The sequence below is a fragment of the Acinetobacter sp. AB03 genome (assembly GCF_058107045.1).
The window spans coordinates 2,773,313-2,830,983 of the sequence record NZ_JBUEBA010000002.1; the positions used below are offsets into that span (position 1 = coordinate 2,773,313).

The 57,671-nt window shown below is 43.2% G+C and carries 54 protein-coding genes, 3 tRNA genes and 1 pseudogene (1 of these 58 cut by a window edge); 29 read left to right on the forward strand and 29 right to left on the reverse strand.

Annotation, left to right across the window (positions count from 1 at the left end):
- Positions 1–99: 99 nt before the first annotated feature.
- From ACY3FQ_RS13985 to truA, 4 genes and pseudogenes are all read left to right on the forward strand, one after another.
- Positions 100–1,383: pseudogene (locus tag ACY3FQ_RS13985) on the forward strand (FimV/HubP-related protein); the annotation flags it as partial.
- A 65-nt stretch (positions 1,384–1,448) separates the two neighbouring features.
- A complete protein-coding gene (locus ACY3FQ_RS13990) occupies positions 1,449–2,744 on the forward strand; it encodes a hypothetical protein (protein ID WP_201953517.1) in 1,296 nt (431 codons plus the stop codon).
- A gap of 49 nt (positions 2,745–2,793) precedes the next feature.
- Positions 2,794–3,762: an asparaginase gene (locus ACY3FQ_RS13995; RefSeq protein ID WP_279045464.1), complete on the forward strand. Its 969-nt coding sequence runs from the start codon at positions 2,794–2,796 to the stop codon at positions 3,760–3,762.
- 12 nt (positions 3,763–3,774) lie between these two features.
- Entirely contained in the window at positions 3,775–4,572 is a 798-nt protein-coding gene (truA, locus tag ACY3FQ_RS14000; RefSeq protein ID WP_201953514.1) for a tRNA pseudouridine(38-40) synthase TruA, read from the forward strand.
- 55 nt (positions 4,573–4,627) lie between these two features.
- Here the strand turns inward: truA and ACY3FQ_RS14005 are convergent, their stop codons facing one another.
- Complete coding sequence (locus ACY3FQ_RS14005; protein ID WP_005400861.1) at positions 4,628–5,635, reverse strand: AraC family transcriptional regulator; 1,008 nt, start codon at positions 5,633–5,635, stop codon at positions 4,628–4,630.
- Between the two features lie 230 nt (positions 5,636–5,865).
- Here ACY3FQ_RS14005 and infA point away from each other — a divergent pair, with 230 nt between their 5' ends.
- On the forward strand, positions 5,866–6,087 hold the full coding sequence (gene infA / locus ACY3FQ_RS14010) for a translation initiation factor IF-1 (protein WP_004692529.1): 222 nt from the start codon (positions 5,866–5,868) through the stop codon (positions 6,085–6,087).
- Positions 6,088–6,673: 586 nt separating this feature from the next.
- On the opposite strand, the gene leuB is transcribed toward infA, so the two are convergent.
- The 4 genes from leuB to leuC form a co-directional block, all read right to left on the reverse strand.
- The gene (gene leuB / locus ACY3FQ_RS14015; RefSeq protein WP_201953510.1) at positions 6,674–7,753 is read right to left on the reverse strand and encodes a 3-isopropylmalate dehydrogenase; all 1,080 of its coding nucleotides are present in this window, start codon (positions 7,751–7,753) and stop codon (positions 6,674–6,676) included.
- A gap of 37 nt (positions 7,754–7,790) precedes the next feature.
- Positions 7,791–8,351 carry a hypothetical protein gene (locus ACY3FQ_RS14020; RefSeq protein WP_279045157.1) on the reverse strand — a complete coding sequence of 187 codons (561 nt, stop codon included), beginning with the start codon at positions 8,349–8,351 and terminating at the stop codon, positions 7,791–7,793.
- 99 nt (positions 8,352–8,450) lie between these two features.
- Entirely contained in the window at positions 8,451–9,101 is a 651-nt protein-coding gene (leuD, locus tag ACY3FQ_RS14025) for a 3-isopropylmalate dehydratase small subunit (protein WP_004692538.1), read from the reverse strand.
- 21 nt (positions 9,102–9,122) lie between these two features.
- Positions 9,123–10,556, reverse strand: a complete 1,434-nt coding sequence (gene leuC / locus ACY3FQ_RS14030) for a 3-isopropylmalate dehydratase large subunit (protein ID WP_087011311.1) — start codon at positions 10,554–10,556, stop codon at positions 9,123–9,125.
- 499 nt (positions 10,557–11,055) lie between these two features.
- On the opposite strand from leuC, the gene ACY3FQ_RS14035 reads away from it, so the two are divergent.
- Entirely contained in the window at positions 11,056–11,292 is a 237-nt protein-coding gene (locus tag ACY3FQ_RS14035) for a DUF2061 domain-containing protein (protein WP_010325841.1), read from the forward strand.
- Between the two features lie 159 nt (positions 11,293–11,451).
- Positions 11,452–12,309 (forward strand): LysR family transcriptional regulator, encoded by an 858-nt coding sequence (locus tag ACY3FQ_RS14040; protein WP_010325840.1) that lies wholly within the window; start codon positions 11,452–11,454, stop codon positions 12,307–12,309.
- A 58-nt stretch (positions 12,310–12,367) separates the two neighbouring features.
- Here the strand turns inward: ACY3FQ_RS14040 and ACY3FQ_RS14045 are convergent, their stop codons facing one another.
- The 3 genes from ACY3FQ_RS14045 to ACY3FQ_RS14055 form a co-directional block, all read right to left on the reverse strand.
- Positions 12,368–12,874, reverse strand: a complete 507-nt coding sequence (locus ACY3FQ_RS14045) for a DUF2628 domain-containing protein (protein ID WP_010325839.1) — start codon at positions 12,872–12,874, stop codon at positions 12,368–12,370.
- Positions 12,875–12,944: 70 nt separating this feature from the next.
- A complete protein-coding gene (locus ACY3FQ_RS14050; protein ID WP_004978928.1) occupies positions 12,945–13,190 on the reverse strand; it encodes a DUF2789 family protein in 246 nt (81 codons plus the stop codon).
- Positions 13,191–13,407: 217 nt separating this feature from the next.
- The gene (locus ACY3FQ_RS14055) at positions 13,408–14,058 is read right to left on the reverse strand and encodes an HAD family hydrolase (protein ID WP_010325837.1); all 651 of its coding nucleotides are present in this window, start codon (positions 14,056–14,058) and stop codon (positions 13,408–13,410) included.
- 182 nt (positions 14,059–14,240) lie between these two features.
- On the opposite strand from ACY3FQ_RS14055, the gene ACY3FQ_RS14060 reads away from it, so the two are divergent.
- Together ACY3FQ_RS14060 and ptsP are read left to right on the forward strand one after the other, a co-directional pair.
- Complete coding sequence (locus ACY3FQ_RS14060) at positions 14,241–14,723, forward strand: RNA pyrophosphohydrolase (protein ID WP_004692547.1); 483 nt, start codon at positions 14,241–14,243, stop codon at positions 14,721–14,723.
- A gap of 81 nt (positions 14,724–14,804) precedes the next feature.
- A complete protein-coding gene (gene ptsP, locus ACY3FQ_RS14065) occupies positions 14,805–17,102 on the forward strand; it encodes a phosphoenolpyruvate--protein phosphotransferase (protein ID WP_010325836.1) in 2,298 nt (765 codons plus the stop codon).
- 6 nt (positions 17,103–17,108) lie between these two features.
- Here the strand turns inward: ptsP and ACY3FQ_RS14070 are convergent, their stop codons facing one another.
- Both ACY3FQ_RS14070 and ACY3FQ_RS14075 read right to left on the reverse strand, forming a co-directional pair.
- A complete protein-coding gene (locus tag ACY3FQ_RS14070; RefSeq protein ID WP_010325835.1) occupies positions 17,109–17,297 on the reverse strand; it encodes a DUF7230 family protein in 189 nt (62 codons plus the stop codon).
- Positions 17,298–17,486: 189 nt separating this feature from the next.
- On the reverse strand, positions 17,487–18,101 hold the full coding sequence (locus ACY3FQ_RS14075; protein WP_010325834.1) for a LysE family translocator: 615 nt from the start codon (positions 18,099–18,101) through the stop codon (positions 17,487–17,489).
- A gap of 150 nt (positions 18,102–18,251) precedes the next feature.
- Between ACY3FQ_RS14075 and ACY3FQ_RS14080 the strand changes: the two genes are divergently transcribed.
- Entirely contained in the window at positions 18,252–18,704 is a 453-nt protein-coding gene (locus tag ACY3FQ_RS14080; protein ID WP_489774215.1) for an Lrp/AsnC family transcriptional regulator, read from the forward strand.
- Positions 18,705–18,986: 282 nt separating this feature from the next.
- A complete protein-coding gene (locus tag ACY3FQ_RS14085; RefSeq protein ID WP_010325832.1) occupies positions 18,987–20,123 on the forward strand; it encodes a DUF389 domain-containing protein in 1,137 nt (378 codons plus the stop codon).
- Between the two features lie 6 nt (positions 20,124–20,129).
- On the opposite strand, the gene ACY3FQ_RS14090 is transcribed toward ACY3FQ_RS14085, so the two are convergent.
- Positions 20,130–21,782 (reverse strand): acyl-CoA dehydrogenase family protein, encoded by a 1,653-nt coding sequence (locus ACY3FQ_RS14090; protein WP_010325831.1) that lies wholly within the window; start codon positions 21,780–21,782, stop codon positions 20,130–20,132.
- A 78-nt stretch (positions 21,783–21,860) separates the two neighbouring features.
- On the opposite strand from ACY3FQ_RS14090, the gene ACY3FQ_RS14095 reads away from it, so the two are divergent.
- Positions 21,861–22,478 carry a TetR/AcrR family transcriptional regulator gene (locus ACY3FQ_RS14095; protein WP_029574933.1) on the forward strand — a complete coding sequence of 206 codons (618 nt, stop codon included), beginning with the start codon at positions 21,861–21,863 and terminating at the stop codon, positions 22,476–22,478.
- 120 nt (positions 22,479–22,598) lie between these two features.
- On the opposite strand, the gene ACY3FQ_RS14100 is transcribed toward ACY3FQ_RS14095, so the two are convergent.
- The 4 genes from ACY3FQ_RS14100 to ACY3FQ_RS14115 all read right to left on the reverse strand — a co-directional run bounded on the left by ACY3FQ_RS14100 (position 22,599) and on the right by ACY3FQ_RS14115 (position 27,937).
- Positions 22,599–23,108, reverse strand: a complete 510-nt coding sequence (locus ACY3FQ_RS14100; protein ID WP_010325829.1) for a hypothetical protein — start codon at positions 23,106–23,108, stop codon at positions 22,599–22,601.
- 138 nt (positions 23,109–23,246) lie between these two features.
- Complete coding sequence (gene katG / locus ACY3FQ_RS14105) at positions 23,247–25,439, reverse strand: catalase/peroxidase HPI (protein ID WP_010325828.1); 2,193 nt, start codon at positions 25,437–25,439, stop codon at positions 23,247–23,249.
- A 433-nt stretch (positions 25,440–25,872) separates the two neighbouring features.
- On the reverse strand, positions 25,873–26,928 hold the full coding sequence (locus ACY3FQ_RS14110; protein ID WP_010325827.1) for an MBL fold metallo-hydrolase: 1,056 nt from the start codon (positions 26,926–26,928) through the stop codon (positions 25,873–25,875).
- Between the two features lie 70 nt (positions 26,929–26,998).
- The gene (locus ACY3FQ_RS14115) at positions 26,999–27,937 is read right to left on the reverse strand and encodes a cation diffusion facilitator family transporter (protein WP_010325826.1); all 939 of its coding nucleotides are present in this window, start codon (positions 27,935–27,937) and stop codon (positions 26,999–27,001) included.
- A 318-nt stretch (positions 27,938–28,255) separates the two neighbouring features.
- Here ACY3FQ_RS14115 and hcaR point away from each other — a divergent pair, with 318 nt between their 5' ends.
- Both hcaR and ACY3FQ_RS14125 read left to right on the forward strand, forming a co-directional pair.
- Positions 28,256–29,155: a DNA-binding transcriptional regulator HcaR gene (gene hcaR, locus ACY3FQ_RS14120; protein WP_010325825.1), complete on the forward strand. Its 900-nt coding sequence runs from the start codon at positions 28,256–28,258 to the stop codon at positions 29,153–29,155.
- A 306-nt stretch (positions 29,156–29,461) separates the two neighbouring features.
- Entirely contained in the window at positions 29,462–30,139 is a 678-nt protein-coding gene (locus ACY3FQ_RS14125; RefSeq protein ID WP_010325824.1) for a DUF1345 domain-containing protein, read from the forward strand.
- A 259-nt stretch (positions 30,140–30,398) separates the two neighbouring features.
- On the opposite strand, the gene ACY3FQ_RS14130 is transcribed toward ACY3FQ_RS14125, so the two are convergent.
- On the reverse strand, positions 30,399–31,067 hold the full coding sequence (locus ACY3FQ_RS14130; protein WP_010325823.1) for an HAD-IA family hydrolase: 669 nt from the start codon (positions 31,065–31,067) through the stop codon (positions 30,399–30,401).
- A gap of 269 nt (positions 31,068–31,336) precedes the next feature.
- Positions 31,337–32,275, reverse strand: coding sequence for an RluA family pseudouridine synthase (locus ACY3FQ_RS14135; RefSeq protein WP_004692575.1), 939 nt, complete (start codon positions 32,273–32,275; stop codon positions 31,337–31,339).
- A gap of 757 nt (positions 32,276–33,032) precedes the next feature.
- Here ACY3FQ_RS14135 and ACY3FQ_RS14140 point away from each other — a divergent pair.
- The 5 genes from ACY3FQ_RS14140 (at position 33,033) to ACY3FQ_RS14160 (ending at position 39,006) form a co-directional block, all read left to right on the forward strand.
- Positions 33,033–36,515 carry an Rne/Rng family ribonuclease gene (locus ACY3FQ_RS14140; protein ID WP_010325822.1) on the forward strand — a complete coding sequence of 1,161 codons (3,483 nt, stop codon included), beginning with the start codon at positions 33,033–33,035 and terminating at the stop codon, positions 36,513–36,515.
- A gap of 170 nt (positions 36,516–36,685) precedes the next feature.
- Entirely contained in the window at positions 36,686–38,527 is a 1,842-nt protein-coding gene (locus ACY3FQ_RS14145) for a long-chain-acyl-CoA synthetase (protein ID WP_010325821.1), read from the forward strand.
- A 130-nt stretch (positions 38,528–38,657) separates the two neighbouring features.
- A tRNA-Lys gene (locus tag ACY3FQ_RS14150) sits at positions 38,658–38,733 on the forward strand.
- A 19-nt stretch (positions 38,734–38,752) separates the two neighbouring features.
- Positions 38,753–38,828 (forward strand) — tRNA-Lys (locus tag ACY3FQ_RS14155).
- 102 nt (positions 38,829–38,930) lie between these two features.
- Positions 38,931–39,006: transfer RNA gene (locus ACY3FQ_RS14160), tRNA-Lys, on the forward strand.
- A gap of 143 nt (positions 39,007–39,149) precedes the next feature.
- Here the strand turns inward: ACY3FQ_RS14160 and ACY3FQ_RS14165 are convergent.
- Entirely contained in the window at positions 39,150–39,794 is a 645-nt protein-coding gene (locus ACY3FQ_RS14165; RefSeq protein WP_010325820.1) for a hypothetical protein, read from the reverse strand.
- Between the two features lie 282 nt (positions 39,795–40,076).
- Between ACY3FQ_RS14165 and ACY3FQ_RS14170 the strand changes: the two genes are divergently transcribed.
- Positions 40,077–40,352 (forward strand): PspC domain-containing protein, encoded by a 276-nt coding sequence (locus tag ACY3FQ_RS14170; protein ID WP_005400889.1) that lies wholly within the window; start codon positions 40,077–40,079, stop codon positions 40,350–40,352.
- Positions 40,353–40,448: 96 nt separating this feature from the next.
- On the opposite strand, the gene ACY3FQ_RS14175 is transcribed toward ACY3FQ_RS14170, so the two are convergent.
- Together ACY3FQ_RS14175 and ACY3FQ_RS14180 are read right to left on the reverse strand one after the other, a co-directional pair.
- A complete protein-coding gene (locus ACY3FQ_RS14175; RefSeq protein WP_010325819.1) occupies positions 40,449–41,546 on the reverse strand; it encodes an HPP family protein in 1,098 nt (365 codons plus the stop codon).
- 110 nt (positions 41,547–41,656) lie between these two features.
- Positions 41,657–42,070: a lysozyme inhibitor LprI family protein gene (locus ACY3FQ_RS14180; protein WP_010325818.1), complete on the reverse strand. Its 414-nt coding sequence runs from the start codon at positions 42,068–42,070 to the stop codon at positions 41,657–41,659.
- A 260-nt stretch (positions 42,071–42,330) separates the two neighbouring features.
- Here ACY3FQ_RS14180 and glyQ point away from each other — a divergent pair, with 260 nt between their 5' ends.
- The 6 genes from glyQ to ACY3FQ_RS14210 all read left to right on the forward strand — a co-directional run bounded on the left by glyQ (position 42,331) and on the right by ACY3FQ_RS14210 (position 48,401).
- Positions 42,331–43,320 carry a glycine--tRNA ligase subunit alpha gene (gene glyQ / locus ACY3FQ_RS14185; RefSeq protein WP_010325817.1) on the forward strand — a complete coding sequence of 330 codons (990 nt, stop codon included), beginning with the start codon at positions 42,331–42,333 and terminating at the stop codon, positions 43,318–43,320.
- Positions 43,320–45,389, forward strand: a complete 2,070-nt coding sequence (gene glyS / locus ACY3FQ_RS14190) for a glycine--tRNA ligase subunit beta (RefSeq protein ID WP_489774219.1) — start codon at positions 43,320–43,322, stop codon at positions 45,387–45,389. The genes glyQ and glyS overlap by 1 nt, the downstream gene beginning before the upstream one ends.
- 69 nt (positions 45,390–45,458) lie before the next feature.
- Complete coding sequence (locus ACY3FQ_RS14195; protein WP_489774221.1) at positions 45,459–46,400, forward strand: COG2958 family protein; 942 nt, start codon at positions 45,459–45,461, stop codon at positions 46,398–46,400.
- Between the two features lie 72 nt (positions 46,401–46,472).
- Positions 46,473–46,862 carry a hypothetical protein gene (locus ACY3FQ_RS14200; protein ID WP_062035090.1) on the forward strand — a complete coding sequence of 130 codons (390 nt, stop codon included), beginning with the start codon at positions 46,473–46,475 and terminating at the stop codon, positions 46,860–46,862.
- Positions 46,863–47,161: 299 nt separating this feature from the next.
- On the forward strand, positions 47,162–47,671 hold the full coding sequence (locus tag ACY3FQ_RS14205; RefSeq protein WP_489774222.1) for a hypothetical protein: 510 nt from the start codon (positions 47,162–47,164) through the stop codon (positions 47,669–47,671).
- A 166-nt stretch (positions 47,672–47,837) separates the two neighbouring features.
- Complete coding sequence (locus ACY3FQ_RS14210; RefSeq protein WP_078388571.1) at positions 47,838–48,401, forward strand: hypothetical protein; 564 nt, start codon at positions 47,838–47,840, stop codon at positions 48,399–48,401.
- Positions 48,402–48,451: 50 nt separating this feature from the next.
- Here ACY3FQ_RS14210 and ACY3FQ_RS14215 read toward each other — a convergent pair whose 3' ends face one another.
- The 3 genes from ACY3FQ_RS14215 to ACY3FQ_RS14225 form a co-directional block, all read right to left on the reverse strand.
- Positions 48,452–49,408, reverse strand: coding sequence for a 2-hydroxyacid dehydrogenase (locus ACY3FQ_RS14215; protein ID WP_489774224.1), 957 nt, complete (start codon positions 49,406–49,408; stop codon positions 48,452–48,454).
- Positions 49,409–49,531: 123 nt separating this feature from the next.
- Complete coding sequence (locus ACY3FQ_RS14220) at positions 49,532–49,726, reverse strand: hypothetical protein (protein WP_279737232.1); 195 nt, start codon at positions 49,724–49,726, stop codon at positions 49,532–49,534.
- Between the two features lie 120 nt (positions 49,727–49,846).
- Positions 49,847–51,133 (reverse strand): hypothetical protein, encoded by a 1,287-nt coding sequence (locus ACY3FQ_RS14225; RefSeq protein WP_489774225.1) that lies wholly within the window; start codon positions 51,131–51,133, stop codon positions 49,847–49,849.
- 122 nt (positions 51,134–51,255) lie between these two features.
- Here ACY3FQ_RS14225 and ACY3FQ_RS14230 point away from each other — a divergent pair, with 122 nt between their 5' ends.
- Positions 51,256–52,035, forward strand: coding sequence for a class I SAM-dependent methyltransferase (locus ACY3FQ_RS14230; RefSeq protein ID WP_489774227.1), 780 nt, complete (start codon positions 51,256–51,258; stop codon positions 52,033–52,035).
- A gap of 12 nt (positions 52,036–52,047) precedes the next feature.
- Complete coding sequence (locus tag ACY3FQ_RS14235; protein WP_489774228.1) at positions 52,048–52,608, forward strand: hypothetical protein; 561 nt, start codon at positions 52,048–52,050, stop codon at positions 52,606–52,608.
- Between the two features lie 58 nt (positions 52,609–52,666).
- Here the strand turns inward: ACY3FQ_RS14235 and ACY3FQ_RS14240 are convergent, their stop codons facing one another.
- From ACY3FQ_RS14240 to ACY3FQ_RS14250, 3 genes are read right to left on the reverse strand one after another with little or no spacing between them, the layout of a single operon-like run.
- Positions 52,667–53,077: a GFA family protein gene (locus ACY3FQ_RS14240; protein ID WP_489774433.1), complete on the reverse strand. Its 411-nt coding sequence runs from the start codon at positions 53,075–53,077 to the stop codon at positions 52,667–52,669.
- Positions 53,078–53,135: 58 nt separating this feature from the next.
- The gene (locus ACY3FQ_RS14245) at positions 53,136–54,347 is read right to left on the reverse strand and encodes a TIGR03862 family flavoprotein (RefSeq protein WP_489774230.1); all 1,212 of its coding nucleotides are present in this window, start codon (positions 54,345–54,347) and stop codon (positions 53,136–53,138) included.
- Between the two features lie 3 nt (positions 54,348–54,350).
- Positions 54,351–55,010, reverse strand: a complete 660-nt coding sequence (locus tag ACY3FQ_RS14250; protein WP_489774434.1) for a class I SAM-dependent methyltransferase — start codon at positions 55,008–55,010, stop codon at positions 54,351–54,353.
- Between the two features lie 85 nt (positions 55,011–55,095).
- Here ACY3FQ_RS14250 and ACY3FQ_RS14255 point away from each other — a divergent pair, with 85 nt between their 5' ends.
- Positions 55,096–55,269: a DNA gyrase inhibitor YacG gene (locus ACY3FQ_RS14255; protein ID WP_004692619.1), complete on the forward strand. Its 174-nt coding sequence runs from the start codon at positions 55,096–55,098 to the stop codon at positions 55,267–55,269.
- Positions 55,270–55,665: 396 nt separating this feature from the next.
- Here the strand turns inward: ACY3FQ_RS14255 and ACY3FQ_RS14260 are convergent, their stop codons facing one another.
- The 3 genes from ACY3FQ_RS14260 to ACY3FQ_RS14270 form a co-directional block, all read right to left on the reverse strand.
- Entirely contained in the window at positions 55,666–56,310 is a 645-nt protein-coding gene (locus ACY3FQ_RS14260; protein ID WP_078388563.1) for an MBL fold metallo-hydrolase, read from the reverse strand.
- Between the two features lie 12 nt (positions 56,311–56,322).
- On the reverse strand, positions 56,323–57,345 hold the full coding sequence (gene hemH, locus ACY3FQ_RS14265) for a ferrochelatase (protein WP_489774231.1): 1,023 nt from the start codon (positions 57,343–57,345) through the stop codon (positions 56,323–56,325).
- Positions 57,346–57,414: 69 nt separating this feature from the next.
- Positions 57,415–57,671: the end of a DUF4062 domain-containing protein gene (locus tag ACY3FQ_RS14270; protein ID WP_489774232.1), read on the reverse strand. The gene runs 769 nt beyond the window's last position; the window shows 257 of its 1,026 coding nt (coding positions 770–1,026); the start codon falls outside the window, past its right edge — the gene reads right to left on this strand; it ends in the stop codon at positions 57,415–57,417.

The window sequence follows — 57,671 nt, forward strand, 5'->3', positions numbered from 1 at the left end:
AGAGGCAGGTTGGACATTTGATTTCTAGAGTTATTTGCATTTCTCTATTTTATCAAAATTCAACCTGCTTTTTTTTAGCATACTTTTTGATACACCACCCAAATTCAATCTGCACCTGGGGAACTGTTGTATGCAGAATTGAACTTTCACGATGCCGATCCGAATGCTCCGATTCAAGCCAGTCTAGCTAGCGCAGAAGATTTAATGTCTCTTGGTGTCATGCATCAGCCGCCCAGTAATCTGAACTTTTTTACCCGTCGTACCAGCGCCAGTACAGGTGTAATTACGATTACTTCTTCACGCCCTTTAACTGAAGCGGAACTGAACATTGTCGTCAAAATCAAAGAAGGCAATGCGGCACGACTACAACATATTAAAACAGCCAATAAACGCTCGGCAGCACTTCAAGCCCGTACGAATAATAATGAAAAAGCCTTAAAACCGGTGGTGATTGTCAATGAAAAAGATATTGCGCTGAACTTACCTGTCAGCACACAATTCAATAGCTTAAAAACAACAGCTGCGCCGACGACAAATACGACGCCTCTCAAACTCAATAACCATACCCCACCAAGCATAAGTGCGACCGCTATTACAGCGCCAACGCAAGTTATTTCAGTAGCCTCTACGCAAATTGCAGCAGCTGCTCAAACATCAGCTCCACGTGTTGAATCGATTACGCAAGCGAAAAAATCGGCAGATCCGTTAGTGCAAAAGTATGCCGATTCAGTTCAAAAATCAGATGCACCCATTTCAGCACAGGCTAACCCTCAAGCCACTCCATCGATAGCAAAAACAACACCTGCTGCCCCTGCAACTACTGCACGCCAAGCCCCACCTCAAAGTGCCCATGTTGTTCGGTCGAATGAATCTCTATGGGGCATTGCATCGCGTATTGCTGCAGAAGAAAACCGTCCTGTCGGTGAAGTCATGCAACAAATTAAAGCCAAGAACGAACATGCCTTTATTCAAGGCGACGTAAACCGCTTACGTCGTGGTGCCAACCTCAATTTAACAGGTCTACAAACGGCAAAATCAGAGCAAAAGGTCTCCGTTTCATCACTTCCAAAACAAAGCTCACAGCAATCTGGCAAGGCGAAATACCGCCTCAATCAAGCCGAGATGAGTTTGGTTGCAGAGAAAGAGCAAGATTCAAGCCACGGTTCTGCCAAGAAGTCGACAGAAAAGAATCAAACATCAAACGAGTTGTCATTAAAAGTTATGACATCCCGTGAAAAAACCGTTAAATTACAGAGAAACGTAACACAATTAGAAGTGGCACTTAATCAGAAAGATCAGAGAATTCAATTACTAAACGCTCGTCTTGCACAATTGCAACAACAATTGAAAGCACAACAAACTGAGAAAAAGCCAACACACTAAAGTGTTATTTTGATTATTTGATTTTGGATGAACTTGCACAAAGACAAGTTCAAAAGGGGTAAAACATGCTTATTTATGTGATTCCATTTATCTTACTATTGGTTGTTGCCATAGTCTTAAAAAAGCGTGAGGCGAGTAAAGAAGCAGAACCAAAAACTCAAAAAGCGGTTGCTGCAAAAAATAAAGCCAAAAAAACCAGTTCGTCTAAAAAATCCCCGCAACAAACTCAAGTCGTTGAAGATGTTGTTGCTAAAAAAGCCACGACACCACTCGCCACAGATCTACGTAATAAAATTGAAGGCCAAATTCGCGACCGCAATTTCTTCTCAGCTGAAGCACAAATCAACCAAGCCCTAAATAAAGACAATTCACAACACGAATTATATTTACTGCTGCTCGATATTCACTTGCTCCAAAAAGACGAGTTTGCCATCAGCCAATTGCTGAATCATTTACGTTCTTTAGAACTGGATGATATTTTGGCGCAAGCAGAAGCCAAAATATCGGATTACGATCAATTAAATCAAAACCCTAGCCATGACACACTTGAATCAAAGTCAATAGGAGTTGTTCCATCAACACCAAAACCTGTAGAAGCAACCAATACTGCTGACTTTGATGCCCTGATGTCATCAAATAATGCTGCGCCCGCTCCTGTGCAAGCTTCTGTTGTTGAACCAGTTCAAGACATTAAACCGCTTGATTTTGATACCTCAGCATTTACCACCACAACAACAGCTCAACCTGAACCGAGCATCGAAGTCCAAAGCTTAGAATTTGATATCTCAAGTTTAAATACACCAACAGCAGAACCCGCTAAACCTGCTGAAGAACGTAAACCACTCGATTTCGGTTCACTCTCTTTAGAAAGCACGCCGGCTCAACCAGCAGAAACTGCTGCAGCCGACATCCAACCTTTAGATTTTTCATTCAATCTCGACACAGCGCCAGAAGTAGAAACTTCACCGCTTGCTGCGGATGAGCGTCCTGAATTTACATTTGATTTTTCAAGCGAATCCACGGCTGAAGCGGCAAAAGACACCCCTGCTTTTTCTTTCGATACGGTTAGCTCAAGTGAAGCGATAGTAGAAGAAACTCCAGCAGTTGGTACGTCAAACCTCAGTTTTAGTCTAGAGTCTACTGCACCTGCCAATACGGTGGATCAAAGCGATCCTCTGGTACAGTCTTTCCCTCAACTGAGCGAAGTCAATGAAATACACTTAAACCTTGAATTGGCTGAGCAATACATTCAACTCGGTGCTTTCGAAGCTGCACGTGAAATTTTGGTTGAACAAGAACCAAACTACTCTATGGAACAACGTCAGCAAGTCGAACAGTTACTGAGTCGCATAGCATCCTAAGCCATTTCGTTTTAAACTAAAGCAGTCATCACCGACTGCTTTTTTTATAATGAAAAAAATTGCGCTTATCTATATGGGTGGAACCTTTGGCTGTATTGGCGAACCCTTACAACCAATGCCTGCCGAAGACTTTATTCCCAAGCTCACACATGTCTTGCCGATTCATCTCGACATTGAATGTTTTATTGCACCTGTCATTAAAGACAGTAGCGCCTGTACGGTTGCAGACTGGTTATTGCTGATTCAGCAGATTCAACAATTGCAACTGCAACAATTCCAGCATTTTGTCGTGATTCATGGCACAGATACCTTAAGCTATGCCAGTGCTGTCGCGGCACACTTTATTGCAGATTCCGCACGTGTGGTTTTCACAGGTAGCCAATATCCATTACTTAATGTACAAGGTACAGATACGCGTGAATTTAGCGATGCGATTAGTAATTTGAATTTTGCCTTAGATGCGGTGATGAAACATCCTGTCGGAGTGTATCTAGCTTTTCATCAACAGGTATTGCATGCGCAAACCGCGTTAAAACGACATACCACAGAACTGGATGCTTTTACAGGCGTCATGGCTGAACAGCCGATTCCACATAGCTTAAAAACACACATAGTACAAACAGGTGATGTAGAACAATCTCACCAATTCAATTGCCTCAATCTGATGATGCAACCTGTTGCCTTAGCTCAACAATTGCAGAATTTGAAAAACCTGCTTACAGCCCCACCACATTTCCTCATTTTGCAAGGTTTTGGAACGGGTAATTTAGCTGTGAATGCCGAGTTGATAGCACTTTTCGATGAATTTTACGCACAAGGCTGTGTTGCTATCTTAAGCACCCAAGTCCCTTTCGGCCGTACTGATCAGCGCTATGCAGTTGCCGCGTGGACAACTCAGGCCAAAATAATTGTCAGTGATTGCCTCGGGCATGCAGATCTGTATGCCAAAGCCCTTAAAATGTATTTACAATACCCCAGCGCTGAAGCACGCTTCAGCCATTGGCATGATTTGGGTTAATTTGAGGTACATATGCAACGTTTTGCGATCGGCATTGAGTTTTGTGGAACACACTATCGTGGTTGGCAAACCCAGCAAACAGGTGTGATCAGCGTACAAGAGACGATTGAAAAAGTACTCTCTAAAATTGCCAATGAACCGATTAGCTTACATGGTGCTGGTCGTACCGATGCTGGCGTCCATGCCACCAATATGGTGGCGCATTTTGATAGCTCGGCACTTCGTTCAGAGCGCGGTTGGTTAATGGGCAGCAACAGCCAACTGCCAAAAGATATCTCGATCCAGTGGATCAAAGCGATGGATCAAGACTTTCATGCACGCTTCAAAGCGCAGGCACGTCGTTATCGCTATGTGGTCTATAACCGCCCGCAACGCCCTGCTCTTATGTATAAACAAGTCACACATGCCTATTATGCATTAGATGTAGCGAAGATGATGCAAGCTGCTCAAAAGTTCGAAGGCACGCATAATTTTGAAAGCTTCCGTGCAGCCGCATGCCAATCCAATCAACCTGTGCGCCATGTCAGCCATTGTCGCTTAATTCAACATGGTCCATATTTGGTACTCGACATTCAGGCCGATGGCTTCTTACACCATATGGTCCGCAATATCATGGGCTGCTTACTGGAAATTGGTCAAGGTATGTATGAAGTCGAGCATATTGAGGCTATTTTCGCAGCAGAAGACCGCAAAGCCGCAGGCATTACAGCCCCTCCTGATGGGCTGTATTTCATTCATGCCGACTATCCAGCACAGTTTGAGCTACCTAAGCAACCGCTTGGGCCGCACTGGCTAAATATGCCTGAATAATTTATTTTTGAATCCTCCCCCGCCTGCTTTTTTAAAGGAGGTTAGGAGGGATTTCTTAACGCTGCTTACGCTTTCGATATTCCACTGGGGTTTCATTGGTCCAGCGTTTAAATGCACGATAGAAGGTACTTGGCTCAGAAAAGCCCGTCAAATACACGATACGCTCTACACTTTCAGCCGTATTGGCCAAAAGTTTTTTCGCCAAACGACAGCGATAATCAGACAAAATTTGCTGGAAGCTGGTATTCGCCTCACTAAGTTGTGTGCGTAACCGCCTTGGGGTAATACTGAGCTGTGAAGCCACTGTTTCAAGTGTGGTTTCACCACTTTCTAGGGTTGAACCTATCGCACGACGGACTTCACCCACCAAATCATAACGGGCTAATTCTTGAAGTTTTTCAATCGCTAACTGCTCATGCAGTTGCAATAATTCAGGTTCCGCTTGCCACAACGGATAAGCCAAAATACTTGGGTCAAAATATAAGCGGGTTTCTTTTTGCCCTAGACTAACCGGGCACTCATATACGCGGAAATACTCATCATCAAACGCGCCTTTACTGAAGTTAAAATCAATATAGATCGGTTCAAAGCGCCCTTCAGTAATAAATTTAAAGAACCGTAAAATACCTGACATCGCACATTCAGAAAAATGTCGATTGACCAAATTTTCAGCCCAAGGTTGTTCCCCATTGGTCAAATAACACCGGTCATCTTCAACCACCAACTTGGCATGAAAGGCATCACTGATCAATCGCTGATAAGCCAAAGCGCGCTTCAAGCCCTCACCAAAGTTTTCCGATGAAATAAACAAATGCTCAATTACTTGACCACGGTATAAAGGCAGATTTTCACCCAAATGTAGACCGATGTCTGGATCGCGACTCACCTCTTCTGCCGCCACCCAAAAAGCGTATTGTGCGCTCAAAGGCGTACGCTCATTGGTTTCCATCTGATTTAATGCAACACCCGCCTTTGTTAAAATCTCTTCTGTTGGCAACCCTGAACGACGAATCGCTTGGTAGCCTAATCGCAAGACAATCGATGCATCCGTTAGCTGACCCACGCTAGAACCTTCCTTGTATGTTCTTCATTTATACATAAAACATTAAAATTAGATTAACTGCGATTGACCGAACTGACAACAACTTATACAGTTTTTTTGTTGAAAATATTTATTCCTCTTGTTCGCTTATTTTACTGACAGATGATCAGGCAACCGCCCATTCCGCCTTGTTTTATGCAAAAAAATTGACTATAATTTGCGCCTTTCCAATTTATTCATTCAGGTAGGCTATGGCCAATAAAGAGGAACTCATCGAGTTCGAAGGCGTTGTCACCGAGACGCTTCCTAATACTATGTTTCGTGTACGTTTAGAAAACGGTCATGAAGTGATTGCTCACATCTCTGGTAAAATGCGTAAACACTATATTCGTATTTTGACTGGCGACAGTGTTAAAGTAGAAATGACACCTTATGATTTGTCTAAGGGTCGTATCACTTATCGTGCGCGCTAAGTTTTAGCGAAGCGAAAAAGCCACTTTTTAAGTGGCTTTTTTAATGTCTGCGCTCAGACTATACGTTATACATCGGCTATATTTAAACCAAAAATCAAACTATAATTAAATGAGTTATTGTCAGTTGTTTTAGTTCCATATGTTTCTTACTCCTTCAAGCTTGTAGCAGCTCTCCAGCACAACACCAGACCGTCGTTTCACCCGCTAAAATTGCGCTCCCCGACTATTTAGAACAATATATCGGCCAAGATGTATCGAGCATTCGGCGCGAACTCAACTTACGTCAGCTCGGTTATGAAACCTTAGGTGCGCCGATTCAAACACCAAACCAACTGAGTTATACCATTGTCAGACGGATTCAAATTCCAACTCCTATGCCCACTATGCGCAGTGACAGCAGTGTCGGTGCAATTCCTATTCCCACACATACACCATTTTATGATGTTCAGTTAGAGTGCCAAGTCCACTTTTTATTAAAAGATAATATTGCACAATCAATTCAATATCGAGGCAAAGCCTGCAAAGGTTATTAAATCTTGAGCATAAAAAAACGCAGCGGATGGCTGCGTTTTCAAATTGTTTTGGCTTACTTCAGTGCAGCCACAACCGCCTGCCCCATTTCCGCAGTACCCACTTTGCTCATGCCTTCAGACATGATATCAGCGGTACGCAAGCCTTGATCTAGGACACTGCCTACAGCATCTTCAATCGCTTGAGCAGCAGCTTCTTCACGGAAAGTATAACGCAACATCATAGCCACTGAAAGAATAGTGGCTAATGGATTGGCAATATTTTGTCCTGCGATATCGGGCGCCGAACCATGACATGGCTCATACATCCCTTTTGAATTTTCATCTAAGGATGCTGATGGCAACATCCCAATTGAACCTGTCAACATCGCGGCTTCATCAGACAAAATGTCACCAAATAAGTTACCTGTCACAATCACGTCAAACTGTTTAGGCGCGCGCACCAACTGCATTGCAGCATTATCAACATACATATGCGACAAGTTAATGTTTGGATAGTCAGCTTCTTTCATCGCCGTTACGGTTTGCTTCCAAAGCTCCGTCACTTCAAGTACGTTGGCTTTATCAACTGAACAGACTTTGCCGCCACGTAAACTGGCCATTTCAAAAGCCACTTTCGCAATACGCTTAATTTCAGACTCAGCATAAACGTCGGTGTTAAAACCTTGTTTTTCACCATTCTCAAGTTCACGAATCCCCCGTGGCTGACCGAAATAAATCCCGCCAGTTAATTCACGAACGATAAGAATATCAAGACCCGCTACAATTTCAGGCTTTAAGCTTGATGCATCTGCCAATTGCGGATACAAAATAGCTGGACGTAAGTTCGCGAATAAATTCAATTCACTACGAATTTTTAACAAACCACGCTCTGGACGGATCGAACGCTCAATGTTGTCCCACTTCGGACCACCTACCGCACCAAGTAAAATTGCATCTGCATTTTTAGCTTGTGCTGCGGTCACATCTGGATAAGGTGAACCGTGTGCATCTATGGCAGCCCCACCGAGTAGGCCCTGTTCCCACGTTAAACCTAAATTGAATTGATCATTGACTCGTGTAAGTACCTGTTCTGCGGCTTTTACAATTTCAGGACCAATGCCGTCACCAGCCAAAATCAAAATATGTTTAGACATGAAATATTCCATTGTTGGTGAGTTCTGACTCACACGATTAAAGTTTTTGTTCTACAAACTCGCCCAAGCCATTTAAGACATTGTAAGGTTTGCAAAAACGACGAATTGTTCTTTGGTTTTGTTTTAAATCGACACACAAAGGGTCAGGTGCAGACATATTCAATAAGCTTCCCTGATGTCGACTGCGTGCACGAAACATCCTAAAGGTGTAGCGTTCCGCAGGCTTAAAACGATGAATCACATGCAGCGTTTCAGCGCGATCGACCGAAACAGGATAGAAGCGAATCACCAGTTCATGTTGCCCCGCTGGCACTGACAGAAACAAGACATTCGCTTCATTCAAATCATCTCGTTTTAGACGCACGACCTTCTCTCGAATGGCCTCACGGCTGACGCGATGATTGTCTGCATTAACAATTTTGATCTGATTCCATCGTTCAAACTCGCAGTTCACTGTACCAGTACAATAAAGCTGCGCATTATTTTTACTCGCTGGGGTATCCTGAATCCGCTTAATGCTTGCCGTATTCATACTTTGGCAGGCAGTTAATGTTCCCACCAACGCCAGTAGAGCGATACGACTGTAACTCGTCACCATTGTTCAAGCCCAACCTTTACCAGTAGCAAAACGTTTAAAATTCTTTTGCTCGATATTAACAAGAGATGGACTCAAGCACTAGATGCATCGAATTTTCAATTAAGCATGAATTTCAGCAAACACCCACGGACGTGATGCTTTGGTCTTTTCTTCATAGGCTTTGATGTCATCTGCGACCTGTAAAGTTAAACCGATATCATCCAAACCATTTAACAAACAGTGCTTACGAAATGGATCCACTTCAAATGTGAAGGCTTCACCCGATGGTGTACGCACTTCTTGCGCGTCCAAATCAATCGTTAGCTGATAACCTTCTGTTGCTGCACATTCTTTGAAAAGTTGATCAACAATTTCTTCAGACAAAATCACAGGTAACATGCCATTTTTGAAACTATTATTGAAGAAAATGTCGGCATAGCTGGGCGCAATCACAGTACGGAAACCATATTCTTCCAATGCCCACGGCGCATGTTCGCGGCTTGAACCACAACCAAAGTTCGCACGAGAAATTAAGATGCTCGCACCTTGGTAACGTGGCTGATTCAATGCAAAATCAGGGTTTTTAGGACGTTTAGAATTGTCTTGCCCCAAAAAACCTTCATCTAAATAACGCAATTCATCAAATAAGTTTTCACCAAAACCCGTGCGCTTAATGGATTTCAAAAACTGTTTTGGAATGATCAAGTCTGTATCGACATTGGCACGGTCTAAAGGTGCAACGATACCTTGTTCAACGGTATATTTTTTCATGTCTATGCTCCCAAGCCCGAATTAAAATGAACGCACATCGACAAAGTGACCTGCAATCGCTGCTGCGGCTGCCATTGCTGGACTCACCAAATGCGTACGACCGCCATTGCCCTGACGACCTTCGAAGTTACGGTTAGAGGTCGATGCACAGTGCTCACCGGGTTGTAATTTGTCTGCATTCATGGCTAAACACATTGAACAACCTGGCTCACGCCATTCAAAGCCCGCTTCAATCAAAACTTTGTCTAAGCCTTCAGCTTCGGCTTGCGCTTTGACTAAACCAGACCCTGGAACCACCATGGCTTGTTTAATCGTACTTGCCACTTTTTTGCCTTTGGCAACTTCAGCCGCGGCACGAATATCTTCAATGCGAGAGTTGGTACATGAACCAATAAAAACACGGTCTAACTGAATATCTGCCAACGCCTGACCTGCGGTTAAACCCATGTAGTTATAAGCACGCGTCCAATCATTGCGTTGCACTTCATCTTTGGCTTGTTCTAAAGTTGGTACAGCTTGAGTCACTGGAATCACCATTTCAGGCGATGTACCCCAAGACACTTGTGGCTCAATCTCTTCACCTTGCAATACAACTACAGTGTCAAAATGCGCATCTGCATCCGAATGTAAGGTATTCCAATATGCAACAGCAGCATCCCACTGTGCGCCCTGTGGTGCATATGGACGGTCTTTGACATAAGCAATGGTTTTGTCATCGACAGCAACCATACCCACACGTGCGCCACCTTCAATCGCCATATTACATACCGTCATACGGCCTTCGATCGACATATCACGGAACACTTGACCACCAAACTCGATCGCGTGACCTGTACCACCCGCAGTACCAATTTTACCAATGATGGCTAAAACCACATCTTTCGGTGTTACGCCCTGACCCAATTGACCATCAACACGTACCAACATGTTTTTCATCTTCTTTTGAACCAAGCATTGGGTTGCCAATACATGCTCCACTTCAGATGTACCAATCCCGTGCGCCAAACAGCCAAATGCACCATGTGTTGCCGTATGTGAGTCTCCACAGACCACCGTCATACCTGGTAAAGTCAAACCTTGCTCAGGCCCGACTACATGTGCAATACCTTGACGGACATCATTAATGTCGAACTGCACCACATTAAAGGCTTTACAGTTGTCATCTAAAGTTTGAACTTGGATACGCGAAGTATCATCTTCAATACCTGCGATTCCCTCTGAGCGCTCTTTGGTCGATGTTGGAACGTTATGATCAGGGGTTGCCACATTCGCACTTAAACGCCATGGTTTACGGCCCGCCAGTTGTAGGCCTTCAAAGGCTTGCGGAGAAGTCACTTCATGTAATAAATGACGGTCGATATAGAGTAAAGCCGAGCCATCGTCGCGTTGTTTTACTAAGTGGTCATCCCACAATTTGTCATACAATGTTTTTGCTTGTTGGTTTTCGCCTGCCATGTCGATTGACTCCACTGGACTGGGTAATTCTTTCATTAAAATCGATTATAACGACGATTTCACATAAATCTAATTTATCATTTTTATTAATTTAAAAACTTTTTGGAATTATTTTAAATTCATACCTCTTTGTTTCAATCCCTTTGATTACAAGCCCTCACTGCTGGTTTTAATTCAAGCGCTATAGCCTATTTCTCAACCTGTTGTAGGCCTCGCAGTATATGTCTCTGCTCAGCCATGCAAGGTTTATCTCCCCTATTTAGACCAATACTTTTTAAGGCTCGCTTCGTTGATGTGAATAGTAAGACAGCGACCTATGCATAGACTAAAGAGTAAAATCTACAGAAGCTTGTTTTCTCACGTCAAATATTCCAAACAGTCGACTGCATCGCCTTGCATTCAAAAACCCAATCACGAGCAATCAAAATTTCATTTTGACTTTATTAATGATAATAATTACTATTTACAAATGAAAGGCATTATTGAGAGGGTATTTATCATGGCGAACATTCAGAAATTTGTAGCGAACAATCAGCGCATATTCAAAAAAACCCTAAGCTATTACATCATGCACATTACCGTGGCCATGATTGTGGCTTATTTTGTCACAGGTAACTTATGGATGGCGGTCACCCTCAGCTTATTAGAACCAACCGTGCAAGCCTTCGCATTCTTTTTCCATGAACGTATTTGGGAGAAAAAGAACTGTACTACCGAAGAAAATATTCCTGCTTAAGCCCTTATATCAAGCGCCCTCTCAACTCTCCAAAAGATCACATCAAGTGATCTTTTTTTATTTCAGTCCAGACCAAATAACCTATATTCATTTTAAAGATCGCAATTCATATAAAATTATTTTATAATTTAATTATACTTTCATAACTAGATTATCCTTATGAATCTTGCAGCCTTCGAAGCTTTTGTAAAAGTCATGGAAACCGGCTCTATTTCTTTAGCCGCAGATCAGCTCTTCATTACGCAACCTGCTGTAACCAAACGTATTCATAGTTTAGAAGAATATTTTGGTGTGAAACTGTTTGAGTCTGCGGGTCGTGGTGTACAAGCCACACATGCCGCGCATTCACTGCTGCCTAAAGTTAAAAACTGGCTCAATGAACTGGGTGACATTCATCACACCTTGAGTCATGAACAAGGCATGGTCCAAGGCAAACTCAAAATTGGCACCAGTCATCATATTGGTTTGCATCACTTACCGAGCCATTTACGTAGCTATGTGCAAAGCTTTCCAAATGTCACCTTAGATGTGCACTTTGTTGACTCCGAGCAAGCGCATGAAAAAGTACTGGCTGGCGACTTAGAATTGGCTTTTTTGACGCTTCCACCCAAACTCGATGAACGTTTGCAGTACATCACCATTTGGGAAGATCCTTTAGTTTTTGTAGCAGCACCGTTTCATCCGTTGGCACAAATGCAAAACCTACAACTCGAAGACCTGATTCAATACCCAAGTTTATTGCCTGCGTCACAAACCTATACCAGCCAAATCACACTAGCAGAGTTTGAAAAACAAGGGCTGAAACCTAAAATCACCATGAGCAATAATCCACTCGAGTCGATTCGTATGTTGGCATCGATTGGACTGGGTTGGTCAGTGCTTCCAAAAACGATGATTAACCAAGACCTACAGCAGTTGAATGTGAAGTTCGAAATGAACCGTCAACTCGGTATGGTTTGGCATCCAGGCAGAACCCAATCTCGTGCGGTGCAAGAGCTGATTGCAATGATGAACTAAGCTTTGCAAGCATTAAAAAACCATCCACAAGGATGGTTTTTTATTTTGCGCAAGCGAATTAAGAAACACTAATAGCCAGTGCAGCCAGCCCAAGCCAAATCACCAGCAAGATCGAACCTACTATAAGATTTGTACCCCCACGATTTTCTAATTCCGTATGGACGTTTCCACTTCCCAACTGGCGAATTTTGGCAATCTGCTGATCGACATGATGCTTGTATAAGGTATTCTCAAACATTCCAAATGCTACGGCCAAGCCAATATTTGCACCAGAACTTTCAATCCCCAAAAATATTTCAACCATCCCTATGACCACAATTAAACCAATGGCCATAAAGCCATAACGGTACATTTTTCGATAAAATAACCAGACCACACCTAAGAAAAAGGCGGCAATATTAAAGCCTGCATATTGTTTCTTTGGCGTGATTTTTTCAAATTGAGCTTGATAGTAAGACTCATATTTCGCACCGACAAACAGGGCACGATCTTGTTCTAGTTGATTAACTGAAGCGACATGTTCTAAAGACGTAGAGTCAGGAAAAGTTTGATGATCGAGAGACATAAATTTCTACTTTTATCTTATTTTTATCAAGAGAGGCAAAGCTTCGACGCTCAGCCTCTTTAAGCTCAGTTTATTTTTGAATCAGTGAATCTTCATGCAGGGATTCATTCAGCTGATCTACAATGATAGCCCACTCACCATCCGATTTAATTTTTTCTGCCAAAAACTGACGTTGCGCTTCAGTCCAATACTCTGCGTCAACAATCGTGGTTTGTGCATTGAGCTGATGCGTTACAATAAACAACGCGATGGCCTCTTCACTCGCATCTAAACCGAGTTGCTCAAACAGGTGGGTCATTCTTGGTCGTACACTCATATTTTTCTCCACGCTTATGTTCTAATTTTTCATAGTCAAAATAGTTTTAGCCAAGGTTCAACATAGCATATTTGGTTAATTTTCCAAGATCAGCCTACCTCTAGCCCGATATTTTATTATCGCTTTACTCACTTTTCATTTTTTACGTCGATGCCTTTTAAATAAAAAAGACTGCCCGAAAGGAAAGCAGCCTTTTTAAACAAAGAAAGACAGATACTTAAATCGACCAGTCTTGAATTTCCCATGCCTGCTCTTTAGCCAATGCTTCTAGGCGGTCATCTGGATTGACGGCAATGGCATGGTCAGCATATTCAAGTAAAAAGCGATCATTGATGGAATCTGAATACGCCCAAGACTCGCTAACATCACGCCCTGCAAGCCATTGATCTAAACGCGTCAATTTGCCTTTTTGATAGCACGGCGTGTTGATCACTTTGCCCGTGTATTTACCCTCAACCACTTCAGCATTGGTCGCAATAATTTCATTAATCCCAAACTCACGGAAAATCGGTGCGGTAATAAAATCAGAGGTTGCGGTAATGCCAACCAAAGCATGTCCAGCATCGCGGTGTTTTTCAATGGCTGTAAAACCTTCAGGACGCATTTGCGGGCGAATCACTTTGTGCATGAACAGCTCATGCAGTTCAGTAAGGTAGGTATTGTCATGTTGGGTTAGAAATTCAAACACAAATTCATTATAGGCAATCGGGTCGAGCTGTCCTGCTTTGTAGTCTTCATAAAATTTATCGTTCATGGCGCGATGGCGAACTGGATCGACCAAGCCTTCATTCACCAAAAACTCTCCCCAAGAATGATCTGAATCGGTGTTTAACAAGGTGTGATCGAGATCAAATAGCGCCAATTTCATGAAAATACTCGTAAAAACTGAAATTTAAGAAAAAATTTGTAAATCTATCTCCGCTAGTCGATAGAAATTCGTTAAGATCATAGCAATTTTAACATTTTTAAACTTTGCTTTTTTCGAGTTGGATACAGAAATAAAAATCCCCGATCGCAAAGTCATAAATTACACAATATTTAGGTAGCCAAATGATCGATTCGGAAGGTTTCCGACCCAATGTCGGGATCATTTTGGCAAACGAGTTTGGACAAGTTTTATGGGCAAAACGCATTGGACACAATGCTTGGCAATTTCCACAAGGAGGTATCCAATATGGAGAAACCCCTGAACAGGCACTTTATCGTGAGCTGAGAGAAGAAGTTGGCTTACTGCCCGAACACGTCCAAATTGTAGCGCAAACTAAAGGTTGGCTGCGTTATCGTTTGCCGCACCGATACATTCGTACAGATTCCGATCCCGTATGTATTGGACAAAAACAAAAGTGGTTTTTACTCAAACTCACTGCTCCCGCTCAGAATATTCGTTTGAATTTGTCTGATCCGCCTGAGTTTGACCAATGGCAGTGGGTCAGTTATTGGTACCCGCTGGGGCAAGTTGTGAATTTTAAACGCGATGTATACCGCAAAGCGATGGTGGAGCTGTGCAATCAGCTCCCTCAAAAAAAGCCTTAAAAAATCTAGACGTCCTACAGATTTTTTAAGGATCTCTTGTTATAAATAAGTTGGACGCACATTATTTTTGGAGTAGACGCGATGTCGAATATGCAACTGGATACCCTTCGACGCATTGTACAAGAAATCAATGCGTCCACCAGTTTGCATGAATCACTCGACATTATGGTCAACCATGTGGCGGAAGCCATGCATGTTGACGTTTGCTCCATCTATTTACTCGACGAACGCAATCAACGTTATTTATTGATGGCATCGAAAGGTTTGAACCCCGATTCGGTCGGCCATGTTTCACTGCATACCAGTGAAGGCTTGGTCGGTCTGGTGGGTCAGCGTGAAGAAATCGTCAACCTTGACAATGCACCGAAACATGAACGTTTTATGTACTTACCTGAAACAGGTGAGGAAATTTATAACTCGTTCCTCGGTGTACCGGTCATGTACCGCCGTAAAGTCATGGGCGTACTTGTGGTGCAAAACAAAGAGTCGCAAGACTTTAGTGAAGCTGCGGAATCTTTCCTCGTCACGCTCTGTGCTCAGCTTTCAGGGGTTATTGCGCATGCGCATGCGGTGGGCAATATCGATGTATTTCGTAAACCCAGCAATCTACCTGCCTACAAAACTTTCCAAGGTGTCCCAGGTTCAGGCGGAATTGCCTTAGGTCGTGCTGTCATTCTCTATCCCCCTGCGGATTTGGCGGCTGTCCCTGACCGTGAAGCCGATGACATCAGTGAAGAATTAGAACTGCTGGATCGTGCCCTCACCTCAGTGCGTGATGAAATCAAATCGCTTGATGACAAAATGCAAGATGCCCTCATGGCGGAGGAGCGCGCCTTGTTTAGCGTGTTCTTACGCATGTTGGATGAAAATGCACTACCCGCGGAAATTAAAGAACAAATTCGTGATGGTAACTGGGCACAAGGTGCGGTGCGTATCGTCATCGATAATCACATCGATCTGTTTGAACAGATGGAAGATGACTATCTCCGTGAACGTGCCGCGGACTTAAAAGATCTCGGACGACGGATTTTGGCTTATTTGCAAGAAGCCGACTCCAGCCACCGTGAACTTACCGATGAAAGTATTCTGATTGGTGAGGAAATCTCAACCGCAGCCTTGGTTGAACTGCCCGTCGATAAAATTGCAGCCATCGTAACCACCGAAGGTGCCATGAACTCGCATATGGTGATTGTGGCGCGCGCACTCGGTATTCCAACCGTGGTCGGCGTGACTGAACTGCCGATTAATACCCTCGATGATGTGGAAATGATCGTCGATGCGCACCAAGGGCGTGTGTTTATTAATCCACCTCGCCGTTTACGTAGTCGCTATAAAGAAATTCAAAAAGAAGAAGAACTGATTGCCAAAGATTTAAAACAGTATGAAACTAAAGATGCCATCACCCCTGATGGTATGGCAGTCAAACTGTTCGTCAATACTGGCTTGATGATTGATGTGGTCCGTGGTGTACAGCGCGGTGCCAAAGGTGTTGGTCTATATCGCTCTGAAATTCCGTTCATGCTACGTGATCGCTTCCCAGGTGAAGAAGAACAGCGTGCGATTTATCGTCAACAGTTGAGCCACTTTGCCAACAAACCTGTGGTGATGCGTACCCTCGATATCGGTGCAGATAAGGACTTGCCTTATTTTTCAATTGAGGAAGAAAACTCAGCTCTCGGCTGGCGCGGTATTCGCTTTACGCTTGACCACCCTGAAATTTTTTCTTCACAAATTCGTGCCATGCTCAAAGCCAGTATTGGTCTCAATAACCTACACATTCTACTGCCGATGGTGACCAGCGTCAGTGAAGTAGAAGAAGCGCTGTATTTACTGGAGCGTGACTGGGTCGCGGTACAAGAAGAAGAACAGGTCAAAATCACCAAGCCAAAAATCGGGATCATGGTCGAAGTACCAAGTGTCTTATTGCAGATTGAAGAGTTTGCCGAGTTGGTTGACTTTTTCTCGGTAGGTTCAAACGACTTGACACAATACTTACTGGCCGTTGACCGTAATAATCCACGTGTCGCCAATGTCTACTCACATTTCCACCCTGCGGTTTTACGTGCGCTCACCCGCTTAGTCAAAGAGTGTCATAAGTACAACAAACCGGTCAGTATTTGTGGGGAAATGGCGGGCGATCCTTTGTCTGCGATCTTACTGATGGCGATGGGCTTCAATACCCTATCAATGAGCTCAAGTAACATTCTGCGTGTACGCAAAGCCATTTGTCATGTCCCAATGCCAGATGCGGTCGAATTGTTAGAGCGTGCCTTGAAAATGAGTAATCCACTCATTGTGAAAAGTCAGATGGAATATTATTTTAAAACCCATGGTTTGGCCGACATGGTCAAATCCGCAACACGTATTGTGACAGCTTAAAGGTCTTTAAACCCAAGGAACGGACATTAAAAAAGGGAGATAATCATCTGAATATCTCCCTTTTTTGTGCTTGTCATAGCCTCGTTTTGCATTTTTCTTTCGGTCTACAAAGACTTGGCTTTGGTTGACTTCATGCATGTGTTTAGCCACGAAGTTGTGAATCACAACTTTTGGCTCAGCTTTCTTCTTTGCCATTTTTTTCACCTTGTTGATGTGATCATCTCGCTGATGATGCGGTAGAAATTTTACGCCTTTTTGAACGTATTACAAGCGATTTTGGCTGAACCTATATCCCCCAACTCATGCGCTATTTTTCAATTCAATTACAGGTTATGGCAATGCTTTATTTTGCACTGCCTTTGATCCATATGCTTAAAATATCGCTTAGATATCAAACTGTTCTAACAATAAAATCATCGCCATCAACATCATCAATGCCCCTGACACTCGACTGACCACCCTAGCAGCCTGTGGGCGTGTGCCCAAAACTTTTTGCGCACTAAATCCAACCAAGAAATAAACAGCCGCGCAACTCATGAGATGAATTCCCGCCAATAAAACAATTTGAGAGGTGGGCGACAAAGCCGCTTGCGGGTCGATAAAGGGCGGCAATAAAGCCAAAAATAACAACAGGACTTTCGGATTTAAGCCACTTAAATAAACCCCTCGAATGTACCATAACTTTGAAGATGCAATAGCAATCTGATCGCTGCTAATCGTTGCAGGGCGCATCGACAGGCTCAGCCCCATCCACAGCAAATAAACAGCCCCAACACCCGTGAGTACTTGAAGCAATACGGGCTGACTGGTCACCAATGTGCCCACACCCGCAGCAACAATCAGTGCCGCCATCAAATGCCCTGTTAATAAACCGGTTACCGCAGGCAAGACTCTTTTTCCCTGTATCCCCGACGAAATGGCATAGGCCCAATCTATACCTGGGGTCATCACAAACAGGATCGAAACACCCCAAAAAGCAATCATAATATTCAGTGACATCCTTTTCCTCTCTTATCCATCACCGTTTTGAGGTTTGACCCAATCAAAACATGATCTGTATCAAATAATTTTGAAAGGATATCCTTTAGGCTCTAAAATGTGCTTTCAAATATTTGTGCAATAACACCTAAAAAGGGGAGATTCTTCCACATGGATAAAATTGATAAGAAGATTCTTGCTGAACTACAAGCCGATGGTCGTTTATCTGTTACGGAGTTGGCGCATAAGGGAGGGCTTAGCCTCTCTCCTTGTCACCGTAGAGTCAAAGCCTTAGAAGATGCAGGTATTATCAAAGGCTATCGCGCACAGTTAGATATTTCACAACTCGGCTTGAATTTCTCCACCATTGTTTTTGTGACGCTCAAAAATGGCGATAAAGATTCGGTGCAAAGTCTTGAAGAAGCGATTCTTAAGGTTCCTCAAATTGTGAAAGCGCAGCGACTTTTTGGTGACCCCGACTACTTGCTGCATGTCGTGACCTATGACTTGGAAAGTTATCAAAAACTCTATGATGAGCACTTGTCAGCACTGCCAAATGTGCAACGTCTCATCTCTACCATGGTGATGAAAAATATTATTTCCAATCGTAGCGTCTTGTTCTAACAAGACTATGCTCTAGGGTCAGCTAAACATCTGCAATTGATCTGTCTTTTTCTGAATGGCCTCGCGATTTCAATAAAATCTTTCCTGCTCGGTGCTAAAAAGTCCTTGTTAATGAATGATGTTCAGCAAAATCGAGAAGCCTCGCTTCAATAAAAAGAAAGTGGCTAGAACATATTCTAAATTGAAGCGTGAATCATATTATTTCTCACCATTTTTTTGTTTGCTTCCCTTGATAAAAGCGCTAGATTAAATCTTAATCACATACAAAATAAGAGCATCACCATGCCACTCGAAAAAGACAAAGATGCAACCATTGTGGTCAAAGATATACCTGACCAAGAAAAGTATGAGTTTCTAAAAGAAAAAATTCGTTATAAGCAGGCCTTGCGCGAAAACTCCAAAAAAATTGACCACCAAAAAGTCCGATTAAACATCCAAGCGGATGCACTGCCAAGCAAAACCTTTTTTATTATGAATGCCTTGGCTGCTGTCATAGCAGGCTATGGACTACTGTCCAACTCGGCTGCGGTAGTGATTGGCGCGATGTTGGTTGCCATGATGCTGGGGCCAATTTCAGGTATTGCCTTGGCTTTAATTGATAACCGATGGCTGCTGTTTAAAACCGCGTTGTCCACTTTGTTACTTGGCGTTGCCATGATTTATAGCATTGGGATCATTTTAGGGCTGGTGAACTATGACCTGCCCATGACCAATGAAATTTTATCGCGCACGCAGCCAACCATTTTAGATTTGATGATTGCTTTAGCAGGCGGTGCCGCAGGTGCTTTTGCCTCAGTATCCCCTCGCCTATCTGTGGCCGTAGTGGGCGTCGCCGTTGCGACGGCCTTAGTTCCGCCCTTGGTGGCCAGCGGGATTTTATTTGCGCATATGGAATGGAAAAACTCAGCCAATGCATTTTTACTGGCAGTGACCAACATCTTCGCCATTCAGATTAGCTCATCTTTAGTCCTTTGGATTGCAGGCTTTAGACGGGGTTCCACCGAAGAAGTACAGAGTAATGTCAAAGAATTTCTCAAACGTAATGCTGTTAGCCTAATGTTCTTGGCACTTTTAGGGATTTATCTCTCACTCAACTTTTATGCGCTGCTCAATACACGGCTGTACGAAAGCAGTACCGAGGCGACCATTAGCACTGAGCTGAACCATGCCAATAATATTATTGATACCATCCAATACGATAAAAGAGATGATTTCACTTTAGTCCGTGTCTCTATCCGTGGAGATATTCCGCCTAGCCCTGCGCAAATTGCAGCACTCAATCAAAAGCTATTGCCAGACTTGAACGATAACCCAAGCATTGTTCAAGTCCGCTTTATTCCGATTGATATTATTCAGGCTGAAGACAGCCCCAACATCAAACTCGAACAAGATGAAGCACAAAAGCTTTCCGTACAATAAAGAGCTTTAAGCTACAAATGCTCTATGCAGTAGTCGTTCTACGTCGGGTTGTTTCATCTCAAGCATCCCGACAACCCGACCATGAAATGGACTATAACGGCTTTGAATAAAGCCATCAGCCACATAGTCTGGTGCATGCCGTTTCAGCAGGACTGCTTGTGCCAAAATCACTAAACGGCTGACCAAACTGCGCCCCATAAATTGTAGTTCTTCAGGTGTCTGTTGGAACAACTGAAATAGATTTTGCAGCTCTTGTTTCAACTGTTCATCTTGCATAGCCGTGGTAGCCAAATCTTGAAACAGGATTTCAATCGACTCTACATCACGGCTGATAGCACGCAGCACATCCAAACACATGACATTGCCTGAGCCTTCCCAAATGGTATTGACTGGCGCTTCTTTAAAAATACGCGCCATGATGCCGTTGTCGACATAGCCATTGCCGCCAAAAACCTCCATCATTTCCCCTGTCAGCTCAACCGCACGTTTGCATATCCAGAACTTCGACGCTGGGGTCATAATACGTTTCCACGCCACAGACAGCGCATCATCCGTTTCATAGCAGTGTGCCAAGTGGAAACTGAGTTGCATTGCCGCTTCCGTTTCTAAGACTAAATCTGCCAGTACGGCGCGCATCAGTGGTTGTTCAACCAGAAGCTTACCAAAGGCTTTACGCTGACGGGTATAGGCAATGCATTGCACCAAGGCTTGTCTGAGCATGGCAGTACTGCCCACTGAGCAGGTTAAACGGGTGTAATTCGCCATTTCTATAATGGTGGGAATACCGCGCCCAGCGTCCCCAATCATAATGCCCCACGCCTCTTTAAATTCGACTTCCGAGCTAGAGTTACTTCGGTTGCCGACTTTTTCTTTTAAGCGTTGCACATGAATTGGATTCTTGGTGCCATCCTCCAGCCAGCGCGGTACAAAGAAACAGGCCAAACCATCTTGTTCCGTCTTTGCCACCACCAAATGCGCATCACACATCGGTGCAGAGAAAAACCATTTATGCCCTGTGAGCAAATAGCCTTGACCGCGTCCCGACTCAGCGACTGGTACAGCAATGGTTTCATTGGCACGGACATCTGAACCACCTTGCTTTTCAGTCATGCCCATGCCTAGCCAAATCGATTTTTTCTGGCTAATCGGTATATCACGTTCATCGTATTCTGTCGAAAGTAACTTATCGCCGATTTTAGCCCACAGTTCAGGTTCGCGTTGAATCAGTGGAATACTGCCTAAGGTCATCGAATTTGGGCACAAATTCCCACACTCCACCTGCCCTGCCAAATAAAAACGCGCTGCCCATTCGACCCATTTTGAGGGTGAATTGGGCTGATTAAACGGATGTGCGTGGGTATCGAACTGACGATTTAATCCCATCCATTTATGCCATGCGGGATGAAACTCGATAGAGTCTTTACGGCGTCCACGGGCATCAAAGGCATGTAATATGGGCGTATGCCTATTGGCGAGCTCGGCATAATCATAATATTCCGCTGAACCAACGGCTTTTCCCATCTCTGTGAGTCTTGCCTGATCCTGACTGCCATAACGAGTGAGAATTTCTTGTAAAACGGTATCGGTTTCAAACAGGTTATAATTTTCCAGTTCATCGAACTGATTACTGATTTGATGGGTCATCCATGCGGTATTCATGTCACTTTGCTCTTGTTATGCTGTACTTTTCATTTCAGTATAGAGAAAAATTGAGTCTGCCATGTTCAGCTTTGTGCTATGAAGAATCCTGAGATCCAAGTCCGCCGTAGGCCACGCCAATCCAGAGCTAAACTCACCCAAGAGGCTTTGCAAGAAAGTTTTGTTCGGCTTTTGCATGAGCGCCATGCGCACGAAATTACCATTCGGGAAATTACCGATGTGGCGGGAGTCGGTTTAGGTACCTTTTATGAGTACTTTTCAAAGAAGGAAGATTTGGTTGCATTGACCATTCATCAGCATGTGAAAACTAATGCGGAGCAGCTAAAAAGTTATGCACAAAGCCTGATGGAGTTATCCACAAAATTAACTTTTGAGTGCTATTTACAGCAGATTATTCACTTTCAGCTTGAGCAGATTCAGGCCCGACAGTTTCTTTGGGCGCAGACTTTTTTGCTTGAACGACAGGTTTCAAACATTGAAAGTTACCGTAAAAGTTATGCCATGATGGTGCAAATGTGGCACAGCATTCTTAAGCCTTATATTGATGATGAAGTACAACTTCAGCAAATGAGTTTAAATGTGCAACGGGTGTGTTATGGCTTTGTGTCGCAGACTTTACTGGTCGAGCCTGAGTTTGGGGAGTGGCATCAACTTGAAAAGGATATCCATCAAGGTCTGGTGAAACTTAATTTTTAATAAAAATAGGCTTTTTATTCATTTTCGCACTTACATTTAAATGATAAACATTTGATATATAAAACAATACTAAGCAGTTATTCCTATAAGCTATATTATGTTAAATTGAAGTTTTAGTAGCTAAAGATTTGGAAAGCGAATTTTTGTTTCAGCTTTTCTAATTTCATTACTGGTAAAAGAAATAGTTGTTCCTAGTGAATAAGCATAGATTCCTTGAATAGAATCATTAGATGATTCATATGAAATATAGAATCCGTTATCAACTCTATTCACCCATTCGAAATTCATTTTATATTTTTCAAATAGAAATTCGATAATTTTCTTTTTTAACTCTATATCATTTGTATCAATATCATAAGCGATGCAATGAAGCTTACCTTGCCATTCTTGAAGTGAAATAGATCCAACTGGGGTTGCGAATATATACCAGTTTGATTCTTTGATGAAATTCACGTTTGGAGTATGTTTTTCTAAATTGAATTTAGTCTGAATAGTTGAAAAATCTGAACCAATTTCAAATATAAACGGTTTTAGTACTTTATCTTGATTCAGTGTATTGGTCTCTGCATGTAATAAATTATTAGTAAAAAGTGAAATGAAAGCCATCAAGATCAAAAAAGCGTTTGACATAAGTAATTCTAAATTTAAATTTTCATAAAATGAATAGAATACATACTATACAAAACCAAACTTTTAAATTAAACAATATCAGCACCTTATAATCTATAAAAAACCGCTCTTTTGAGCGGTTTTTTATTTCAGTGATAACTACTTCACGTCAAAACGGTCTGCATTCATTACTTTCACCCAAGCCGCAACAAAGTCTTTTACAAACTTCTCTTTGTTGTCATCTTGCGCATACACTTCTGCATATGAACGTAAAATCGAGTTTGAACCAAACACTAAATCTACACGTGTCGCCGTCCATTTGGTTGCCCCTGTCGCACGGTCTACAATTTCATAACGGTTTTTACCCACGGGTTTCCAGTTATATTTCATATCCGTTAAGTTCACAAAGAAGTCATTGCTCAATACCCCCACGCGAGCCGTCAACACGCCTTCTGGTGTACCTCCATAGTTTGTGCCGAGTACACGCATACCACCGACTAGAACCGTCATTTCAGGTGCAGTCAAACCCAGTAATTGTGCACGGTCTAACAACATTTCTTCAGGCTGTACGCTGTAATCTTCTTTGACCCAGTTACGGAAACCATCATGCTTAGGGAGTAAATCTTCAAAAGAATACACATCTGTTTGCTCTTGAGTCGCATCACCTCGTCCTGCAAGGAATGGAACTTTGATATTCACACCCGCAGCATGCGCCGCTTTTTCAACGGCTGCCGTACCGCCCAATACAATCAAGTCCGCAATAGTGACTTTTTTCGCCAGACCCGCCTGAATTTCTTCAAGTTTCGCCAAAACTTTAGCTAAACGCTCAGGCTCATTGCCCACCCAGTCTTTTTGTGGTGCAAGACGAATACGCGCCCCATTGGCGCCACCACGGTAGTCGGAACCACGGAAAGTCCGAGCACTATCCCAAGCAGTATTAATCAATTCAACCGAAGTTAAACCGCTATTCAGCAACTTCGCTTTTAAGTCTTCAATTTCAGCTTCAGACAAAACATAATCGACCGATGGAATTGGGTCTTGCCAAATCAGATCATCATTCGGTACATCTGCACCTAAATAGCGGGATTTTGGTCCCATGTCACGGTGAGTGAGCTTATACCAAGCACGCGCAAACACTTCAGACAAGTAAGCTGGATCTGCATAAAAACGCTCTGAAATTTTGCGGTATTCAGGGTCCATTTTCAGCGCCATATCAGCATCAGTCATCATTGGGTTGCGGCGTACATTCGGGTTATGTGCATCAACAGGTTTATCTTCCTCTTTGATGTTAATCGGTTCCCATTGTTTCGCACCCGCAGGACTGGTGGTTTTTTCCCATTCATAAGTGAACAACAGATAGAAAAACTCGTTATCCCATTTGGTCGGGTGTGTGGTCCAAGCCCCTTCTAAACCACTGACCATGGTGTTCGCGCCATTGCCTGTACCTTCTGAGTTATGCCAACCGAGACCTTGGAATTCTACATCCGCGCTTTCGACATCTGCCCCTAATTTTTCGGCTTTACCATTTCCGTGCGCTTTACCTACGGTGTGACCACCCGCAGTGAGTGCTACGGTTTCTTCATCATCCATTCCCATACGGTCAAAAGTAACACGCATGTCTTGTGCAGTACGAAGTGGATCTTGGACGCCATCAACCCCTTCTGGATTGACGTAGATTAAACCCATTTGTACCGCAGCTAATGGATTTTCAAGCGATTTACGGTCTTGGTCATTGGCATAACGGTTTGCTGTTGGTGCCAGCCATTGACGCTCTTCCCCCCAATAAATGTCTTTTTCGGGTGCCCAAATATCTAGACGGCCTCCACCAAAACCAAAGGTTTTTAGACCTGCTTCTTCATAAGCCACGGTCCCTGCAAGAACGATTAAATCGCCCCATGAAATTTTGTTGCCATATTTACGTTTGATTGGCCAAAGCAGGCGACGGCCTTTATCGGTGTTGACGTTATCAGGCCAACTGTTGAGGGGTGCAAAACGTTGGTTCCCTGTGTTGGCGCCGCCACGTCCATCTTGTTTACGGTAAGAACCCGCCAAGTGCCATGCGGTACGCACAAACATCCCAATGTAACTGCCATAGTCAGATGGCCACCATTCTTGGCTGCTGTTGATGAGTTCACGAAGATCTTGTTTCACCGCTTCTAAATCCAATGATTTGAATGCAGCTGCATAGTCAAAATCAGGATCCATCGGGTTGGTTTTTTTATCGTGTTGCGACAGGATGTCGAGATTGAGCGCATTGGGCCACCAATCAGAATTATTGGTGCTGGCTAAACTCGTTTGTCCACCATCTTTCTGGTGAAATGGACAACCTGATGCTTGCATATTCTGTGTCATGTCGAGCTCCAAATTTGATCATCAAATTATGATTATCATGAACCGTTTAAAGTAATTATTACTGTTCTAACATAGCCCCTTTTGATGACAATCAAAAGCGAGTTTTACGAATAAAAACAATCGGATTCTTCTATGTAAATATTTAAGAAAAAAAGAATTTTAATTTTTCAACAAGATAAGATTCGATGAAAACACAGCAAAAAGAAAGGCTTTTTATGCGAGGTTGATGGGCATTTTCAATTGAGTTTATCGATTAAAACTTAGACAACCCTTACCAGCAATGAGCGCGGCTCAGCTTGAGCAAAATTAAACAATAAAAGAGGCATACTTTCGGTTTTTAGATTTTATTTGAAAGATATTTTGGTGATGTCCGTATGGTCTCGGTGATGACTGTTTTGCCAGCCATCACCTGATCTTATACTTAAAGCGTTCATTACACGCTTAAACGTCGACCTTCTCTTAAGCAGACAAATGGATTCATCAGCTTCGAGCTATTTTTCATCGCCACTTTCAAATCAATCTCAGGCTGTTCTCGGCTTTCATCGGTCAGCTGAAAAGTGCGATAGTGAATGGCCATCGAGCATTTGGCATGCAGGTCTTTATGCGCTTGAAAGGCATCTTGCGGATTCATATGCATATAGCGCATCAGCTCACGCGGTTCATACGCCCCGATGGGCAGTAATGCAATTCGCGGTGCGCCAAAACGCTGATGCAGCTCTTTAAAGTGCGGTGAATAACCCGTATCGCCCGCAAAATAAGCATAGTCAGCGCCACAGTGAATATTAAACCCACCCCATAACGCACGGTTTTGATCACGCAGCCCACGGCCAGAACCATGCTGTGCTGGGGTATAGACCAGTTTTAAATCATGCAGACGTGCCGACTGCCACCAGTCCATTTCCAACACTTGTAAGTGCTTGGGCAAATACCATGCATTGCCTAGCCCTGTGTAAATGGGCATGGCGAAACGCTCATACAACCAGTTCAGACTGGCAATATCCATATGGTCATAGTGGTTATGGCTCAAAAGCACTGCATGGATGGTCGGTAAATCTTCCAAGGCAATGCCAGCAGGCATAACACGGCGTGGACCTCGCCCTTGCTTCGGACTGACATGTTCCGCCCAAACAGGATCGGTCAATAAGTTATAGGGCCCAATTTGAAGTAATACCGTGGCATGCCCCACAAACCACACCTGCCAATCCTTTAAATCGGCATGGGGGCGATCTTGCGGTAGGCTCTTTTTATCGGCATGAAAGTGCGCATACTCTTGCGCCAAGTCCACATTCCATGTCGAAGATTTACGCTTAATCAACCATTTCAGCAAGTCGCCTCGACTACGGCCCTCAGGTCGACGAACCGAATTGACAAAGCGAGTCCCGTTATAATGGTCGGAGTGTAGGAACTGAAATTCGGGCTGCCGCCATGTATGGGACATGGTATTTTCAGTCGGAATTTGATAATGGAGTTCAGTTGATTTTGGCTTCATTTAACGTCGTTATCTTTATTGCAATACACCAGTAACAGGACCAGTTTTGAAAACTGACCTCTACCTTAACCTATTCCAAGCGTCCTTGCATTCGCTCTAACCACACTTTTTTTGATTGCGGCTTCACAAAGAGTGCCACAATCTCAGGATGATTTTGTTTAATTTTTGCTTCAATGCGATTGACACACGCTTCTATCTCATCGGTAGTCAGGTGATCTTCAAACTCCACGCTCAATGAGGCCAAAACCTGTTTGGCACCCATTTGTTCGGTCAGTAAGCCGTTGGCCGACAATACGTCTTCATCATCTTGGGCAATTTTTAAGATATTTTGCCGTACATGCAGGTCTGCGGTTTCCCCAAGCAGCAAACCTTTGGTTTCCCGTGCCAAAAGAAAAGCAGACACCGCCAGAACCAGCCCAATCAGAATGGACGCCACCCCATCCAGTGCAGGCATATTTAAACGATGTGCCAAATAAATACCCAGAAAGGCAATCAACAGACCAATTAATGCAGCAGAGTCTTCAAACAGAACTGTAAACGTGGTGGGGTCTTTACTGCGACGAAAGGCCTCAAAATAACCTTGCTGACCTTTCGCCTTACGAAACACTTTCAGAGCAACACACCATGAAATACCTTCACTTACAAATGCAAAGCCAAGTACAACATAATTGATGGTCGGGTTTAAAATGGGTTCAGGGTGCAAAATGTGCATGATCCCATTGTACATAGACACCAATGCCCCTAAGGCAAAGACCATAAGAGATACAATGAAGGCCCAAAAATATAGCTCTCGCCCGTAGCCAAAAGGATGGTTAAAGTTGGCAGGTTTATTCGACTTCTTCAGTCCATATAACAGTAAAATTTCGTTTAAGGTATCCACAACAGAGTGAATGGCTTCACTCAACATGGCAGAGCTGTTGGTCAAATAAGCCGCAATAAATTTTACCAGCGCAATGGCTAAATTCCCCAACAGCGCGGCATAGACCACCAGTTTATTTGAATCTGCCATATCGATTTTTAGCTCATATGTTCAATTAAATTATATTTATGTTTTTATCATATCCAATTTCAGCAAAACGCAATTGTATTTTTATGTAGTTCACCTCACCCGATTTTCAGGTAATTGGAATGAACTATTTTCAATATTTAATTAATACCTTTTAGCAATTATTAAAAAAGTGATTTCATATAGAAAAGTCTTAAGACTCAATCCAAGATCATTTATTTTCTAAATAATTGAATCATCTTCACGGCATCATTGTTTATCGATTATACTTTACCGCAGTCATGGTAAGACATTTTTTGGATTAGTCAGTGGGTTATTTATATGGAACTTAGACACCTTCGCTATTTCATTACTGTTGCTGAAGAACTGAACTTTAGTAAAGCAGCACTGAAACTTTATACCGCTCAACCTTCATTAAGTCAGCAAATCAAAGACCTTGAAGAAGATGTCGGCGTACAGTTACTGTATCGAACCAAGCGAAAAGTTGAACTCACGGAAGAAGGCGCTGTTTTCCTTGAACAAGCACGTCTCACCCTAGCTCAGGCAGACAAAGCGGTCGCTATGGCACGCCAAGTGTCGCAAGCCAAACAGCAGATGCTGCGCATTGGTTTTGTCCCTGTGGCGGAAATGAAAATCTTTCCTTATGTACTACCCAATTTACGAGTACAAAACCCAGAGTTAAAAATTGAGTTATTCAGTATGAACAATACTGAGCAACTACGTTTGCTGAAAAAAGGGGAGTTGGACATTAGCTTTACACGAAATAATGTCCATAGTGATGAAATCGAAAGCCAGTTTGTACTGCGTGAACCACTCATTTTCCTGTTGCCGAAAGACCATCCTTTGGCCAAATATGAGCGAATTCCGGTTAAAGCATTAAATGGCATTGATTTTATTATTCCCGCAGCCGAGCAGTCACAGACTTTACACCAGACGATTTTAGACTTTGCCAAAGCTCATAATGTCGAATTCAACATTGTGCAAAAAGCGGACAATATTCTGTTCAATATCAATGCGATTGGCTTGGGGCTCGGCTGTACAATTTTACCTGGTTATGTTGCGCCACTTAGCATGAACAACACGGTAATTCGTCCACTTGAGGTTGAGCTGCCGTATTTGGATCTGTATGTGAACTATCGTAAAAATAACAGCTCACTGGCAGTGACTAAATTTATAGAATTACTGACTCGGGTATTTTATTTGGATATTAACCGCGAATAAATCCGCAGTGAGTTCTAATTACTCATCTCATTCGGCGCGCCACTATTTTCTGAATAAAATAAATAGTTACGCGCCTTTCTCATAGACCAATCCTCTGCATGAAAAGCGTATTTTCATCCTTTTGTTTTTAAGCGATGTCGATGACATCGCGCTTTTTCATTTTGTATTCTTTTTAAGCTAGGATAGGCTAAGAAAAACAGGCTTTTGTCAAGTTCCCTACAACTGAAGTCCGAACACAGACTGGTACTGAAGTAGATCTTGCGACTTTAGCTGCACGAAAAAAATAAAACGAAGAAGGAGAAAATTATGCCGATACCCACTTTACAGCGTTTAAAAACAGCAATGAAATTTCGCCCCTTCTTTTTCATTAGTTTTTTGCTGACTGCTGTTTTTTATACGCTGCTGAATATATTTACCGACTGGTCTTGGTCGACCAATTTATTGATCAGTTGGAATATTGCCGTCTCAAGTTATTTAGTCAAAACCATGACCACCCTGTGGTCTGTTGACCATCGGCACATTCTGCAACATGCACAACAGCAAGATGCCAGTAAATGGATCATTCTACTGTTGGTGATCCTGACTTTGCTCATGTGCTTAATTGCGATTGTATTGGAATTGACTCATCTTCCGAATGACCCAACCATCAAATATGGGCACTTAGCGCTGTCCTTACTCACCATTATTAGCGCATGGTTCTTTATGCATACCGTATTTGCCATTCATTATGCACATGACTATTATCTGGCTCTCGCAGATCAACAAGATGCTGGCTTAGACTTTCCCAAAACGGCTCAACCAACCTATCCCGACTTTTTATATTTTAGTTATGTGATTGGCACTTCTGCGCAAACCGCGGATGTTTCCATTACCTCACGTTCGATGCGTATTCTTAATATTCTGCACATTATTTTAGCTTATGGTTTTAATACCTCTATTCTCGCCATTAGCATCAATGTCGCGGCGGGTTTTATCACGCTATAAATACCCTGTTTTTCATTTCTTGCTCATCTTCACAAATGACAACCATCGAATATAAAGGCGATGATTGAAGTTCTTTCTGCGACAACATCACAAAAAAAGCCCCATCAAAGAGCTTTTTCAAATTACAAATCCAAAAGTTAAATGAAACGTTCATTCGCCTTAAAACATACTAAAGACAAAAACTTTAAAGATGATCGCCCCAAAACAGGCAGGCTCACTCTGACCAGCGTCCACAGGCTATATATTTGGACTACTCAAGTTAAATCACTTGTTTAAGGTCAACATATTGTAATAAATGCTGCTGCAAGCTCGGCACATCATCCGCGATGGCTAAAGGTTGATATTGTCTGAGCGTTTCAGGTGTATGCACCCCATAACTCACCCCGATTCTCGGCATGGCAATAGTACGCGCCATCTCTAGATCATAACTGGTATCACCGACCATAATCGCGCGTTCAGCAGACACGCCCGTTTCAGCTAAAATCTCTTCCAACATCAAAGGATCCGGTTTAGATTTGGTCTCACTGGCTGCACGCGTTGCCACAAATAATGCTTGGCTCTGCGTTTGCGCCAATACTCGATCTAAGCCTTTACGGCTTTTACCTGTCGCAACCGCCAACTGTAAACCTGCTTCACGTAAGCCATTCAACATATCGGCTACGCCGTCGAACCAAACATCACCTTTCGAGTTCGCCACATAATGCTCGGCATAGCATTGCAAAATCTCAGTATGTAGCTCAGGCACTTGAGGAAATAATCGCTGCGCGACTTCTGGCAAACCTAAACCAATAATACTTTTTGCTGCATCAGCAGCTAAAGGTTGTGCAAATTGCTGCGCGGCAAACAGTAAACTCGCCACAATCTGCCCCACTGAATCAAATAATGTCCCATCCCAATCAAAGATAATCAGTTCTACAGGTTTATTCATGCTGGGGTTCCAATATTTACTTTTATAAAGACAATTTACACGATGCATTTGCTACACAATGGCGACAAGGATGCGCCGTTGAGCTGACTTGCATTTCACTTTAAATCAGTGCTTAAAGCGCGTTCAAGACGTTCCATCAGCTCAACAAAAGATTTTTGTTACTTTGCATCTTTAAAATTAAAGATGACCAATACAGCATCATTTTAAATTAATCACAACCAACAAAAGTCATGGCGTTATCACCTCTTCTAAAATGAAAGGGAAAAGACTTAATCCTTCTTCTGCGCTCTTAATTGCGCCACAATACTCTGCATATCTTCAGGTAACGGTGCTTCAATCGGTGCATAACCAGGGATGTCTAAACGCATTGCATGCAGACATAAACGACGTGGCTTCGGCCCTTTATATTCTGTTTCATGACCATACTTATCATCACCGACCAATGGATGACCAATGCTTAAACCATGCACACGAATTTGATGGGTACGCCCTGAAAGCGGCGATGCATAGACTAAGGTTGCATGCATAAAACGCTCAGCCACATTCCACTGCGTTTTAGACTCTTTACCTTCACTCGACACACGCACACGACGTTCCCCATTGGCCAGTTCATAACGGTGCAAAGGCGCATCAATTAACTGCTTGTCTAAACTCACCACACCTTTGACTACAGCAGCGTAAGTTTTCTTAATTTTGTGTTCACGCAACATGTCTTGCAAACTTTTTAAGACACTACGTTTTTTAGAAATCATCACCAAACCTGAGGTATCACGGTCAATACGATGAATCAGTTCTAAATATTTTTTACCTGTCGCGGCACGTAAGCCTTCAATCAGACCATAAGCAACACCACTGCCGCCATGCACGGCAATGCCAGATGGTTTATTGACAACCATCAATCCTTCATCTTCATACACCACACGGCTCAGTAAACTCTGTGCTACTTTGTCAGAAACAGGCGCCGCATTTTCATCTTTTTGTTCATAGCGAATCGGGGCCACACGAATCTGGTCACCAATAGACAACTTAGTTTCTGCTTTTATACGCTTTTTATTCACGCGAACCTGACCTTCACGAATCAGGCGATAAATACGACTTTTAGGCACACCTTTTAAACGGCTAAATAAAAAGTTATCAATCCGTTGCCCTGCTTGATGCTCGTCCACTTCAAACCACGTCACGTTTTGCCATTGTTGGGTAGAATTCATACAGTTACTGCGACCTAAAAAATACGGAATTTGAATAAAAAATGACCATTTAGGCTATGCTTTACACAAGAAAGACTAGCTTAGCCCATAGGCAGATGGTACAAGGTTTGATATAGTCAGCGCACGGATACCACCATAAGTGAGTCAAAAGCTTAATCATTTCAATTTTAAATTGAATAGTTAAGAAAATAACTCAACTCAGCTTGGAACGGTCCCAAAAGAATTATGCCGACGCCGAAGGCTTATTATATCGGCAAAACAGCAAACTGTTAGGTTTAATTGTGCATCTGCACATAAATCAGTTTGCCCCAAAAAAATATGTGACCAACGAAGGTTGGTTTTTAAACGTAAACTGATATACATCAGATTAGTCGCTCCCTGATGTCGTATTCAGGCCACAGCGTTGATGCATATGGATCTGTTCAGTTGTAAAGGTACGATGATAATTCCGTATCAAGACACCCTATCCAAAAAGAAGGGTTGCTCTTCGAGCAAATGTGACAGTGAAAGTTACTTACATCCAATGCACCGCTTGTCCGCCAGTGAAACGCGCAGGAGACTTTAATCGTTTAAAGATTGAAGCCGTATTGCCATCATCAATATGTGAATCAAAACCGAAGCCGATCAAAAAGGCAGGTAATAAAACTCAGACCACAATCGGTTTATTTGAGATCTGAGCAAAATTGGTCCGTGATGTTTGATGTTCGCTACGTGTTTAGCGATAGTTTGCTGTGTATCACTATTAGGTGTTACACCCATGAAACGTATGTTGATTAATGCAACACATGCAGAAGAGATTCGCGTTGCACTTGTCACTGGGCAGCGTCTTTACGATTTTGACTTAGAAAATCGTACCCGTGAACAAAAAAAATCCAATATCTATAAAGGTCACGTGACTCGCGTTGAGCCTTCTTTAGAAGCCGTCTTTGTTGAATATGGTGCGGGACGTCAAGGCTTCTTGTCTATGCGTGAAATCGCAAACTCTTATTACAAAGCTGACCCTCGCCAAACTTCCAATATTCGTGAACTGATTACTGAAGGCACTGAGCTTTTAGTACAGGTAGAGAAAGAAGAACGTGGCAACAAAGGTGCTGCACTCTCTACCTTCATTTCTTTAGCTGGTCGCTACTTGGTACTCATGCCAAACAACCCGAAAGGTGGTGGTATTAGCCGTCAAATTTCAGGTTCAGTACGTGAAGAATTGAAAGAAATGTTGGCGTCGTTAAATGTACCTCGTGGCATGAGCGTAATTGTACGTACTGCGGGTATTGGCCGTTCTCAAGAAGAATTACAACTCGACCTACAGCACTTACTTGATCTTTGGGCGCAAATCCAAAACACAGCAAGTTCTGGTCCATCACCAATGCTGGTTCACCAAGAAGCAGGCGTGGTGACACGTGCGATTCGTGATTATTTACGTGATGATGTTGCTGAAATCTTAATTGATTCAGAGCAAGCCTATAACGAAGCCTATAACTTCGTAAAAGCAGTCATGCCTCGTCAAATCGACAAGTTAAAAACCTATACGCTAAATGAGCCGTTATTTGCGCATTTTGGTATTGAAAGCCAAATTCAAACAGCTTATGAACGTGAAGTTAAACTTCCTTCAGGCGGTTCAATCGTTATTGACCAAACCGAAGCATTAGTGTCAATTGACATTAACTCTGCAAAATCAACCCGTGGTAGTGACGTTGAAGATACAGCGCTCAATACCAACCTTGAAGCAGCGGAAGAAATTGCACGTCAACTGCGTTTACGTGACATTGGTGGTTTGGTTGTAATCGACTTTATCGACATGACCAAAGACCGTAACCAACGTATGGTTGAAGCGAAACTTCGCGAAGCAACACAAAGCGATCGTGCCCGTATCCAATTCGGTCAATTGTCTCGTTTTGGCTTGATGGAAATGAGCCGTCAACGTCTACGCCCTTCGCTTGAAGAAGCAACAGGTTATGTCTGCCCGCGCTGTCATGGCACAGGTATGGTGCGTGACTTGCGTTCATTATCGCTTTCAATTATGCGTAAAGTTGAAGAAATTGCGCTGCGCGAACGTCATGGGGAAGTTCAAGTACAGGTTCCTGTTGAAATTGCAGCATTCTTATTGAATGAAAAGCGTCACACGTTGGTTTACCTCGAACAAACCTCAGGTGTTCGTGTGACAGTGCTTCCGCACCCACACTTAGAAACCCCACATTACGAAATTTCGTATAACCCTGAAGGCTTTGCACCAACCAGCTATGAGCGTACAGAAGCAACACGTTTAAGCGAAAAAGAGTTGGGTTACGAGTCATCAGAATGGCATTTAGATGGTGCAGATCATGTGCATCAACATGCTGCTCCTGCACCTGCACCTGCACAACAAGAAAAAGGCAACAAAAAACCACGTAACAACGCGCCACAACAACAAGTTGCGCAACAAGCCCCTGTTCAAGCTGCACCATCAAGTAGCCCATGTGCATGGCTAGAGAACTTGTTTGTACAAAAACAAGCTGCGACTGTCGATCAATCACGTTCTGCAAATAATGCTGCTGCTGCCATTGAGCAAATGGTGAATGGTGGTGCAGTGAGCCGTGGTCAGTTTGGTCAAGTTGGCACGCCTGCTGTGGCACCTGTCGCGCCAAGCAACAATGTCTACATGAGCTCTGCACCTGTTCATGCAAAATCTGAACACCGTGAAGATAAGCATGTAGAAAAAGAAGAACGCGGCACACGCCACAACAAAAAGCGCCCTAATAAGCACAAAGAGTCACGTGAGCAAAATGCGCAACATGACAACCAAGTTCATGAAGAAATTGTGCAGGTCTCTCGTCAAGATCAACAGCGCCAAGATCGTTATGAACAACGCCCTGAACGCAATGAACCACAACGCCAAGACCGTCATGAACAACGCTCTGAGCGCAGTGAACAACAACGTCAAGACCGCTCAGAGCGCAGTGAACAGCAACGTCAGGAACCGCGTGAAAACAAGCGTTCATCACGTCGCCAACACGGTGAACAACAGCAAAACACTGATGTTCAAAACGAACAGCAAAATGTAATGCCACGTCGTGACCGCCGTAACCAACCTCGTCCAGAGCGCCCAAATCGCCACCGCGATCCAAGTGTATTAAATGAGCAAGCGACTGAAGCAGCGCCAGCTGTGGTTCAAGAACCTCAAGTTAAAGTTGAGTTGATTGAAGCACCGCGTCAAGAAATGATCACAACAGCCCATGTGGTCAATGTCGATCAAGCGCAAAGTGAAATCGTGGCATTAACTCCGCCTGCACACACCGAAACCAAGCCTCAGCAAGCTGCTGTTGCGAAAGCAGAAGTTGAAGTAAAAGCTGAGAAAGTGGTACAGGAGAAAGCAACTGAAGTTGTAGTAGCACCTGCTGAACAACAAGCAGAGCAAAAACCACGTGAAAGCGTAAAACGTGCCAGCAATGACCCACGCCAACGCCGTCGCCAGCAACGCGCTGCACACACACAGCAAACTGAAACACCTAAACTCACACCTTCACAGGTGCCAACTTTAGGTCAGTACACCATCAGCAGCTTGATTCGCCATGTCTATGGTGAAGACTGTTCAGTGCTGATTGAGCAGTTTGGTTTAATTCCAACCTTCAACCGTGCCCTTCAGAAATTTACTGAAGAGTATGCAGCAACGTTAAGCAAAACTGTGACAACGACTGCTGTTGAAGCAGAGAAAAAACCGGTCACCCGTGATGTTGAAATCACAAAAGCGCAGCCTGAAGCAGAGCCAGTTCCAGTATTGGACCTGACACCGCCTGCACCTGTGTCTGAACAACGTGTTGCAAATGACCCGCGTGAGCGTCGTCGTTTAGCTAAACTTGCTGCTGAACAAGCCAAACAAGCACGCGAAACAGCACCTGTTGCTGAATCGTCAGCGCCTGAAACAGCGGTTGTTGCAGAAACGCTTGCTGAAGAAGCTGCACCCGTTGTAACTCCACAGGAAAGCGAACCTGTTCTTGCAACAGAAAGCGAAGCGCCTGTTGCCGTTGAAAGCAGCGAAGTGAAAAGCTCAGCTGATGTAGCTGCGGTTGAAGAAGTGGAAGTTGTTGTTGCTCCAGTTCAAGCCAAAGCGCCTAGAGCGTCAAAGCAAGCTGAAAAAGTAGAAGTAACTGAAACTGTAGCGGAAACAGCTGCGGATGAGTCAGACAAATCAGACTCGGACAAGCCAGTTCGCCCACGTCGTCCACGTGGTCGTCCACCGAAAAAAGCGAGCCCGACTGAGTCGTAATTCGCCCTAGAGTTGTAAATTTAAAAAACCTAGTCATGTCAGTGGCTAGGTTTTTTTGTTATTTTCGTCAGATTAGGTTGATTGCACTAGACCGAAACGATTAAAAGAACAAGTGTAGAAACTGAGCACTATTCAAACGCATTGGATTGCATAAAATAATTAGGATTCATATGAGCCAACACCCATCACATGACCTCATTGGTATTACCGACGTTGCAGCAAAACTTCCTCAATTCATCAGTAAAGTTCCCAACTTACTCAGTGGATTAAAACAAGCATATTTACGGACCCCAAACACCCCAGCAGGTCTCGGGATTGCTTTTGAAAAAGCAGTGAAGCGCAACCCTCACGGTATGGCCTTGCTTTTTGAAGATCAAAAATTTAGTTACCAAGCCCTCAACGAATGGGCAAACCAAATCGGGCATTATTTTTTATCCATCGGGGCAAAAAAGGGGGATGTCATCACAGTGATGATTGAAAACCGTCCTGAATTGGTTGCAACCGTGATTGCACTTGCCAAAATTGGCGTTACTGCGGCTTTAGTCAACACCTCTCAAGTCGGTAAAGTGCTGGCGCATAGTATTAATCTAGTCAAGCCCATCGCAGTCATCGTGGGTGAAGAATGCCGTGCCGCAGTTGATGAAATCCGTCATGATTTAAATCTCTCTGCGGATCGTTTCTATTGGTTTGCTGACCAAGAAACCCAAAAAGATGCAGACCTTGCACCGCAAGGTTTTAGTAATCTTGCTGAAAAAATTGATGCCTTTGCCAAATTCAATACCCCAACCACACACAGTGTGTTGGGTAAAGATGGCTTATTTTATATTTACACCTCAGGTACAACCGGTCTACCTAAAGCCGTTATTTTCACACATAGCCGCTGGACGTTGGCTTATGGAACCTACGGGCACGTACTCAACCTCGGTAAAGACGATGTGATGTATGTCACCTTGCCGCTGTACCATGCAACGGGCATTGTGGTGTGTTGGTGTGGCGTGATTGCGGGTGCGGGCACCTTGGCTTTACGCCGTAAGTACTCCACTTCTGCTTTTTGGAAAGATGTGCAAAAGTTCGATGCCTCTGCCATTGGCTATGTCGGTGAGTTATGTCGCTACCTCATGGATGCATCACCTTCAGCGTTAGAAAAAGGCCACCGTGTCACCAAAATGATCGGCAATGGCATGCGTCCGAATATTTGGGACAAATTCAAACAGCGGTTTGGTATTGAAGAAATTTTAGAGCTTTATGCATCAAGTGAAGGCAATGTCGGCTTTAGCAATGTATTTAACTTTGACAACACTGTCGGTTTTTCACCCACGCCTTATGCCATTATCCAGTTTGATAAAGAAAAAAATGCGCCTGTTTATGATGCCAAAGGTGGCTGTATCAAGGTCAAAAAAGGCGAAGTTGGTTTATTGATCGGTAAAATTACTCGCCGCTCCCCTTTTGATGGCTATACCGACCCTGAAAAAAATAAATCAGTGATTCTTAAAGATGTCTTCAAGTCTGGCGATGCTTATTTCAACACAGGGGACTTAGTCCGCGACATTGGTTTCCGTCATGCCCAATTCGTCGACCGCTTAGGCGATACCTTCCGCTGGAAAGGCGAAAATGTGTCCACGACTGAAGTTGAAAACATGGTTAGTGAATATGACAAAATCACCGAAGCTGTAGTATATGGTGTTGAAATTCCAAACACCAATGGTCGTGCGGGAATGGCTGCGATTACACTGGCAGACGGCGCTGAACTGAATGAGCAGGATTTATCCCAAATGCTCGTGAGCTTTAAAAAATGTCTGCCTGCCTATGCTGTACCCGTTTTCTTACGCGTACAAAAGCAAGTTGAAACTACAGGAACGTTTAAATACCAAAAGAACAAGCTCAAAGAACAAGCCTTTGACCCGAAAAAAACGGATGAACGCTTGCTGGTCCTGTTACCCAACAGCAGTACCTATGCAGATTTAACGCAACAAGTCTTTGATAACATTCAAGCCTATCAATATCGCTTCTAAACTCGAATTGCTTGTTTTTTAGCTACCTAATCGCAAATTTGTTGTATTTATAATCAAACATCAACAAGTTTGCGATTTTTTACTTGCGCTCGATGCATATCTTGCTACAATACGCTCCATCAAATGATATGGGTCGTTAGCTCAGCTGGTAGAGCAGCGGACTTTTAATCCGTTGGTCCCGCGTTCGAATCGCGGACGACCCACCATTCCTTTGATACCCTTGATGGGTCGTTAGCTCAGCTGGTAGAGCAGCGGACTTTTAATCCGTTGGTCCCGCGTTCGAATCGCGGACGACCCACCATCTTTCTTGTAAAATCTAATTTTACAAACCTGCTCAGGTTCGAATGCTTTAAAAATTTCTTTTTTAAACTTTCAGCGAATACTCTTTCGCATACCTTGCTCAGGGTCGTTAGCTCAGCTGGTAGAGCAGCGGACTTTTAATCCGTTGGTCCCGCGTTCGAATCGCGGACGACCCACCATTTATTTAAATCCTCTTTAATTGCATTGATATGACGTTTATTTAGCGACATGCTATTTAAGTCATAAAATTCGCACGCTGTTCATTTCTTCACTATTTTTATTCTTCAGTCTTATTCTGTTGCTTTGCCCAATTCCATTTTAACTATGAATTAGGCTCACGCTTTAATGTATACGCACGCTCTAATTTCGGAAAACCTCGTGCATACAATTTTTGGTTAGTGGCATCTAGATTATTACTTTTATCTAAATCCATTTGCAGCGTTTGCGAATCCACCACGCGATAATAAAAATTAATCCCCTCTTTACGATGCACAATCAACTCTGTTCGCTCTTTATTCATGGTCCATGTATCACGGCGATAACTTAAGTTTGAAAAGCCAGGGCGTTGTTTTTCTGAAAAGACCTTACCCAAACGCACAATGCTGCGATGCACCGTACCATCAGGTAAAAAATTGAGAATAAAATCAGCCTTCCCTGTTTCACAAGGGAAAAAATAACCATCACATTGAATTTGTGTGCGATAACGCCCAATAAACTGCTGTTCACTAATATCAAGCGTACGAGGTGCATACTCCGAATCATCTTGCATGGTTGCCCGTCCTGCCACCTCAGTCAGCTTCTTCCCTGACTCAGGCGAAACAGCAGCGTCCCCTACCGTGCTATTTTCATGTTGTTGTGATGCCTCCGACAGCCCACCATCACAGCCAGCTAACGATACACCGATTAGCGCCACCGCTCCTTGCAGTAATGCGCCAATCAAACCCTGATGCTTTCGTTTCAACTTCATTCCACACTCACTTCCTGCACGTGATTAATATCCATAACCATCACGAGTTTTTCCATCCTGACCCTTGGTGTTTTCTCGGATTCAAATGACTTGCTGACTTTAAGCAGCTAGCTCAACACCAAAGAGAGCACATTTTAATCCCGATCAAAACCATAGCTTTTATCTCTTTACATAACTTTACTTTTTAATCGACTCCGCCACCTTTAAAAACCTAATTCCATCTCCATTTTTAAACTATGAGTGCATAAAGCCACTCAGATTTTAATTTTTAAGGAGACCTAGATGGCCAATGTTGGTTTATATCGCTCAAACCGCTCGAACATGATTGCTGGTGTGATGGGTGGTATTGCTGAACGTTTTGGTTGGAACGCAAATTTACTTCGTATTGTTTTCATCACCATTTCACTGTTAAGTGCAGCATTCCCCGGAATTTTGGTTTACCTGATTCTTTGGCTGGTGATGCCGAAACAAAAAGACCAAATCGAGCATTCTCCACAGGCCCGATCAGGTTATAGCAATACGATGCGTACCGTTAATCCAGATCATCACAACCCATAGGCGCACATCTTTCGTCTCAAAAAAGTTTCTTTTTATGCTACGACAACTTCCCCCAAAGTGTCGTAGCTTTTTTTTTGCCTACGACACTCACATGACTTAGCGATGTTGCAACAGACGATACAACGCTGCAATCATATCAGCACGGCTAATGATGCCGACCAACGCCTTATTTTCAACCACAGGAATATAGTTAAAAGAACGTTCAACAAAGTACGGGATCAAATCTTGTAGTTCTTGATCAGGCTGTACCGTGACCACCTGACGTTTCATAATGTGCTTGACTTGATCTTGCCAAGAGGTACGCAAATCCGTCGCCTTTTGGAACCACTCCACCACTTCATATAAAGCCAAGGTGCCGCATACTTGTTCAGCTCGATTTAACACAGGTAAACTCATTAGATTGACCTGTTTAAATTTTTCCACAGCGACTTGAATGTCTTCATCTTCATATAAACACAGGACATCTTTACTCATAATGTCCCGACAACGTAGGTCTATATGAAAGCGAGTATCTGCCTGCGCTTGGGCTTTTAAAATCAGTTTTTGTAAATCATATTCACTGATGTCGAGCAACTGTGTTTCTTGGGCTAAAACTTGATGAATATCTTCAGGTTGGATCGTGACCTTCTGGGTTGGGGTCGGATCGGTGCTACGCGTATTGACTTGCGCCACGGTTGGGTATTGCTTCCCGAGTAAACGGTTGAACACAATCGCAATCACGAGAAGCAAGATCGAGTTGAGTAAAACAGGATAAAACACAAACTGATAACCTAACTCGTGTACCGTCTCGCCTCCCAACACCGCTGTAATCGCCACAGCACCACTCGGTGGATGCAAAGAGTCTGTCGTCATCATCAAAATAATCGACAAAGCCACAGCAACACTAAATGCTTCTGTTAAGTTGGAAATATAGAGTGCGCAGGTCACCCCAATTACTGCTGCAATCGTATTCCCAATCACAATATTCCATGGCTGAGCCAAAGGACTGGCTGGTACGGCAAAAAGCAACACCGAGGACGCACCCATCGGGGCGATATACCATGCATTGATCCCACCCAAAAGCCACCAACTTATGAGTGAAGACAGTGCTAATCCCAACAATGCACCTAAACCACAGAGCATTCTTTCCTTTAGCGGTAACACTTTAAAATTCGGTTTTAAGGTATTTAACCATTCAAGTTGCATATGAAACACAGCCACCCTTCTACTTTTTCGCACTTAACCGGTGCAAAATTATACGTGGTCTCACTAATAAGATGCATCTATTTTACATCTTATTTTTATGAGTAATTCTACTGAATTCTTTAGTGAACGTATTGCTGTAACTGTACAACCCGTTCAGCACACTGCTGCATAGGACAAAAAGCATACATAGGCGATCCAACATACTGGCCTGCATTATCACACTCTTGCTCAACATAGGCTTTCCACAAGCGTTGTGATTTCAAAATGGCTTGATAACGTTCAGGCTGCTGCCATTCGGCACTTTGCACCCGTATTTGATCGAGTAATGCCACAATTTGCTTTTCGTAGCCCTGTTTGGCTTGATCCGCACAAATTTGTACCACGCTATTGTTAATCCCTGCCAGTTGCTGCTCTTGAATGGTTTGCTCGACACATTGATTATAAACATCCAGCTCGGCCTCTTGCTGCTGTGCGTGAACCGCTCCACTGAACGTAGCCAGCAGAACAAGGATCTGATGATAAAATTTTGGCATGAGGGTGCTCTTGGTTTTATTGTGCAGAAATTTAATATAGCAAACTCGGGCAATTTGGCTCAAACCAGAGAAAAGACGGTCTATGTAATACACGCAGCTCAATCTTTTTCAACATACAAAAATCGTGCTATCTGACTTCTCTCACGCAACCACCACAGTTAAATTTTTAAATGAATGAATCCTGCTGAACCCTTTGCCACTCACTCGCAAAATCCTTATACTTAGAACCAATTTTTTCTTATATTTATAATGGATGCTGCATGAGTCGCGCCATATCGCATATTGATACATTCCAAGGCTTAATTCTTGCCTTACAAAACTACTGGGCTGAACAAGGTTGTGTCATTTTACAACCTTACGATATGGAAATGGGTGCAGGGACATTCCACACTGCAACATTCTTACGCGCACTTGGGCCTGAAACTTGGAACGCAGCATACGTTCAACCCTCACGTCGTCCTAAAGACGGTCGTTATGGTGAAAACCCAAACCGTTTGCAACACTATTACCAATTCCAAGTGGTACTAAAACCAAACCCAGATAATATCCAACAGCTTTACCTAGACTCGTTAAAAGCCATTGGTATTGATACCCTCACTCACGATATTCGTTTCGTAGAAGACAACTGGGAATCGCCAACACTCGGCGCTTGGGGCTTAGGTTGGGAAGTTTGGCTCAACGGTATGGAAGTGACTCAGTTTACTTACTTCCAACAAGTCGGTGGTGTTGAATGTTACCCAGTAACAGGTGAAATCACTTACGGTCTTGAACGTTTGGCAATGTACTTACAAGGTGTCGATTCTGTTTACGATCTTGTTTGGACCAAAGGTCAGTTTGGTACAGTGACTTATGGTGATGTATTCCATCAAAACGAAGTTGAGCAATCAACCTATAACTTTGAATACGCACCAGTCGACAAAATGTTTGAATTATTTGACTTCTATGAAGCCGAAGCATCTCGTTTAATTGAAGCAGAATTACCACTTCCTGCCTATGAACAAGTCATTAAAGCATCACACAGCTTTAACTTACTCGATGCACGTGGTGCGATTTCTGTAACCGAGCGTCAACGCTATATTTTACGTGTTCGTACTCTGGCACGTTCAATTGCACAAAGCTATGTGGCGGCTCGTGCCAAGCTTGGTTTCCCAATGGCAGAACCACATTTACGTGATGAAGTTTTAGCTCAATTGAAAGCTCAGGTTGAAGCAGAAGCGGCTCAAGCAGAAAAATCAGCGGAGAACAAATAATGTCTAAACATACAGTTTTATTTGAACTTGGCTGTGAAGAACTTCCACCAAAAAGCTTAAAAACTTTACGTGATGCATTGCAAGCTGAAACAGAAAAAGGCTTAAAAGATGCAGGTTTAGCTTTTGATTCTATCGAAGCCTATGCAGCGCCTCGTCGTTTGGCATTGAAAATTATCAATGTAGATGGTGCTCAAGCAGATACTCAAAAACGTTTTGACGGCCCTGCTGTACAAGCTGCTTATGATGCTGAAGGTAAGCCAACCAAAGCACTTGAAGGCTTTATGCGTGGTCAAGGCATTACTGCGGATCAAGTTTCAACTTTCCAAGCCGGTAAAGTTGAAAAAGTTTGCTACCTAAAAGATGTGAAAGGTCAAAGTCTTGACGTTTTACTACCACAAATTTTACAAACTGCTTTAGATAACCTTCCAATTGCAAAACGTATGCGTTCTGCGGCAAGCCGTACCGAATTCGTTCGTCCTGTAAAATGGGTTGTATTGTTAAAAGACAATGATGTGGTTAATGCAACCATTCAGGATCATAAAGCAGGTAATGTGACTTATGGTCATCGTTTCCATGCACCTGAAGCGATTACTTTAGCCAATGCAGATGCTTACTTAGATGCACTTCGTGCTGCAAAAGTTGTAGCAAATTTTGAAGAACGCCAAGCGATCATTGATCAACAAGTCAAAGCACTTGCTGATGAAGTGAATGCGATTGCGATCGTTCCAAGCGACCTTCGTGATGAAGTAACCGCATTGGTTGAATGGCCTGTTGCGCTTCGTGCGAGCTTTGAAGAACGCTTCCTTGCTGTGCCTCAAGAAGCATTGATCACCACCATGCAAGACAACCAAAAGTATTTCTGTTTGGTGAATGCTAACAATAAGCTTCAGCCTTATTTCATCACCGTTTCAAATATTGAGTCTAAAGATCCGACTCAAATCATTGAAGGAAATGAGAAAGTTGTACGCCCTCGCTTGTCTGATGCAGAATTCTTCTTCTTACAAGATCAAAAGCAACCGCTTGCATCTCGTAAAGAAAAATTAGCCAATATGGTTTTCCAAGCACAGTTGGGTACGCTTTGGAATAAATCTGAACGTATTGCTAAATTGGCTGTGGCTTTATCTGCAATCACGGGTGCAAATCCTGCGGATGCTGAAAAAGCTGCATTACTTGCAAAGTGTGATTTAACCTCTGAATTGGTCGGTGAATTCCCTGAACTTCAAGGGATTGCGGGCACTTACTATGCACGTATTGAAGGCGAGAATGATGAAGTTTCGGAAGCTTTAGGTGAGCAATATTTACCTAAATTTGCAGGTGATGTTTTACCGCAAACTAAAACTGGTACTACGATTGCCCTTGCTGATCGTTTAGATACGTTGACTGGTATTTTCGGTATTGGTCAAGCGCCTACAGGTTCTAAAGACCCGTTTGCTTTACGTCGTTCTGCGATTGGTATTTTGCGTTTAGTGACTGAAAACAATCTTGATGTTTCAATTGAAGAGTTGATCAAGCTTGCTTTGGCTGCTTATGGCGATGTATTGAAAGATCACGACAAGACTTTGGCGGATGCGGTTGCGTTCCTTGAAGGTCGTTACCGTGCGAAATATGAAGACCAAGGCGTTGCTGTTGATGTGATTCAAGCGGTTCAAGCACTTTCTCCAAAATCACCTCTTGATTTTGATAAGCGTGTGACTGCGGTGAATCATTTCCGTAGTCTGCCTGAAGCGGCTGCTTTGGCTGCTGCGAATAAACGTGTTGCCAATATCTTAGCGAAAGAAGCTGCACCTACGGGTGAGATTGTTGAGTCTAAATTGGTTGAAGATGCTGAAAAAGCACTTTATGCAGAGATTCAAAATATCCTGCCTGTGGTTCAACCGCTTTTGGCTGCGAAAGACTACACCACTACGCTTTCTAAGTTAGCTGCCCTTCGCGCACCAATTGATGCTTTCTTTGATGGCGTCATGGTCATGGCTGATGATAGCGACTTGAAAGCAAACCGTTTACGTTTACTGGCTCAGTTACGAGACTTGTTTACCAGTGTTGCGGATATTTCAGTGTTGCAGCACTAAGCCTTAATTGCTTGTAATTTAAAAGAAACCCCGCTATTTTGATAGTGGGGTTTTTTACATATTGATGAAATGAAATTATCACAACCACAAAAAGTCGCGGAATTTTTAAAAGCACATCCAACTCAAAAATTCACTGCTCGAGAAATTGCTCTAGGGATAACAAAGCTATATCCAAATGACTACCTAGAAAAAAGAAACAACTCACGATTTTCGGATGAAGAAGATTTTTTAAATCAAGTTATTGCTGAAATAGGTGCACATAAAAAAGCAATCCTGAAAATCGAGCCAAAAATTCAAATGCAAGACAAGCCTAGACCGCGCTTGTATTGGTTTGAACAAAATAATATCCCCTTACCTGATTTAGATAATTCAGAAAATATTCCTCTCGATGATGAGCAAGAAGTAGTATCTACTCCAACGTATAAAGTACTCTCAGAACATGATTTATATCCTGTTCTCATCGAATATTTGTCTAAAGAGCTAAACCTCTATAGCCTGAGAATTGATGAAAAAAAGTCTTCAAATAATCGAGGACAAAATGGTAATCAATGGTTACACCCTGATATTGTTGCTATACAGCCTATTGATAAAAAGTGGCATGAACTAGTGAAGACCTGCGTTAAACATGGTTCAGGTCAGAATGTTCGGCTTTGGTCATTCGAGGTAAAAAAAGAACTAAATAACTCAAATATTAGAAGTAGTTTTTTCCAAGCTGTTAGTAATTCAAGTTGGGCAAATGAAGGATATTTAGTTGCGACCTCAATTTCTACCAATGAAGTTGAAGAAGAACTGCGTATGCTTTCAGCTTTACATGGTATAGGTGTAATTTTACTCAATCCAGAAAATCCCACTGAAAGTGAAATCTTACTTCCTGCTCGCCGAAGACCCGAAGTGGACTGGCAATCAATAAACCGAATTTTAAATGAAAATTCAGACTTTAAAAATTTTATCGAATTGGTCTCAATTTATTACCAAACTGGCCGTATTCGCACACAAGATTGGAATCGTTAATCACTGAGCTATAGTCATTTTCCAACTGATTCCCTATACTCAACCTAACAACTCGCAACAAGAACGAACCTTATGAAATTAAAAACTGTACTTTTCGCTACTTTTGCTGCCCTTTCTATTACAGCATGTACATCTCAACCAACGATTCCACAGTTGACAGCGGGTGTATTACAAGAAGTCCAAAACATTGAAGTTTATCCGGACACAACCAACAACAAAGCAAAACTGACCAAATTTGAAGACAAATGCGTCATCGAATTTACCGGCAACCTCAAAGCAGGCAAAGTCGTAGAACAGTGGGCGTTCCGTGACTACACCCTCATCACAGGTGGCTCAGCAACCTTTGCACTCGATGGCACAAGCACAGCAACCAAATTTGAATTACACGATGCAGAAGTACAGAAAAACTTCCTTGCACTACGTAATCACTTTGCAAAAGAAGCCTTAGCGCAATGTAACTAAGCAAATCGTCATCACTGGTACAACATCAGTGATGACTTCCTCTCAAATGCCTTTCGCTTCATGTCCTTTACCTCAATATCAGTCTCCATATTCTTTACATTTAAAACAACGACCACGCATAAACTTACATAATTTTAATGAATTAACTGAACGACACAATTTTCAGCCCATTGTTCATGCGCTGTTGACGCATTGTGCGACTTTCATATCAAACGCTATTTTTGAGCTCATTTCTGTCTATGATGACTGCTGTTCTGAACTCCTCATCGGGTTCTGTCATAAGAGGTAGAAAATCAAAGATGAAAGTTTTAACAAAGACACTCACCGCTTCGGCTTTAACCACTGCACTTTTAGCCTCCACTTCCCTATTTGCAAATACCACGGCCAATGTTCAAGTTCAAACCTCGCAGCCAAGCGTATTGCAAAACTTAAAACATGATGTCAAACATGCTGCGCATGCGACAGGTGAAACGGTTGAGCATGGTATCGACAAAACCAAAGCATTCAGCAAAGAAAAATGGCAAGACACCAAAGAATTTTCAGCTGAAAAATCTGCTGTGGTAAAAGATAAGGCAGGTGACGTTAAAGACTCTGTTGCGCATAACACCAAAAAAAGTGGTCACTATATAGCGGATAAAGCGAAACAAGGCCAACAAGCGACCAAACAAAAATGGCAGGAAACTAAGCAGGCTGTCAGTGGTCAACCTAACCGTGCTGACGTAAATGGGCAGGCTCAAGTGGAATTAGATACACCTGTTGCTAAAGCCAAAGTCGGTTCATCTGCGGATGCTGCCGTTGGCGCGAAGTAGAAGTTAAACTCCTCCAGAGTTGAAAGAGTCCACATGCTGGGCTCTTTTTTAGCTATATACGTTTGCACACTACGCTTGTTTACAACCAAGCACATGAAATTCACACAAAGAGGCTTTATGCTAAAACGCTGATTTATGCACGATAGCCCAAGAGGTACACTGCTCTATGAATATGATGAAAACAACCCTCTTCTGCGCTCTTTTAATGACAACAGCAGGTGTATGGGCACAAACAGAAACCACCACTCAGCAAGCGCAAAAGCCAATTACGCCTTATGGTAAAAACCCCAACATCTTGCATGTCTGGGCTTATAAAACTCAAGAAGGTGTGATTAACACGGTGGAAAAAGTCGGTACTGCAACAGAAAAAGGCATCCAAAAAATTCGCCCTTCTGCACACCAAGCCTTGGACAGTGCAAAAACCATCACCAACAACACCGCAGAACAAGCTAAAGAAACAGGACAACAAGTCACCCAAAATGTGAATAAAAAACTGCATGAAACCAAGCAAGTGATTACTGGTCAAACAGATCAACCCGCTCCCATTTACCAAGGCAGCTTGAGTCAACCGTCATCAGCACCCGTAGATGCTCCTGCGGTTCAAGCGCCTTCAGTCTCATCTCCACAGCCTGTCGCACCCCAAACAGTAAATGAGCCCACGATTACCCAAGCACCTTCTTCCTTTACACCCGCCCAAGCAGAAGAAGAAATTAAAGTGACTAAGCTTTAATAGCAAAAAAGCCCGTCAGTTGATGGGCTTTTTCGTTGTCATTATTTGCTTTAATTCACCCGACGGATTGGCTGCCCTGCTTGAAAAGCTTGAGCATTTTCCACTAACTGCTGCACCATGCGTTGACGTGCTTCGACACTGCCCCACGCACTGTGTGGTGTAATGATTAAATTCGGCAGACGAGCATCCAATAAAACATTACCCTCTTTAGGTGGCTCAACGGTCAATACATCGGTTGCTGCACCCGCAATTTCACCCTGTTTTAACGCGTCTGCCAAAGCTGCTTCATTGACAATTCCACCCCGTGCACAATTAATTAAAAAGGCACTTTTTTTCATTCTTTTGAAAGCTTGAGCATCAATCAGGTCACGCGTGTCATCGGTTAATGGACAATGCAGACTGACAAAATCCGATTGCGCCAGCAAGTCGTCAAAGCCCACTCGTGTTGGGTCAGTATGTGGACGGTTTGGCAAATTACCCACCAAAACTCTCATGCCAAATGCTTCAGCGAGTTTAGCCACTGCCTGCCCCAATTCGCCATACCCTAAAATACCTAAGGTCTTGCCGGAAAGTTCAATAATTGGGTAGTCCAGTAGGCAAAACTGCGAAGCTTTATTCCATTCACCTTGCTGCACTGCACGGTCGTATTGCAAGCATGAGGTTGCCAGGTTGAGCATCAACATTAAAGTATGCTGTGCCACCGCTGCCGTGCCATAACCCTGACAATTACACACCACAACACCTTGCGCTTTGGCTTGCTGCAAATCGATGTTATTGGTGCCAGTGGCAGAGATTAAAATCAACTTTAACTGAGAGCATTGTTTTAGGGTATCGGCATCCACCATTACTTTGTTGCTAATAATCACATCTGCATCTAGTACACGGGCGACAAGTGTCTCAGCATCGGTACTTGGGTAAAGGATCAGTTCATCAAAAACAGCATGCAGTGCTTGAAAGTCCAAATCATTTTTATCTAAGGATGCATAATCTAAAAATACGGCTTTCATTGCTCACGTCCAGTTGTTCTGCATAATGATAGAGCGTTTATTTAAACGAACTCAGCCCCTTTTTTCAACGTAAACACTGTCTTGACCACCTAAAAATAGCCGCCACATACAGAAAAAAGCCCGCTATTTAACGGGCTTATTACGATGAATACGAATAGAAATACTGATTTGTTTAATCACATAAAACGTCAGGATCAGCAGGAGAATCAGGCCACCACCGAATGTAAGATAAGCTGGCTCTAAACTTTGTGCCAGTGCGCTTTGTGATGTTGAAATAAACAGTAATTTTATAAATACAGCCGACCAATGTCTTTGCATTGCTTCCACCCTATTTGATCTTTATCTGTATTGTTTAAAAGATAAACAATACTTTCATATTAAACAAAATAGGACGGAAAACAAGCGCTTGGCCTTAGACCAAAGCCCTATATGAATAAATCACATGAACACATCTGATTCAGCATCGCTTGACACCAAAAACTGCGCTGTTTCTGGAATAATCTCGACCAAATCAAAGCCACCATATTCATCACAGCTAAAGTTAAACTGCTTATAGCTAATCAGATAATAATCACTGTATTTTTTCATTAACAATGGATGCATTCCAGCGCCCAATTCGGCTTGTTCATGCACCAATTTCATGATCTGTCTGTCATTCATGACGATGGTATAACGCATGTCGTTATAGTAAATATGTACTAACCCATTGCCCTTGGCAAAAATCGGCAGCAGAAACTTATGATTCAGCGCAATGGCATCTGGTGCATAGCTTTCAATCTTTTGACTGATCATATTGAACACTAAACCATGTCCAAAATTATCCATCAACTGACAGCTATTTTCTTGCGGCAAGTTGACCTGAATGCCCAGTTTCAGTAGATCGGTCTGGCTCACTTGTCGATTGCTGAGTAACTCGCGAATAATGCTTTGTTTTAGCTTGCTATCAAAAAATTGACCATCTAACTCAAGCTCATTATTTTTCAGAATTCGTCCTAAAGAAAAGCGATGACGCGGCAACAAGTTTTCGATCACTTTACGGTAGTAAAACTTGCTGTTCTTTTTCACTTCACGAATTTTTTTATAAAAATACGGCGCATCAAACTCATGACGTAAAAAATCATGGAGCAAATCGGAACTGGCCAAAACCGCAATCGCATCATGCCCTGTAAAAGGTAAGTTCAGGGTATTCAGATTCGGTACGACCGTTTGTAATTTTTCATAATGCGCACGGTCTTCAGGGCAGTAAGGGTCATAAATAACAATGTATTCACACTCTGCCGAGACATCTTTCGGCTGAACCTGCATGTCATGGTTCAGCTCAGGCTGATAGAACATGTTATAGCGGTTATCCGTCACCTGTTCAGGGTCGATCGAATACTGCGGCACCAAAGCTACTACGCGCTTAAAACCAAGCAGTTTAGAGTATTTAATCGCTGCATAGCCGCCCATCGACCCTGCATAGGCAATGCGGGTTTGAAAAGGGGCAATCCAAGCGCGAATTGCCTCTAACATCGCCAACATCGAAGACTCTGGAAACCATGACTTCTGTTTCGGCATAATGCCAACCACATTAAAGCCAAACTTGGCTAGCGACTTTTCTGCATTGATCGACGTTCCCTTGGCACGGGTAATCAGGTCGCCAAAAGAGAAAATAAGTTCGTCCGATGAACCCTGTAAAAAAATGACACGAATCTGTTCGTCTTCAAAAATAATTTGTTTCGCCATGTCCATGCTGAGAGATTTCATTCCTATAAAGTGAGGTCATGTTCGTTCCATACAGCATAAGCGATTTCATCGAACCAAATGTGTTATTTTATAGATGCAGAGCAGATAAAAAAGCGCAAAATATGACACAATTACTCCATCCTGCAGCACAACACGGGTTTAGCGCAGCTGCTGAACTTTATCAACAAGTGCGTCCAAGTTATCCAGAAGAGATCCATGCGTGGCTCACCGAGCAACTGCATTTAAACACAAATTCACGTGTGATTGATCTTGCCTCGGGTACAGGAAAGTTTTTGCCTTATCTGATTCCACATAGTGGACAGCTCACTGCCATCGAACCTGTCACCGAAATGTTAGCTCAGCTCAAACTGGCTTACCCACAGGTGGAAACATTACAAGCCTTTAGTGACCATATTCCCCTGCCTTCGCAAAGTATCGATGCAGTTTTATCTGCGCAGGCCTTCCACTGGTTTGCGAACATGGACAGTTTAAAAGAAATCCATCGTGTCCTGAAACCGCAAGGGCATTTGGGTTTGGTCTGGAACCAACGCGACACTCAAGTTGACTGGGTCAATGCACTCGCAGAACGGCTCGCTCCTTTAGAAGGAGATACCCCGCGTTATCATAGTGGGCTATGGCAAAAAGTCTTTGAACATCAACCCTTATTTCAGCTCAAAAGCCTACATCAGTTTGCACAGCAGCAAACAGGTACAGTAGAACAAGTGGTCTCAAAACGCCTACTTTCGACTAGCTTTATTGCCGCAATGCCACTCGAACAACAGCAGTATTTAAAACATCAGTTTGAGCATATTGTGCAGCAGTACACGGGCAAACAGCCACAGGACGAAATCAGTTTTCCTTACATCACCTATGCCTATCACTTTCAAAAAATAGCAGAATAATAGGACACCGATATGAACCCACATACTCTTTCATTGAAACAGGTTCTACTGCCGCTTCTTTTAGGTGGCAGCTTAATCCTCACAGGCTGTAATAAAGCCAATGAATCTGCTGAGCAAGACACCCTTTCGAGCGATGATAAAATTCTGCAAGAACTCAGCTCTGAACCGGTCAAAAGTTTTGCTAAAACAGCCAATGACCCACAGGATATTGCGCTCTTGGTCGACTATGACCAGCGCTTTAGTAGCATGAGTGATGAAATGGAAGATGAACTCATGAAAATGCGTGAGGCAGGAACCCTCACGGATGAATTTGCAAAAACACGTCAACAAGACAATATTCAGTCTGCACTGAATATGCTGAAAGAGCTGGATTTAAAAACAGAACAAGGGCGCTACATTCAAACTCTGATGTACCAATATTGGGATAACCAAACCAAATTCATCCAAGATAAAGCCGCAGCACCACATGACAACGTGAAAGGCCTCGGTGAGCTCATTCATGCCCAAGAGCAGCTTGAACACTGGCAGTCGCAGTATCCTAAAGCTCAAGATATGATGTCGACAGGCTACTAACTCAATCGCGGAAAAAGAAAAGGGATCAGATGATCCCTTTTCTTTGTATGTGTTCTAACTATGGGCGTTCAGCATATTGTGGTAATGCATCACAAATGTTGTCCCACTCAGCTTGAGATGCCACAAAAATATGCTGCGTCGGCTTTTGCTGTAACGGGGTATCTAAAGTGCCGATCCGCAAACGGTAAAAGTCAGGGGTATCAGCTTTCATACTGATCAAAGGTGAACCACAGTTGCCACAGAAACAACGCTCTGTGCCTGCACTCGATGCATATTTTTTTACAACGTCCTGACCAGAGGTCAGTTTAAAATCCGCCTTAGCAATCGGTGCATTGGTTGCATATGCCGTTCCATTGGCCTTGCGACATTTTTGACAATGGCATTGAATAATATCGCCAATCGGCCCATCAATTTGATAAGTCACTGCACCGCACAGGCAGCTGCCCACATACTGCTGAAGATCCGACATCATGATGCTCCTTGAATTTTTTATTCAAATTAGCACAGCTGATTTTCAGTTGCATCGCTTATGGCGAATTTTTTGCCACATTCAAATACTGCATAACGCCCTCACCTGCGGCACGTCCTGTTGCAAAACATGCAGTGAGTAAGTAGCCCCCTGTGGGTGCATCCCAGTCCAACATTTCCCCACATAAAAAAACAGCGGGATTGGATTTTAATTGTAGCTGCGGACTCAGGCCTTTACGGTGAACACCGCCAGCACAACTAATCGCTTCTTCAATCGGACGAAAACCAGTTAAAGGAATCTGTAATTGCTTCACCTGCTGCGCCAATTGTTCAGGGTGATTCCAGTGATCTTTTGCAACCAACTCTCGCACTAAACTTGCCTTGGCTACATCTAAACCTGCTTTACGCCAAATATTACTTAAAGACTGTTTTTTTGTCGGTTTCAGGCGTACAGCCAATTCTTGGACAGTGACATCTGGCAGTAAATCAAGCGTTAACACTAAAGGCTGGAGCTTTTTTTGCTGCGCACGCAGCGCTCGACCTTGCTTATAGACCAAACCACTTTCTAGTCCATAATGGGTGATGACGATATCGCCCATACTTTTTTCCGCATCGCCCACCCATGCCGCGATACGTTTCAGTGGCTGCCCAAAGACAGGTTGCATATAAGTAGACCATTCATGTTCTACCCCAGCATTGCTGGCTTGAAAAGGCTCAATTTCATCGGCCTCCAACCAGTTTTGCCATGCGCCATCACTACCGAGTTGAGACCATGACACCGCTCCACAAGCCAAGACAATCGCATCATAGCTCTGGCTATGCGCTTGATCACTAAGCAAAGACTTGATTTCAAGCTTATGCTCTTTGAGGCTGAGGCATTGATGACGATAGTAAAACTTGATGCCTGACTCAACCAAACGTTTCAACCAAGCACGTAATAAAGGCGCGGCTTTCATTTCAATCGGGAAAATACGCCCAGACGTTCCGACATAGGACTCAACGCCTAAACCTTTCATCCATGCCTGAACCCAGTTGGCATCCCACTTACGAATCCAAGGTGCTAGCCATTCAGCTTGATCATAACGACCTATAAACTGCTCCACAGGTTCGGCATGAGAGATATTTAGTCCTGTTTTACCCGCCATCAGAAACTTACGTGCAGCAGATGGTTTTTGCTCAAACACATCGACCTGAACATCATATTGGCTCAACACTTCTGCTGCCATCAAACCGGCTGGGCCCGCCCCAATAATTGCAATACGCTTTGGCATGATTTATTCAGCTTGATCCGAAGATTGCGCCTGTGGGGTCTGACCTTGCAAAGCCTGAAACGCGTCAAAGCGCGTGCAATAACCTTCAGGTTTGGTGATGATCAACTGTTGGCAGAGCTCGCCTCGTTCTAAGTATTTAATTTCAAAATGTGTGCGCGCTGAGCTATCCGCAATACGCTCTTTCACAAACGGTAACTTCCACACCTCAATCAACTGTTGCTGTGCTTCTTCGATATATTCTGGAATATTGCTGGCTAACGTAATTTGTCCGCCCACTTGTAAACGTGAAATCAGAAACTCAAAAAACGGCATATTCAACCAGCGCTGCGCAGGATTATGCGGTTCAGGGTTGGGATAAAGAATAAAGAACTGTTCAACCTGCTGCGGCTGCAAGGCATGTACCACCCACGGCAAGGCATCGGCATGTACCAGCTGTAAATTCTGCTGACCTTCTAAGCCATGTTGTTTCTGCATCGCCACAAACTTTTCACGGGTTCGCTCAACCGCAATCAGCTTTTTCTCAGGATGATTGGCCGTAAACAATAGAGCATGTTTACCCTTGCCCGCCCCAATTTCCACACACAGTGGATCAGGACTGATCATTTGAAAATCACGAGGCGCATGCATACGCTGGGCTTGAAATTGACGAATCGGCATAATCAGATCAAACTAAGAAAAAACCGCATCAGTCTAACAACTGCCAACGTTTTTGCCTATTTCAATCCGAAAATTTTATCTGGAGTCGATCATGCCACACACTTTCCCTTGTCCCCGTTGTGGAGAAATGAGTCAATGGGAAGACAACGCCTTTCGTCCATTTTGTTCTGAACGCTGCAAACTGATCGACTTAGGTGCATGGGCCAATGATGAATATCGCCTCCCAACACAAGATGCACCGCAAGCAGAAAACTCAGAAGAATAATATGTTTAATTTCATGATATTTTTCATATTTTAAGCGAAATTATTCATTATTTAATCTCTCAATATTCGCCTAAAAGGATAATTCGTCGACTATACTCTCCCCAAAATTGGTACATGCTCACAGCATGATCAAGTCACAAAAATAACATCCTAAAGGGGGATAAGATGCACATCCTGAGTAAGACTATTGTTTTAATTGGCGTTTTACTCGCGATCTGTTTATTCAGTTTTGGCATCTATATGCAAGATCTGTTGATCCTCTCGGTTGGATTATTAGTGGCCTTATTCTCTATCGTGTTTGCTCTAGAAACCCAACACATTTTGAATAATCCATTTCGCAAATAAAAAGTCAGCAGCTGCTGACTTTTTTTATTTTTCAATAAGACCACAAAGCGCTTAGCCTGCTTTTCCTGCCACAAAGGGGTTATGTTGTTTTTCAAAACCAATGGTACTGATTGGGCCATGTCCTGAAATGAACTGCGTCTCATCGGGTAAGCTAAAGCATTCACGCTGAATAGAGTCAATCAGCTGCTGATGATTGCCACGCGGAAAGTCGGTACGACCAATGGAGCCTTTAAACAACACATCGCCGGTCCACAGCAGACCATAGTTTTTGTTATAAAACATCACATGACCCGGAGTATGTCCAGGGGCAAAACGTACTTCAAACGCTTCATCTCCCAGTTTAAGGACTTCACCGCCTTCAAGCCATGTCGTGACATCTACCTTTTCAGGAATAGGAAAACCATAACGCTGCGAGACTTCTTGGATCATATCCAACCAAAAGGCATCTTCTTTATGCGGGCCAATCACAGGGACATCCCACAGTTTTTTTAATGCCCCAACTGCTCCAGCATGATCTAAATGCCCATGCGTCAACCACAACGCTTTGACTGTCAAACCCAACTCTTCAATTTCTGCTTTAAGCTTCTCAGGCTCCCCACCTGCATCAATTAAAATTGCTTCTTTACTGTCACTGTCCCAAACAATGGAACAGTTCTGTTGAAATGCCGTTACAGGCACAATTTTAACTTGCAACATAGAGTGTCAACCTCAATTCGTTTTGCTGGCTAATGTCTGTTTTAAGGCATCAAGATTAGCCTGAACCAGCGTATTGAGCAATTGCAAATGATCTCCGCGGCTGTTCAAGGCTGGAATATATTGATACCGCTCTCCACCTTGAGACAAAAACAATTCAGCATTCTGAATCGCCAGTTCCTCTAAAGTTTCTAAGCAATCCGCTGAAAATGCAGGACTCATAATTTGTACCGATTTCACCCCCTGCGCCGCCCATTCAGTCAGTAAGACATCGGTATAGGGTTTCACCCACTCTTGTTTCCCAAAGCGGGATTGGAAACTGATTGCCCATTCATTCTCCGCTAGGCCTAATTCGGCTGCCACCAACTGCCCAGTGATACGGCAACGGTCAGCATAGGGATCACCTTTATCGGCATAAGGTTGTGGAATACCATGGAAAGACATTAACAGCTTTTCACTCACCCCATGTTCAGCACGGAAATCACGTACACTTTGCGCCAAAGCCTGAATGTATAAAGGGTGCTGATAATAATCGCGAATAATACTCAGCCCTGGCAAATTACGCTGCTTTGGAATCCACTTCGCGAAAGCGTCATATAAAGGCGCGCTAGATGTCGCAGAGTACTGCGGAAACAAAGGAAAGAGCACAATATGATCTTGTGGTTTTTGACTCAACTCAGAGAGCAATGGCTGAATGCCTGGATTGCCATAGGTCATCGCAGGGACGATATTCAGCTCAAACTCAGGGTATTGCAAAATCAACTGCTGTTGTAACGCGGCCACTTGAGTCAGCAAAATTTCTCGCATTGGAGAATCGCTGCCCCACACCATCTCATAAGCATGGGCAACGCGTTTCGGGCGAAACGGCAAAATAAATAAACGGAGAATAATTTGCCAAAGCGGTTTGGGAATTTCAATCACCCGCTGGTCTGACAAAAACTGATCCAAAAAGCGACGCACTGCTGAAGCTGTCGGTGCATCAGGCGTTCCCAAATTTGCCAAAATAACAGTAACTTTTGCTTTTGTTGCAGTAGACATTCAGCCCTCGTGGCTCGTTTTCGAATGTCTCTACTGTAACAGTTTTCAGTTCATTATCTAAATGGATAACTACGAAGATTGAAATTGAAAAGGCCGATCCTTTTCCAATAAATTACTATCCAAAAGTTTCGTCGCCTTCGGGGTCAACTGCCAAAGCATGCGCTGACGATCATCTCGACCCGACTGAACAATCCAATCATTTTGACACATTTGCATTTTAATACTGTGCAAAGCACGAATATTAATTTGTGAGCGTGCAACAGCATGGGCACGAGGCATTTCTAGACGCGCATCATTCAAACCAGTTTCGTTTAAATATTCATTAA

Bases quoted from the DNA above. Each gene is read 5' to 3' on its own strand.
- ACY3FQ_RS14035 (WP_010325841.1), top strand. From the start codon at position 11,056: ATGGCGAACATTCAGAAATTTGTAGCGAACAATCAGCGCATATTCAAA.
- ACY3FQ_RS14255 (WP_004692619.1), top strand. From the start codon at position 55,096: ATGCCACACACTTTCCCTTGTCCCCGTTGTGGAGAAATGAGTCAATGG.
- ACY3FQ_RS14140 (WP_010325822.1), top strand. From the start codon at position 33,033: ATGAAACGTATGTTGATTAATGCAACACATGCAGAAGAGATTCGCGTT.
- leuD (WP_004692538.1), bottom strand. From the start codon at position 9,101: ATGAAAAAATATACCGTTGAACAAGGTATCGTTGCACCTTTAGACCGT.
- ptsP (WP_010325836.1), top strand. From the start codon at position 14,805: ATGTCGAATATGCAACTGGATACCCTTCGACGCATTGTACAAGAAATC.
- ACY3FQ_RS14090 (WP_010325831.1), bottom strand. From the start codon at position 21,782: ATGAATACCGCATGGATGACCCATCAAATCAGTAATCAGTTCGATGAA.
- ACY3FQ_RS14165 (WP_010325820.1), bottom strand. From the start codon at position 39,794: ATGAAGTTGAAACGAAAGCATCAGGGTTTGATTGGCGCATTACTGCAA.
- ACY3FQ_RS14115 (WP_010325826.1), bottom strand. From the start codon at position 27,937: ATGGCAGATTCAAATAAACTGGTGGTCTATGCCGCGCTGTTGGGGAAT.
- ACY3FQ_RS14020 (WP_279045157.1), bottom strand. From the start codon at position 8,351: ATGGTGACGAGTTACAGTCGTATCGCTCTACTGGCGTTGGTGGGAACA.
- ACY3FQ_RS14225 (WP_489774225.1), bottom strand. From the start codon at position 51,133: ATGGCGAAACAAATTATTTTTGAAGACGAACAGATTCGTGTCATTTTT.
- ACY3FQ_RS14085 (WP_010325832.1), top strand. From the start codon at position 18,987: ATGCCACTCGAAAAAGACAAAGATGCAACCATTGTGGTCAAAGATATA.
- ACY3FQ_RS14040 (WP_010325840.1), top strand. From the start codon at position 11,452: ATGAATCTTGCAGCCTTCGAAGCTTTTGTAAAAGTCATGGAAACCGGC.
- katG (WP_010325828.1), bottom strand. From the start codon at position 25,439: ATGACACAGAATATGCAAGCATCAGGTTGTCCATTTCACCAGAAAGAT.
- glyS (WP_489774219.1), top strand. From the start codon at position 43,320: ATGTCTAAACATACAGTTTTATTTGAACTTGGCTGTGAAGAACTTCCA.
- ACY3FQ_RS13990 (WP_201953517.1), top strand. From the start codon at position 1,449: ATGCTTATTTATGTGATTCCATTTATCTTACTATTGGTTGTTGCCATA.
- ACY3FQ_RS14220 (WP_279737232.1), bottom strand. From the start codon at position 49,726: ATGCAAAGACATTGGTCGGCTGTATTTATAAAATTACTGTTTATTTCA.
- ACY3FQ_RS14260 (WP_078388563.1), bottom strand. From the start codon at position 56,310: ATGTTGCAAGTTAAAATTGTGCCTGTAACGGCATTTCAACAGAACTGT.
- ACY3FQ_RS14060 (WP_004692547.1), top strand. From the start codon at position 14,241: ATGATCGATTCGGAAGGTTTCCGACCCAATGTCGGGATCATTTTGGCA.
- infA (WP_004692529.1), top strand. From the start codon at position 5,866: ATGGCCAATAAAGAGGAACTCATCGAGTTCGAAGGCGTTGTCACCGAG.
- ACY3FQ_RS14080 (WP_489774215.1), top strand. From the start codon at position 18,252: ATGGATAAAATTGATAAGAAGATTCTTGCTGAACTACAAGCCGATGGT.
- ACY3FQ_RS14235 (WP_489774228.1), top strand. From the start codon at position 52,048: ATGAACCCACATACTCTTTCATTGAAACAGGTTCTACTGCCGCTTCTT.
- ACY3FQ_RS14050 (WP_004978928.1), bottom strand. From the start codon at position 13,190: ATGAGTGTACGACCAAGAATGACCCACCTGTTTGAGCAACTCGGTTTA.
- ACY3FQ_RS13995 (WP_279045464.1), top strand. From the start codon at position 2,794: ATGAAAAAAATTGCGCTTATCTATATGGGTGGAACCTTTGGCTGTATT.
- ACY3FQ_RS14075 (WP_010325834.1), bottom strand. From the start codon at position 18,101: ATGTCACTGAATATTATGATTGCTTTTTGGGGTGTTTCGATCCTGTTT.
- hcaR (WP_010325825.1), top strand. From the start codon at position 28,256: ATGGAACTTAGACACCTTCGCTATTTCATTACTGTTGCTGAAGAACTG.
- ACY3FQ_RS14110 (WP_010325827.1), bottom strand. From the start codon at position 26,928: ATGAAGCCAAAATCAACTGAACTCCATTATCAAATTCCGACTGAAAAT.
- ACY3FQ_RS14205 (WP_489774222.1), top strand. From the start codon at position 47,162: ATGAAAGTTTTAACAAAGACACTCACCGCTTCGGCTTTAACCACTGCA.
- truA (WP_201953514.1), top strand. From the start codon at position 3,775: ATGCAACGTTTTGCGATCGGCATTGAGTTTTGTGGAACACACTATCGT.
- ACY3FQ_RS14230 (WP_489774227.1), top strand. From the start codon at position 51,256: ATGACACAATTACTCCATCCTGCAGCACAACACGGGTTTAGCGCAGCT.
- ACY3FQ_RS14215 (WP_489774224.1), bottom strand. From the start codon at position 49,408: ATGAAAGCCGTATTTTTAGATTATGCATCCTTAGATAAAAATGATTTG.
- ACY3FQ_RS14245 (WP_489774230.1), bottom strand. From the start codon at position 54,347: ATGCCAAAGCGTATTGCAATTATTGGGGCGGGCCCAGCCGGTTTGATG.
- ACY3FQ_RS14070 (WP_010325835.1), bottom strand. From the start codon at position 17,297: ATGGCAAAGAAGAAAGCTGAGCCAAAAGTTGTGATTCACAACTTCGTG.
- ACY3FQ_RS14130 (WP_010325823.1), bottom strand. From the start codon at position 31,067: ATGAATAAACCTGTAGAACTGATTATCTTTGATTGGGATGGGACATTA.
- ACY3FQ_RS14195 (WP_489774221.1), top strand. From the start codon at position 45,459: ATGAAATTATCACAACCACAAAAAGTCGCGGAATTTTTAAAAGCACAT.
- ACY3FQ_RS14095 (WP_029574933.1), top strand. From the start codon at position 21,861: ATGAAGAATCCTGAGATCCAAGTCCGCCGTAGGCCACGCCAATCCAGA.
- ACY3FQ_RS14100 (WP_010325829.1), bottom strand. From the start codon at position 23,108: ATGTCAAACGCTTTTTTGATCTTGATGGCTTTCATTTCACTTTTTACT.
- ACY3FQ_RS14145 (WP_010325821.1), top strand. From the start codon at position 36,686: ATGAGCCAACACCCATCACATGACCTCATTGGTATTACCGACGTTGCA.
- ACY3FQ_RS14210 (WP_078388571.1), top strand. From the start codon at position 47,838: ATGAATATGATGAAAACAACCCTCTTCTGCGCTCTTTTAATGACAACA.
- ACY3FQ_RS14135 (WP_004692575.1), bottom strand. From the start codon at position 32,275: ATGAATTCTACCCAACAATGGCAAAACGTGACGTGGTTTGAAGTGGAC.
- ACY3FQ_RS14240 (WP_489774433.1), bottom strand. From the start codon at position 53,077: ATGTCGGATCTTCAGCAGTATGTGGGCAGCTGCCTGTGCGGTGCAGTG.
- ACY3FQ_RS14045 (WP_010325839.1), bottom strand. From the start codon at position 12,874: ATGTCTCTCGATCATCAAACTTTTCCTGACTCTACGTCTTTAGAACAT.
- leuC (WP_087011311.1), bottom strand. From the start codon at position 10,556: ATGGCAGGCGAAAACCAACAAGCAAAAACATTGTATGACAAATTGTGG.
- leuB (WP_201953510.1), bottom strand. From the start codon at position 7,753: ATGTCTAAACATATTTTGATTTTGGCTGGTGACGGCATTGGTCCTGAA.
- glyQ (WP_010325817.1), top strand. From the start codon at position 42,331: ATGAGTCGCGCCATATCGCATATTGATACATTCCAAGGCTTAATTCTT.
- ACY3FQ_RS14125 (WP_010325824.1), top strand. From the start codon at position 29,462: ATGCCGATACCCACTTTACAGCGTTTAAAAACAGCAATGAAATTTCGC.
- ACY3FQ_RS14200 (WP_062035090.1), top strand. From the start codon at position 46,473: ATGAAATTAAAAACTGTACTTTTCGCTACTTTTGCTGCCCTTTCTATT.
- hemH (WP_489774231.1), bottom strand. From the start codon at position 57,345: ATGTCTACTGCAACAAAAGCAAAAGTTACTGTTATTTTGGCAAATTTG.
- ACY3FQ_RS14170 (WP_005400889.1), top strand. From the start codon at position 40,077: ATGGCCAATGTTGGTTTATATCGCTCAAACCGCTCGAACATGATTGCT.
- ACY3FQ_RS14055 (WP_010325837.1), bottom strand. From the start codon at position 14,058: ATGAAATTGGCGCTATTTGATCTCGATCACACCTTGTTAAACACCGAT.
- ACY3FQ_RS14180 (WP_010325818.1), bottom strand. From the start codon at position 42,070: ATGCCAAAATTTTATCATCAGATCCTTGTTCTGCTGGCTACGTTCAGT.